General features: G+C 60.6%; 50 protein-coding genes, 5 tRNA genes, 1 pseudogene and 1 riboswitch (1 of these 57 only partly in view). Of the genes and pseudogenes, 33 read left to right on the plus strand and 23 right to left on the minus strand.

From position 1 onward, the window contains the following. The 8 genes from JOD78_RS06775 to apbC form a co-directional block, all read right to left on the minus strand. On the minus strand, positions 1 to 609 hold the 5' portion of the coding sequence (locus JOD78_RS06775; protein ID WP_204726686.1) for an enoyl-CoA hydratase-related protein. The gene continues 195 nt to the left of window position 1, outside the view; the window shows 609 of its 804 coding nt (coding positions 1-609); the start codon lies at positions 607 to 609; its stop codon lies beyond the left edge, outside the window. A gap of 517 nt (positions 610 to 1,126) precedes the next feature. Further along, positions 1,127 to 1,202, minus strand: a tRNA-Glu gene (locus tag JOD78_RS06780). A gap of 73 nt (positions 1,203 to 1,275) precedes the next feature. Then, positions 1,276 to 1,351 (minus strand) — tRNA-Ala (locus tag JOD78_RS06785). 110 nt (positions 1,352 to 1,461) lie between these two features. Beyond that, positions 1,462 to 1,537, minus strand: a tRNA-Glu gene (locus JOD78_RS06790). Between the two features lie 56 nt (positions 1,538 to 1,593). Next, positions 1,594 to 1,669 (minus strand) — tRNA-Glu (locus tag JOD78_RS06795). An 80-nt stretch (positions 1,670 to 1,749) separates the two neighbouring features. Further along, positions 1,750 to 1,825 (minus strand) — tRNA-Ala (locus tag JOD78_RS06800). A 73-nt stretch (positions 1,826 to 1,898) separates the two neighbouring features. Beyond that, a complete protein-coding gene (gene gltX / locus JOD78_RS06805) occupies positions 1,899 to 3,299 on the minus strand; it encodes a glutamate--tRNA ligase (RefSeq protein ID WP_209566928.1) in 1,401 nt (466 codons plus the stop codon). A 135-nt stretch (positions 3,300 to 3,434) separates the two neighbouring features. Then, entirely contained in the window at positions 3,435 to 4,523 is a 1,089-nt protein-coding gene (gene apbC, locus JOD78_RS06810) for an iron-sulfur cluster carrier protein ApbC (RefSeq protein WP_134136079.1), read from the minus strand. 230 nt (positions 4,524 to 4,753) lie between these two features. Between apbC and metG the strand changes: the two genes are divergently transcribed. The 7 genes from metG to JOD78_RS06845 all read left to right on the plus strand — a co-directional run bounded on the left by metG (position 4,754) and on the right by JOD78_RS06845 (position 12,681). Next, positions 4,754 to 6,805, plus strand: a complete 2,052-nt coding sequence (metG, locus tag JOD78_RS06815; RefSeq protein ID WP_134136081.1) for a methionine--tRNA ligase — start codon at positions 4,754 to 4,756, stop codon at positions 6,803 to 6,805. A 41-nt stretch (positions 6,806 to 6,846) separates the two neighbouring features. Further along, positions 6,847 to 7,326: a GNAT family N-acetyltransferase gene (locus JOD78_RS06820; protein ID WP_039784909.1), complete on the plus strand. Its 480-nt coding sequence runs from the start codon at positions 6,847 to 6,849 to the stop codon at positions 7,324 to 7,326. A 223-nt stretch (positions 7,327 to 7,549) separates the two neighbouring features. Then, positions 7,550 to 8,530: a sugar-binding domain-containing protein gene (locus tag JOD78_RS06825; protein WP_039784908.1), complete on the plus strand. Its 981-nt coding sequence runs from the start codon at positions 7,550 to 7,552 to the stop codon at positions 8,528 to 8,530. Positions 8,531 to 8,554: 24 nt separating this feature from the next. Next, positions 8,555 to 9,604, plus strand: a complete 1,050-nt coding sequence (locus JOD78_RS06830; protein ID WP_121042062.1) for an ABC transporter ATP-binding protein — start codon at positions 8,555 to 8,557, stop codon at positions 9,602 to 9,604. Between the two features lie 54 nt (positions 9,605 to 9,658). After that, positions 9,659 to 10,951: an ABC transporter substrate-binding protein gene (locus tag JOD78_RS06835; protein WP_209566930.1), complete on the plus strand. Its 1,293-nt coding sequence runs from the start codon at positions 9,659 to 9,661 to the stop codon at positions 10,949 to 10,951. Between the two features lie 27 nt (positions 10,952 to 10,978). Continuing rightward, a complete protein-coding gene (locus JOD78_RS06840) occupies positions 10,979 to 11,854 on the plus strand; it encodes a sugar ABC transporter permease (RefSeq protein ID WP_209566932.1) in 876 nt (291 codons plus the stop codon). Beyond that, positions 11,851 to 12,681 carry a carbohydrate ABC transporter permease gene (locus JOD78_RS06845; RefSeq protein ID WP_121042068.1) on the plus strand — a complete coding sequence of 277 codons (831 nt, stop codon included), beginning with the start codon at positions 11,851 to 11,853 and terminating at the stop codon, positions 12,679 to 12,681. The genes JOD78_RS06840 and JOD78_RS06845 overlap by 4 nt, the downstream gene beginning before the upstream one ends. A gap of 12 nt (positions 12,682 to 12,693) precedes the next feature. Here JOD78_RS06845 and JOD78_RS06850 read toward each other — a convergent pair whose 3' ends face one another. After that, positions 12,694 to 13,221: a hypothetical protein gene (locus JOD78_RS06850; protein ID WP_121042070.1), complete on the minus strand. Its 528-nt coding sequence runs from the start codon at positions 13,219 to 13,221 to the stop codon at positions 12,694 to 12,696. A gap of 71 nt (positions 13,222 to 13,292) precedes the next feature. Here JOD78_RS06850 and JOD78_RS06855 point away from each other — a divergent pair, with 71 nt between their 5' ends. From JOD78_RS06855 to JOD78_RS06870, 4 genes are all read left to right on the plus strand, one after another. Continuing rightward, a complete protein-coding gene (locus JOD78_RS06855) occupies positions 13,293 to 13,496 on the plus strand; it encodes a DUF3460 family protein (RefSeq protein ID WP_034337181.1) in 204 nt (67 codons plus the stop codon). A 9-nt stretch (positions 13,497 to 13,505) separates the two neighbouring features. Beyond that, entirely contained in the window at positions 13,506 to 14,402 is an 897-nt protein-coding gene (locus tag JOD78_RS06860; protein ID WP_039784902.1) for a ScpA family protein, read from the plus strand. A gap of 89 nt (positions 14,403 to 14,491) precedes the next feature. Then, positions 14,492 to 15,331, plus strand: a complete 840-nt coding sequence (gene panC / locus JOD78_RS06865) for a pantoate--beta-alanine ligase (protein ID WP_209566933.1) — start codon at positions 14,492 to 14,494, stop codon at positions 15,329 to 15,331. A gap of 3 nt (positions 15,332 to 15,334) precedes the next feature. Next, complete coding sequence (locus JOD78_RS06870) at positions 15,335 to 16,222, plus strand: cobalamin-binding protein (protein WP_121042074.1); 888 nt, start codon at positions 15,335 to 15,337, stop codon at positions 16,220 to 16,222. A gap of 46 nt (positions 16,223 to 16,268) precedes the next feature. Here the strand turns inward: JOD78_RS06870 and JOD78_RS06875 are convergent, their stop codons facing one another. The 5 genes from JOD78_RS06875 to JOD78_RS06895 form a co-directional block, all read right to left on the minus strand. After that, positions 16,269 to 16,898 (minus strand): outer membrane beta-barrel protein, encoded by a 630-nt coding sequence (locus JOD78_RS06875; RefSeq protein WP_158601259.1) that lies wholly within the window; start codon positions 16,896 to 16,898, stop codon positions 16,269 to 16,271. Between the two features lie 326 nt (positions 16,899 to 17,224). Further along, entirely contained in the window at positions 17,225 to 17,824 is a 600-nt protein-coding gene (locus JOD78_RS06880; protein ID WP_121042078.1) for a porin family protein, read from the minus strand. Positions 17,825 to 17,989: 165 nt separating this feature from the next. Further along, positions 17,990 to 18,799 (minus strand): ABC transporter ATP-binding protein, encoded by an 810-nt coding sequence (locus tag JOD78_RS06885; protein ID WP_348534251.1) that lies wholly within the window; start codon positions 18,797 to 18,799, stop codon positions 17,990 to 17,992. After that, a complete protein-coding gene (locus JOD78_RS06890) occupies positions 18,796 to 19,779 on the minus strand; it encodes an iron ABC transporter permease (protein WP_199725075.1) in 984 nt (327 codons plus the stop codon). Before JOD78_RS06890 ends, JOD78_RS06885 begins: the two co-directional genes overlap by 4 nt. Positions 19,780 to 19,801: 22 nt before the next feature. Then, complete coding sequence (locus JOD78_RS06895; protein ID WP_209566935.1) at positions 19,802 to 21,778, minus strand: TonB-dependent receptor; 1,977 nt, start codon at positions 21,776 to 21,778, stop codon at positions 19,802 to 19,804. Positions 21,779 to 21,857: 79 nt separating this feature from the next. Then, positions 21,858 to 22,135, minus strand: a riboswitch (cobalamin riboswitch). Positions 22,136 to 22,634: 499 nt separating this feature from the next. On the opposite strand from JOD78_RS06895, the gene JOD78_RS06900 reads away from it, so the two are divergent. Together JOD78_RS06900 and JOD78_RS06905 are read left to right on the plus strand one after the other, a co-directional pair. Then, positions 22,635 to 23,378 (plus strand): protein phosphatase CheZ, encoded by a 744-nt coding sequence (locus JOD78_RS06900; RefSeq protein ID WP_121042082.1) that lies wholly within the window; start codon positions 22,635 to 22,637, stop codon positions 23,376 to 23,378. Next, positions 23,378 to 25,303 carry a chemotaxis protein CheA gene (locus JOD78_RS06905; RefSeq protein ID WP_209566936.1) on the plus strand — a complete coding sequence of 642 codons (1,926 nt, stop codon included), beginning with the start codon at positions 23,378 to 23,380 and terminating at the stop codon, positions 25,301 to 25,303. The genes JOD78_RS06900 and JOD78_RS06905 overlap by 1 nt, the downstream gene beginning before the upstream one ends. A 99-nt stretch (positions 25,304 to 25,402) precedes the next feature. Here JOD78_RS06905 and JOD78_RS06910 read toward each other — a convergent pair whose 3' ends face one another. Beyond that, on the minus strand, positions 25,403 to 26,344 hold the full coding sequence (locus JOD78_RS06910; RefSeq protein ID WP_034333711.1) for a CysB family HTH-type transcriptional regulator: 942 nt from the start codon (positions 26,342 to 26,344) through the stop codon (positions 25,403 to 25,405). A 186-nt stretch (positions 26,345 to 26,530) separates the two neighbouring features. Here JOD78_RS06910 and JOD78_RS06915 point away from each other — a divergent pair, with 186 nt between their 5' ends. From JOD78_RS06915 to JOD78_RS06950, 8 genes are all read left to right on the plus strand, one after another. Then, positions 26,531 to 27,304, plus strand: coding sequence for a sulfite exporter TauE/SafE family protein (locus JOD78_RS06915; protein ID WP_121042086.1), 774 nt, complete (start codon positions 26,531 to 26,533; stop codon positions 27,302 to 27,304). A gap of 63 nt (positions 27,305 to 27,367) precedes the next feature. Beyond that, entirely contained in the window at positions 27,368 to 29,065 is a 1,698-nt protein-coding gene (locus tag JOD78_RS06920) for a nitrite/sulfite reductase (RefSeq protein ID WP_121042088.1), read from the plus strand. After that, complete coding sequence (locus tag JOD78_RS06925) at positions 29,058 to 29,585, plus strand: DUF934 domain-containing protein (protein WP_121042090.1); 528 nt, start codon at positions 29,058 to 29,060, stop codon at positions 29,583 to 29,585. The genes JOD78_RS06920 and JOD78_RS06925 overlap by 8 nt, the downstream gene beginning before the upstream one ends. 30 nt (positions 29,586 to 29,615) lie before the next feature. Further along, positions 29,616 to 30,347: a phosphoadenylyl-sulfate reductase gene (locus tag JOD78_RS06930; RefSeq protein WP_039784892.1), complete on the plus strand. Its 732-nt coding sequence runs from the start codon at positions 29,616 to 29,618 to the stop codon at positions 30,345 to 30,347. Positions 30,348 to 30,396: 49 nt separating this feature from the next. Next, positions 30,397 to 31,332 (plus strand): sulfate adenylyltransferase subunit CysD, encoded by a 936-nt coding sequence (gene cysD, locus JOD78_RS06935; protein WP_034335061.1) that lies wholly within the window; start codon positions 30,397 to 30,399, stop codon positions 31,330 to 31,332. Further along, positions 31,332 to 32,663, plus strand: coding sequence for a GTP-binding protein (locus JOD78_RS06940; protein WP_121042092.1), 1,332 nt, complete (start codon positions 31,332 to 31,334; stop codon positions 32,661 to 32,663). Before cysD ends, JOD78_RS06940 begins: the two co-directional genes overlap by 1 nt. A gap of 37 nt (positions 32,664 to 32,700) precedes the next feature. Beyond that, entirely contained in the window at positions 32,701 to 33,462 is a 762-nt protein-coding gene (cobA, locus tag JOD78_RS06945; RefSeq protein WP_121042094.1) for a uroporphyrinogen-III C-methyltransferase, read from the plus strand. A gap of 5 nt (positions 33,463 to 33,467) precedes the next feature. Next, positions 33,468 to 33,839, plus strand: coding sequence for a tRNA-binding protein (locus tag JOD78_RS06950; protein ID WP_209566937.1), 372 nt, complete (start codon positions 33,468 to 33,470; stop codon positions 33,837 to 33,839). 76 nt (positions 33,840 to 33,915) lie between these two features. Here JOD78_RS06950 and JOD78_RS06955 read toward each other — a convergent pair whose 3' ends face one another. Genes JOD78_RS06955 through lptF form a run of 3 tightly spaced genes read right to left on the minus strand, consistent with a single transcriptional unit; the run spans position 33,916 to position 36,610 of the window. Further along, the gene (locus JOD78_RS06955; RefSeq protein ID WP_034335076.1) at positions 33,916 to 34,299 is read right to left on the minus strand and encodes a CbiX/SirB N-terminal domain-containing protein; all 384 of its coding nucleotides are present in this window, start codon (positions 34,297 to 34,299) and stop codon (positions 33,916 to 33,918) included. Positions 34,300 to 34,347: 48 nt separating this feature from the next. Further along, positions 34,348 to 35,478: an LPS export ABC transporter permease LptG gene (lptG, locus tag JOD78_RS06960; protein ID WP_034335073.1), complete on the minus strand. Its 1,131-nt coding sequence runs from the start codon at positions 35,476 to 35,478 to the stop codon at positions 34,348 to 34,350. Between the two features lies 1 nt (position 35,479). Further along, a complete protein-coding gene (gene lptF, locus JOD78_RS06965) occupies positions 35,480 to 36,610 on the minus strand; it encodes an LPS export ABC transporter permease LptF (RefSeq protein WP_134136088.1) in 1,131 nt (376 codons plus the stop codon). A 154-nt stretch (positions 36,611 to 36,764) separates the two neighbouring features. Between lptF and JOD78_RS06970 the strand changes: the two genes are divergently transcribed. The 4 genes from JOD78_RS06970 (at position 36,765) to JOD78_RS06985 (ending at position 41,488) form a co-directional block, all read left to right on the plus strand. Next, on the plus strand, positions 36,765 to 38,285 hold the full coding sequence (locus tag JOD78_RS06970) for a leucyl aminopeptidase (RefSeq protein ID WP_134136089.1): 1,521 nt from the start codon (positions 36,765 to 36,767) through the stop codon (positions 38,283 to 38,285). Between the two features lie 170 nt (positions 38,286 to 38,455). Then, entirely contained in the window at positions 38,456 to 39,301 is an 846-nt protein-coding gene (locus JOD78_RS06975) for a dienelactone hydrolase family protein (RefSeq protein WP_245201992.1), read from the plus strand. 154 nt (positions 39,302 to 39,455) lie between these two features. Beyond that, positions 39,456 to 40,568 carry an alkene reductase gene (locus JOD78_RS06980; RefSeq protein ID WP_209566938.1) on the plus strand — a complete coding sequence of 371 codons (1,113 nt, stop codon included), beginning with the start codon at positions 39,456 to 39,458 and terminating at the stop codon, positions 40,566 to 40,568. Between the two features lie 152 nt (positions 40,569 to 40,720). Continuing rightward, a complete protein-coding gene (locus JOD78_RS06985) occupies positions 40,721 to 41,488 on the plus strand; it encodes a MipA/OmpV family protein (protein WP_034335090.1) in 768 nt (255 codons plus the stop codon). Here JOD78_RS06985 and JOD78_RS06990 read toward each other — a convergent pair. After that, positions 41,473 to 41,823 (minus strand): hypothetical protein, encoded by a 351-nt coding sequence (locus JOD78_RS06990; protein WP_209566939.1) that lies wholly within the window; start codon positions 41,821 to 41,823, stop codon positions 41,473 to 41,475. The genes JOD78_RS06985 and JOD78_RS06990 overlap by 16 nt on opposite strands. 379 nt (positions 41,824 to 42,202) lie before the next feature. On the opposite strand from JOD78_RS06990, the gene JOD78_RS06995 reads away from it, so the two are divergent. Continuing rightward, positions 42,203 to 42,775: an FxDxF family PEP-CTERM protein gene (locus JOD78_RS06995; RefSeq protein ID WP_121042105.1), complete on the plus strand. Its 573-nt coding sequence runs from the start codon at positions 42,203 to 42,205 to the stop codon at positions 42,773 to 42,775. A gap of 421 nt (positions 42,776 to 43,196) precedes the next feature. After that, positions 43,197 to 44,465 carry an integrase family protein gene (locus JOD78_RS07000; protein WP_209566940.1) on the plus strand — a complete coding sequence of 423 codons (1,269 nt, stop codon included), beginning with the start codon at positions 43,197 to 43,199 and terminating at the stop codon, positions 44,463 to 44,465. 293 nt (positions 44,466 to 44,758) lie between these two features. On the opposite strand, the gene JOD78_RS07005 is transcribed toward JOD78_RS07000, so the two are convergent. Beyond that, a complete protein-coding gene (locus JOD78_RS07005; protein WP_209566941.1) occupies positions 44,759 to 45,151 on the minus strand; it encodes a response regulator in 393 nt (130 codons plus the stop codon). A 427-nt stretch (positions 45,152 to 45,578) separates the two neighbouring features. Here JOD78_RS07005 and JOD78_RS07010 point away from each other — a divergent pair, with 427 nt between their 5' ends. Further along, complete coding sequence (locus JOD78_RS07010; RefSeq protein WP_209566942.1) at positions 45,579 to 45,986, plus strand: response regulator; 408 nt, start codon at positions 45,579 to 45,581, stop codon at positions 45,984 to 45,986. 608 nt (positions 45,987 to 46,594) lie between these two features. Here the strand turns inward: JOD78_RS07010 and JOD78_RS07015 are convergent. Then, entirely contained in the window at positions 46,595 to 48,319 is a 1,725-nt protein-coding gene (locus JOD78_RS07015) for a methyl-accepting chemotaxis protein (RefSeq protein WP_209566943.1), read from the minus strand. 1,016 nt (positions 48,320 to 49,335) lie between these two features. Between JOD78_RS07015 and JOD78_RS07020 the strand changes: the two genes are divergently transcribed. From JOD78_RS07020 to JOD78_RS07040, 5 genes are all read left to right on the plus strand, one after another. Beyond that, the gene (locus tag JOD78_RS07020; RefSeq protein ID WP_209566945.1) at positions 49,336 to 50,370 is read left to right on the plus strand and encodes a histidine kinase; all 1,035 of its coding nucleotides are present in this window, start codon (positions 49,336 to 49,338) and stop codon (positions 50,368 to 50,370) included. After that, entirely contained in the window at positions 50,361 to 51,062 is a 702-nt protein-coding gene (locus tag JOD78_RS07025; protein ID WP_209566946.1) for a response regulator, read from the plus strand. The genes JOD78_RS07020 and JOD78_RS07025 overlap by 10 nt, the downstream gene beginning before the upstream one ends. Positions 51,063 to 51,184: 122 nt before the next feature. After that, positions 51,185 to 52,084, plus strand: a complete 900-nt coding sequence (locus tag JOD78_RS07030; RefSeq protein ID WP_209566949.1) for a sterol desaturase family protein — start codon at positions 51,185 to 51,187, stop codon at positions 52,082 to 52,084. 218 nt (positions 52,085 to 52,302) lie between these two features. Beyond that, entirely contained in the window at positions 52,303 to 52,947 is a 645-nt protein-coding gene (locus JOD78_RS07035) for a hypothetical protein (RefSeq protein WP_209566951.1), read from the plus strand. Positions 52,948 to 53,298: 351 nt separating this feature from the next. After that, the gene (locus JOD78_RS07040) at positions 53,299 to 54,201 is read left to right on the plus strand and encodes a hypothetical protein (protein ID WP_209566953.1); all 903 of its coding nucleotides are present in this window, start codon (positions 53,299 to 53,301) and stop codon (positions 54,199 to 54,201) included. A 324-nt stretch (positions 54,202 to 54,525) separates the two neighbouring features. Here JOD78_RS07040 and JOD78_RS07045 read toward each other — a convergent pair. Both JOD78_RS07045 and JOD78_RS07055 read right to left on the minus strand, forming a co-directional pair. Further along, a pseudogene (locus JOD78_RS07045) lies at positions 54,526 to 55,691 on the minus strand (IS3 family transposase). Positions 55,692 to 56,357: 666 nt separating this feature from the next. After that, positions 56,358 to 56,819 (minus strand): hypothetical protein, encoded by a 462-nt coding sequence (locus JOD78_RS07055; RefSeq protein WP_209566957.1) that lies wholly within the window; start codon positions 56,817 to 56,819, stop codon positions 56,358 to 56,360. Positions 56,820 to 57,132: the final 313 nt, after the last annotated feature.

Raw genomic sequence — 57,132 nt, forward strand, 5'->3', positions numbered from 1 at the left:
ATTGGCCAGCAAGGCATCGATCACTTGCAGCACCTTGGCATCCAGTTCCTGGGCCAGCACCACTTCATGCACCAGGCCAATGGCGGCGGCGCGGATGGCCGAGAAACGCTCGCCAGAGACGAAGAAGCGGCGCGCCTGCGATACGCCCATCTTGGCGATCACGTACGGGCTGATGGCGGCAGGAGCCAGGCCCAGCTTGACTTCGGAAAGCGCAAAGAAGGCCGCCTCGGAAGCCACCACGATGTCGCAGCACGAGACCAGACCGACGCCGCCGCCCATCACCGCGCCCTGGACCTTGGCCACCGTCGGCGCCGGGAAGCTGTTGAGGGTTTCCATCAGCAAGGCCAGCTTGCGGGCATCGCGCAGATTGTCATCGCGCGAGGCATCGGCCATGCGGCGCATCCAGGCCAGGTCGGCACCGGCGGAGAAGGACTTGCCGGTGGAGGCCAGCAGCAGGACGCGAGTACGCTTGTCGTCACGCGCCTCGTTGATGAGGTCGATCAGGTGGGCGATCAGTTGATCGTCGAAAGCATTGTGGACATCAGGGCGATTGAGGGTCAGCGTGGCCAGGCCACGCGGGTCGATGTCGAGATGGGCGGCTGCGGTCATGAAGGCTCCTGCGGTAAGGTTTGCCGGGAGGATAGCGCAAAATGCCGGGGGAAAATGTTACTGGGGAGACAAATGCACTTTGGGGCAGCAAACAAACAAGCCCACTTGCGCGGGCTTTCGGTCGGCTGGATTGGCTTGGATTGCGTCAGGTGCGCGCTCAACAGTCTTCTAACGCTCGCGGCGCGAGCGAGGGATTCGCCCACGTGCCGCGGGCCCGGTTTCGCTTGCAAGCGAAACCTTTCGAATCCCCCCCGCGATGTGCTCAAGCACATCGCTAGGCGCCGCCAAATAAAAAAGCCCGCTTGCGCGGGCTTTCGGTTGACTGGGTTGGCTTGGATCGCGTCAGGTGCGCGCTCTACAGTCCTCTAACGCTCGCTGCGCGAGCGAGGGATTCGCCCACGTGCCGCGGGCCCGGTTTCGCTTGCAAGCGAAACCTTTCGAATCCCCCCGCGATGTGCTCAAGCACATCGCTAGGCGCCGCCAAACAAAAAAGCCCGCTTGCGCGGGCTTTTTTATTTGGCGTCCCCTGGGGGATTCGAACCCCCGTACTCACCGTGAAAGGGTGATGTCCTAGGCCTCTAGACGAAGGGGACAAAACGGTCACAACTACAACATTCCTCGAATCAGCTCTTCCGCCAATTCACCCCGCATTTCCATGCGGGTCGCTGGTGGAGGTAAGCGGGATCGAACCGCTGACCTCTTGCATGCCATGCAAGCGCTCTCCCAGCTGAGCTATACCCCCTGCGAAAGGAAAAGTCCCAAACTACAGACTATCCAACCTCAAGGTAGCCTGATCAATCAGACTACTTAAACTTTCCAACAATCCGGCGGCAACCGGACTGCCTCACAACCTGGCGTCCCCTGGGGGATTCGAACCCCCGTACTCACCGTGAAAGGGTGATGTCCTAGGCCTCTAGACGAAGGGGACACTGTACCGCTACATACCTGCGCTGCCTGCTGGGTGACAGCGCAGATATCAAAATCTGGCGTCCCCTGGGGGATTCGAACCCCCGTACTCACCGTGAAAGGGTGATGTCCTAGGCCTCTAGACGAAGGGGACAAGCAGGTACTTCACATTACTTTTTACTTCTACACTTCAAGCTTCGCCTGAAATATCACCGCCAAACATCTGCGGGTCGCTGGTGGAGGTAAGCGGGATCGAACCGCTGACCTCTTGCATGCCATGCAAGCGCTCTCCCAGCTGAGCTATACCCCCGTTGCGAAGAAGCGAGATTATGCAATACCTCTTTTCAAAAGACAACAGCTTTTTGAAAAATAATTTCTTTTTTTCAAAGATATGCCGCCAAGCGTGCCTCTACAGCCTCACGGCCAAACAATTGCAGCACGGCGTCAATGGCCGGCGTCTGCAATTGCCCCGCCACGATCAGGCGCAACGGCATCGCCAGCTGTGGCATCTTGATGCCGTGCGCAGCCAGCACTTCCTTGATCATCGGCGCAATCGCTTCCTTGCTCCACTCCACCGTCGCCACGCGCCGGGCAAAGTCAGCCAGCGCCGGCTTGATCGCCTCGGTAATGTGCTGGGCCACCAGGGCCGCATCCGGGGCCGGCTGGCGATAGAACATCAGCGCCGCAGCCGCAATCTCGTTGACGGTATTGGCACGATCCTTCAGCAGAGCAATCACGGCCGCCAGATCAGGCGCGCCCTCGAACACCGCACCCTGTGCCTGCAGCAGCGGGCGAACCAGATCAGCCAGGCGGGCGTTGTCAGCCAGCTTGATGTAGTGGTTGTTGAGCCAGTTCAGCTTTTCCGGATTGAATTGCGCCGGCGCCTTGGTCAGGTGATCCAGGTCGAACCATTCGCAGAACTGCTGCATCGAGAAAATCTCGTCGTCACCATGACTCCAGCCCAGGCGCGCCAGATAGTTCAGCATGGCCTCAGGCAGATAGCCCTGGGCCGGGTAATCCATCACGCTCACCGCACCGTGGCGCTTGGACAGCTTCTCGCCATCCGCACCCAGGATCATCGGCACGTGGCCATACTCGGGCAGCGTGCCGCCCAGAGCCTTCAGGATATTGATCTGGCGCGGCGTATTGTTCACATGGTCGTCGCCACGGATGACGTGGGTGATCTTCATGTCCCAATCATCCACCACAACACAGAAGTTGTAGGTCGGCGTGCCGTCCGGACGGGCGATCACCAAGTCGTCCAGCTCACGGTTGGAGATGGTGATGGGGCCCTTGACCACATCATTCCAGTTCACCTCGCCGTCTTGCGGATTCTTGAAACGCACCACCGGCTTGCGCCCTTCAGGGATCGCCGGCAAGGTCTTGCCCGGCTCGGGACGCCAGGTGCCGTCGTAGCGCGGCTTCTCGCCGGCCGCACGCTGGCGCTCGCGCATGGCTTCCACTTCTTCCGGGGTGCAATAGCAATAGTAAGCCGTGCCCTGCTCCAGCATCTGGCCGATCACTTCGCGATAGCGATCCATGCGCTTCATCTGGTAGAACGGACCTTCATCATGCTCCAGCCCCAGCCACTGCATGCCCTCGATGATGGCCTGCACCGCTTCCGGGGTGGAACGCTCGACGTCGGTATCTTCGATGCGCAGCACGAAAGTGCCGCCGAAGCGACGGGCATAGGCCCAGGAGAACAGCGCCGTGCGGGCACCGCCCAGGTGCAGGTAGCCGGTGGGGCTGGGAGCGAAACGGGTACGAACTTGAGTGGCAGTCATGATAGCGAGTAAAAATCAGGCCGGTCCTGGAATGCCAGGGCCGGCCATCGGTCAAGCAAAGGAATTCGGAAAGGCGTCATTTTAACGCCTTTGCAGGGCGGCACGCCATGCCGGCGGGACGCCCCGGGGCGGACATCAGTCGTTCTGCACCACGATGCTGGGGAACTTGCTGGTCATGTCGCGCGCCTTCTCGGCCACCTTCACGGCCACCTTGCGGGCGATGGCCTTGTAGATCTCGGCGACCTTGCCATCCGGATCGGCCACCACGGTGGGCTTGCCGGAATCGGTCTGCTGGCGGATTTCCATGGTCAGCGGCAAGGCCCCCAGGAAGTCCACGCCGAAATCCGCACACATCTTCTCGCCACCGCCCACGCCAAAGATGGGCTCGGCATGGCCGCAGTTGGAACAGACGTGCATGCTCATGTTTTCCACGATCCCCAGGATGGGGATGCCGACCTTCTCGAACATGCGCAAACCCTTGCGCGCATCCAGCAGGGCGATGTCCTGCGGGGTGGTGACGATGACCGCACCGGTGACCGGCACCTTCTGTGACAAGGTCAGTTGCACATCGCCTGTACCCGGCGGCATGTCGACGATCAGGTAATCCAGGTCGCGCCAGTTGGTCTGGTCCAGCAATTGCTGCAGGGCTTGCGTGACGATGGGGCCGCGCCAGACCATGGGCTCGTCCGGATCGATCATGAAACCGATGGACGAGACCTGCAGGCCGTGGTTTTCCAGCGGCTCCATGGTCTTGCCATCCTTGGTCTCGGGCTGGCCGGAGATGCCCATCATCATGGGTTGCGAGGGACCATAAATATCGGCATCCAGGATGCCCACGCGCGCGCCCTCGGCCGACAGCGCCAGCGCCAGGTTGACCGCCGTGGTGGATTTGCCTACCCCGCCCTTGCCCGACGCCACGGCGATGATGTTCTTGACGTTGCTCTTGAGCTTGATGCCGCGCTGCACCGCGTGCGCCACGATCTTGAAGTAGACGTTGGCCTCGACTGCGGTCACGCCCGGCAGCTTGCCCAGCGCCTCTTCAACCAGCTGGCGAATAGGCGCAATCTGGCTGGCCGCCGGATAGCCCAGCTCCACATCCAGCAGCACGCGGCCAGCCTCGACGCGGATGTTGCGGGCTTCCTTGCCACGGATCATGTCCTTGCCGGTATTGGGGTCGATCACCTGCAACAGGGCCGCCTTGATCTCTTCCACGGTAATGCTCATTGGTTCTCCTTGCTCAGAACCCGCAAGTCTAAACCAATCGCGCCAGGGCCGCCCTGTGCGGCAATCAAACCACCCTTGCACAACGCTTCACTTTGATTGCAATGGAGCAACTACTGCGCCCAAGGCCCTCTGACTGATAGAATGCCCCTCTTTCATGGCAGTTTTCTTGCAGCTTTCTTGCTTTTTCGGCGCGCACGCGCCTTAACCTACTTGCATCGTCCGTATCGCCAATGAGCACTTCCGCACCTCGCCAACTCTTCGTCACGACCGCACTCCCCTACGCCAACGGCGCTTTCCACATCGGCCACATCATGGAATACATCCAGGCCGATATCTGGGTCCGGTTCCAGCGAATGCAGGGCAATGAGGTGCACTTCGTCGGTGCCGACGACGCCCACGGCGCGCCCATCATGATCGCCGCCGAAAAGGCCAACATCACGCCGCAGCAGTTCGTGGCCAACATTGCCGCCGGCCGCAAGCAGTACCTGGATGGCTTCCACATCGCCTTCGACAACTGGAGCTCCACCGACAGCCCGGAGAACCACGCACTGTCGCAGGAAATCTACCGCGCGCTGCGCGACGAGGCCAAGCTGATCTCCACCAAGACCATCGACCAGTTCTACGATCCGGTGAAGAACATGTTCCTGCCGGACCGCTACATCAAGGGCGAATGCCCCAAGTGCGGCACCAAGGACCAGTATGGCGACTCCTGCGAGAACTGCAGCGCGGTCTATTCCCCGACCGACCTGAAGAATCCTTACTCGACCCTCTCGGGCGCCACGCCCGTGATGAAGTCGTCTGAACATTTCTTCTTCAAGCTCTCGGATCCGAAGTGCGTGGCCTTCCTGCGCGAATGGGCACTGGACAGCAACCGCCTGCAACCGGAAGTGGCCAACAAGGCCCGCGAGTGGCTGGATGGCGAAGACGGCCTGGGCGACTGGGACATCAGCCGCGATGCGCCCTACTTCGGCATCGAGATCCCGGACGCACCGGGCAAGTACTTCTACGTCTGGCTGGACGCGCCCATCGGCTACCTGGCCTCGCTGAAGAATTACTTCGTCAAGACCGGCCGCGACTTCGACGCCTTCATGGCCGATGACAAGACCGAGCAGTATCACTTCATCGGCAAGGACATCACCTACTTCCACACCCTGTTCTGGCCCGCCATGCTGAAGTTCGCCGGCCGCAAGACGCCGACCAACGTGTTCGCGCACGGCTTCATTACGGTCAGCGGCGAGAAGATGTCCAAGTCGCGCGGCACCGGCATCTCGCCGCTGCGCTACCTGGATATCGGCATGAACCCGGAATGGCTGCGCTACTACATCGCCGCCAAGTTGAATGCCAAGGTGGAAGACGTGGACTTCAACCCGGACGACTTCGTCGCCCGCGTCAACGCCGACCTGATCGGCAAGTACGTCAACATCGCCAGCCGCGCTGCCGGTTTCATCGCCAAGCGCTTCGAAGGTCGTGTTTCCACCCAGTGGGCCACCGCTGACGATGCCTTCCTGGCCAAGCTGCGCGGCGTGGCTGAAGAGATCCGCAGCCTCTACGAGCAGCGCGAATACGGCAAGGCCCTGCGCCTGGTGATGGAGCAAGCCGACGCCATCAACGCCTACGTGGACGCCAACAAGCCCTGGGAACTGGCCAAGGACAGCAGCAAGGATGCGCAACTGCACGAAGTCTGCAGTCGCCTGCTGGAAGCCTTCCGCATCCTGACCGTCTACCTCAAGCCGGTGCTGCCGCAACTGGCCGCCCAGGTGGAAGCCTTCCTGCAGGTCCAGCCCTTCCAGTGGAGCGATGTGGCCGTGCCGCTGGCCGATGGCCACGTCATCAATGCCTATTCGCACCTGATGCAGCGCGTCGATCCCAAGATGTTGGATGCTTTGTTCGAAGCGCCGGAAGCGCCCGCAGCGGCAGAAAGCGCCATCGAAGAGCTGGCGCCGGAAATCTCCATCGATGACTTCGCCAAGGTCGACCTGCGCATCGCCAAGATCGTCAACTGCGAAGCGGTGGAAGGCTCCACCAAGCTGCTGCGCCTGACCCTGGATGCCGGTGAAGGCCGCACCCGCAATGTCTTCTCGGGCATCGCCTCGGCCTACAAGCCGGAAGAACTGGTCGGCAAGCTGACCGTGATGGTGGCCAACCTGGCGCCGCGCAAGATGAAGTTCGGTGTCTCCGAGGGCATGGTGCTGGCCGCCTCCGCCAAGGATGAGAAAGCCAATCCGGGCATCTATGTGCTCAACCCCTGGCCGGGTGCCGAGCCGGGCATGCGCGTGCGCTGAGGCATTCGCCGCCGATTGCCTGTGCAGGAGGAAAGAACGTCATGAACCTGGTGATACGTGAAGCCACCTCGGAAGATGCCAGTCTGATCGCCGAACTGACCCGTCACAGCTGGGCCAACAAGGTTGCGCCCAGTTCTTCGGGCCACCGCGAAGCCCCCGACCATGTGCAGGAAGACCTGCAGCATGGCGGCGCCTTCATCCTGCTCAGTGGCGAGACGCCTGCCGGTTCGGTGCGCTGGCTGCCTCTGGACACCGAAAGCGATGTCTGGGAAATCCGCCGCATGGGCATCGCCCCGGCGTTCCGGGGTGAACGCCTGTCCCAGCACCTGATGGAAGCCCTGATCCATCGTGCCCAGTCAGCCGATGTGCGCGAATTGCGGCTGGCGGTACGCACCGATCAGGTGCAGTTGGTAGACCTGTATGCCGCCTTCGGCTTCGAGATCGCGCCGGAACTGGAGTACACCCGCGCCAATCCGCAGGAAGCCCCGCCCATCGTGATGCGGCGCGTGATGCGGCACTGATGTTTCTCCTCCTGTGATCCCCCTTGAAAGCGACGCCTGATGCGTCGCTTTTCTTTTGCCTCGCCGCCACACCAGCAAATTGGAACGTTTGTTCATCAAGCGGTAACAATCGCTCGCTACCATCGTGAAAACGTTGTCAGGAGGCCCAGCCCGCCTGGCCTGCCGGGGGGGCAGTCCGAGGGCATGCGCCAAAAGTTCACATTCACTGGTAAGCACAATAACAATGGCCCAAGGGGATAGACAGGAAACTGCCTACATGGCGGTCCGCGTTGCGCGGCTCTACTACTTCCAGAACATGACCACCGCCGCGATTGCCGACGAAATCGGCACTTCGCGCGCGACCGTCTCGCGCCTGCTGTCCTTCGCACTGGAGCGCGGACTGGTGGAAATCCGCGTACACGATCCGCAGCAGGTCTCCGGCAGCCTGGAAGCGGCCATCGCCCATCACTATCGGCTGCGGTCGATCCAGGTGGTACCCGTGGCGGCCGCAGCCACCGACAAGGAAACCCTGCAGCGGGTCACCTGCCACGCTGCTGCCTACGTCAATTCCCTGGTCACGCCGGGTACCGTCATCGGCCTGGCCTGGGGCACGACCGTGGCGCAGATCGCCGACCAGCTGCTGCCGCGCCATGTGCATGACGTGGACGTTGTCGCCTTGAACGGTTCGGGCAGCGGTGCCAGCTTCATCAACAGCTTCAGCGAATCCATCGTCTCGCGCTTTGCCCAGAACTATGGTGCGCGCGCCCATCACCTGCCGGTGCCGGCCTTCTTCGACTATCCCGAAACGCGCACGGCGCTGTGGCGAGAAAAGAGCATCAAGGCCATCCGCGACCTGCAGGAACGTGCCTCCATCCTGCTGTTCTCCATCGGGGCCGAGGCCACCGGCAGCTATATCCATACCGCCGGCTATCTGGGTGAAGAAGAACGCCAGATCCTGCGCGACGAAGGCCTGGTCGGCGACATCGCCACCGTCTTCTTCCGCGCCGATGGTTCCTGGCGCGATGTGGCCTTCAATGCCCGCAACAGCGGCCCGGACATGGAATGCTTTGCGCGCGCCGCGCATTCGCTGTGCGTGGTCTCCGGCACCGGCAAGCTGCCGGGCCTCAAAGCCGCATTGCGCGGCGGCTTCATCAACGAACTGATCATCGACGAACCGAGCGCGCGCCTGCTGGTGGAGCAGATCCGCAGCGGCGCGGCGGCGTGATCGCATCTCCACGAGGAAACCAGCATGGCAGCCATCTCCTTGCAGGGCGTCTGCAAGCACTGGGGTCAAGCCCAGGCGGTGAGCAACATCGATTTTGAGGTCAAGTCGGGGCAGTTCACCGTCCTGCTGGGGCCTTCCGGCTGCGGCAAGTCGACCACCCTGCGCCTGATCGCGGGACTGGACAAACCCACTTCCGGCAGCATCCACATTGGCGGCCGCGATGTCACGCAACTGCCCCCGGCCCAGCGCAAGATTTCCATGGTGTTCCAGTCGTATGCGCTGTTCCCGCACCTGAGCGTGCGCGACAACATTCTCTTCGGCGTGCGCGTGCGCAAGGAGCCGCGTGCAGGCCATGCGTCACGCCTGCAGCGCGTGGCCGACATTCTCGGCCTGTCGCACCTGCTGGAACGCCGCCCGGCACAGCTCTCCGGCGGCCAGCAGCAGCGCGTGGCGCTGGGCCGCGCCATCATTGCCGATGCACCGGTGTGCCTGATGGATGAGCCGCTCTCCAACCTCGATGCGCAGCTGCGCCAGGAAATGCGCCGCGAGATCCGCGCCCTGCAGCAGCAGCTGAACATGACCATGGTCTACGTCACCCATGACCAGACCGAAGCCATGAGCATGGCCGACCAGGTGATCCTGCTGCGTGAAGGCCGCATCGAACAGGACGCAGCGCCCGCCGATCTCTACGCCCAGCCGGCCACGGCCTTTGCCGCCCGCTTCATCGGCACGCCGCCGATGAACCTGCTGCCCCTGCAAGCGCATGCGCAAGGCCTGGCCATTGTCGGCAGCGACGTGGTGCTGCACGAGCTCGGCCAAATACCCCTGCAACTCGGGCTGCGCCCTGAACACATCCGCCTGGCAGCGGCCAGCGAGGCCACTGCGTCCGCCCAGGTGGAAACGGTCGAATACTTCGGTGCCGACACCATCATCGGCGCGCGCATCGGCAGCGCCTCGCTGCTGGTGCGCGCGCCGGGGCAACACCGGTTCAACGCGGGCGAAACGGTCCACCTGGCCTGGGATGCCCGCGACCAGTATTTCTTCGAACAGGAGAGCGGCCTGCGCCGGTCCTGATCCGTAAAACGATTTCCGCAGCAAGCCAACCCATCCACCTCATGGAGATGCATCATGCGTAGAACCTTCCTCAAGTCCCTGGCCGCCCTGGCTGTCTCAGCCGCTTTCTGTGCGCCGGTGCTGGCCGCCAATCCGGTCGAGATCAGCTTCTATTACCCGGTCGCCGTGGGCGGCGCGGTCACCAAGACCATCGACAGCATGGTGGCCGATTTCGAGAAGGCCAATCCCGACATCAAGGTCAAGGCCATCTATGCCGGCACCTACCAGGAAAGCATCGTCAAGGCACTGACCGCCTTCAAGGGCGGCACCCCGCCAACCCTGGCCGTGCTGCTCTCGACCGACCTCTTCACCCTGATCGACGAGAACGCCATCGCCCCCATCGACAGCCTGGCCAGCAGCGCCGAAGACAAGAAGTGGATCGACGGCTTCTACAAGGGCTTCATGGAAAACAGCCAGACCGAAGGCAAGACCTGGGGCATTCCCTTCCAGCGCTCGACCATCGTGATGTACTACAACAAGAACCTGTTCAAGGAAGCCGGCCTGAACCCCGACAAGGCCCCGGCCAACTGGAACGAGATGGTGGAAGCCGCCAAGAAGCTGACCAAGCGCGATGCCGCCGGCAACGTCAGCCAGTGGGGTGTGAAGATTCCTTCCACCGGCTTCGGCTACTGGATGTTCCAGGCCATGACCGCCTCCAATGACACGATCCTCATGAACAGCGCCGGCACCAAGACCTACTTCGACAAGCCGGGCGCCGTGCAGGCCCTGCAGCACTGGGTCGACCTGACCACAAAAGACAAGGTGATGCCGGCCGGTTCCATCGAATGGGGCACCACGCCCAAGGACTTCCTGGAGCAGAAGGCTGCCATGGTCTGGACCACCACCGGCAACCTGACCAACATCCGCACCAACGCCAGCTTCCCCTTCGGCGTGGCCATGCTGCCCGGCATCAAGCATCCGGGCAGCCCCACCGGCGGCGGCAACTTCTACGTCTTCAACAAGACTTCGCCAGCCGAGCAGCAGGCCGCCATGAAGTTCATCCGCTTCGCCACCGAGCCGGCACGCGCGGCCCAGTGGTCCATTGCCACCGGCTATGTGGCCCCGCGCCAGGATGCCTGGGATACCCCGGAAATGAAGAAATATTTGCAGGACGTCCCGGCCGCCGACGTGGCGCGCGAGCAGATGAAGTATGGCGTGGCTGAACTGTCTACCCACGACAACCAGCGTGTGACCAAGGCCTTGAACGACAACCTGCAGGCAGCGCTGTCCGGCACCAAAACACCGGAGGCCGCCCTGAAGGATGCCCAGCGCGAAGCCGAGCGCATCCTGCGCGCCTACGGCCGCTAAGCGCGGTCCGTTGCACAAGGCCTGCCAATGAAACGCCTGCCCTCCTCCGTGCTGCCCTGGCTGCTGCTGTCACCGGCCATGGTGCTGCTGATCGCCTTCACGCACTATCCGGCGCTGGCCACGCTCTGGCACAGCTTCTTTTCCACGCCCAAGGGAGGCCGCCCATCGGTCTTCGTCGGACTGGAGAATTACCGGCTGATGGCGGAGGATCCGGTGTTCTGGCAGGCCCTGTGCAACAACCTCTGGTTCGCCCTCGGCACCATCCCGCTGGCCATCGCCCTGGCCATCCTGATGGCGCTGTGGGTCAACGAGAAACTGGCCGGGCGCGGCGTACTGCGCCTGGCCTATTTCACGCCGACGGTGCTGCCGATGATCGCGGTGGCCAATATCTGGCTGTTCTTCTATACCCCGCAATACGGCTTGCTGGAGCAGATCACCGGTGCGCTGGGCCTGCCCTCGCACAACTGGCTGGGCAATCCGCAGACCGTGCTGGGTGCGCTGATGGTGGTGGCAGTGTGGAAGGAGGCGGGATTCTTCATGATCTTCTACCTGGCCGCCCTGCAGCAGATCTCGCCGGTGCTGGCCGAAGCCGCCGCACTTGAAGGGGCATCGCGCTGGCAATACTTCTGGCGCGTGCAGTTCCCGCTGCTCATGCCCACCACGCTGTTCGTGCTGATCAATGCGCTCATCAACGCCTTCCGCCTGGTGGACCACATCGTGGTGATGACCAAGGGCGGACCGGACAACGCCAGCTCCCTGCTGCTGTACTACATCTATGAAGTTGGCTTCGCCTTCTGGGATTCTTCCTACGCTGCAGCCCTGACGGTAGTGCTGCTGGCCCTGCTGGGGCTGATTGCGCTGGTGAAGTTTCGTGTACTTGACCGCAGGACCCACTATCAATGATCGCGCCTACCTCACCCTTCGCTGAGCGCCATCGTGCGCTGGAAACCGTCGCTGCCTGGGTGCTGGCGCTGCTGTGGCTACTGCCGCTGCTGTACGCGCTGTGGACGGCCTTCCATCCGGCCGCCTACGCCACCCGCTTCGTGCCGGATGCACCGCTGACGCTGCAGAATTTTGCCAACGCCTGGCATGCCGCGCCGTTTCCGCGCTATTTCCTCAACACCTTCCTGCTGGTGACGATGATCCTGGCGGCGCAGCTGGTGCTGGCCACGCTGGCCGCCTATGCGTTTGCCCGCTTCACTTTTCGGGGCAGCAATGTGATGTTCATGCTGGTACTGCTGCAACTGATGGTGATGCCCGACATCCTGATCGTGGAGAACTACCAGACCATGAACCTGCTGGGTCTGCGCGACACCATCCTCTCGATTGGCCTGCCCTACTTCGCCTCGGCGTTCGGCATCTTCCTGCTGCGCCAGACCTTCAAGACGGTGCCGCGCGAGCTGGATGAAGCGGCAACCGTGGAGGGCGCCTCGGCCTGGCAGATCCTGATGCAGGTCTATGTGCCGCTGGCCAAGCCGATCTATATCGCCTTCGGGCTGGTCTCGGTCAGTACCCACTGGAACAACTTCCTGTGGCCGCTGATCGTGACCAATTCGGTGGAATCGCGCCCGCTGACGGTGGGGCTGCAGGTATTCTCCTCCACCGACCAGGGGGTAGACTGGTCCATCATCACGGCGGCCACGCTGATGACTTCTGCGCCTTTGCTGCTGGCGTTCCTGCTGTTCCAGCGCCAGTTCGTGCAGTCGTTCATGCGGGCAGGGATACGCTGAACCCGCAGCGCTTCAGTGGCCCGAGATTTCAGAAATCGAGGTGCGCACGACCTGCTTGGTGGTGATGTCGAAATGCACGTTGAAAAGCCGGTCCTCGTGCACGTAGCGATACTTCCAGTCCCACACTTCCTCATTCTTGCGGGCGAACTGCACCACGCTGCGCGGCCGGCCGAATTCGCGCCGGATCTGCTCGGTGCTCATGCCGGGACGAATGGTGTCGAAATGATCCTGCGTCAGCACCTGCGTGTAGTCGATCAGCGTACCGGAGGCCCCGATACGGAACATCCAGGTCCGGATGCCTTCCGGTCCCTTGGGGTATTCCAGGGTCCTGGCCCCGCCCCCGTCTTCCCAGACGGTATCGGGCTGGCCCATTACGCCGCGCACGTCGGCTTCGCTGGAAACACCCTTTTGCAGCTTGTCCAAACCGAACTCCTCGATGGGATTGCCATTGCGGTCGCAGCCAAACATGGCCAGAGCGACAAGCAAAGCGCCGAAATGACCGGCGTGGCGACGCAGGCGGGTGAAGATGGGTTCACGCATAGGTAATTGATTATCCCTGATGAAGACAAGGTAAAATACGGCTTCTGTGTAACATTTGGCCTGAAAATATCATGCTCTTCGGAAAAAAGACCACCTACGTATCTGAAATCACCCAGTTCATCGACGAACTGAAGACGAAGAACCCGAAGCTGGAAGAGTCCCAACGCGCCGGCCGCGCCCTGCTGTGGGACAAGGAACCGCTGGACCTGGACAAGTCCGCCCGTGACAAGGCTTCGCGCGTGGCCCAGCAGCCCTACGTCTACCAGAGCCACTAAGCTGTTCGCATGACGGTTCAAGCAGGTGGCACCGATCCCGCCGGCCAGCCCGGCGCGGAACCCAGCGCCGACGCCATCGACATCACCCCCGCAGGCCAGCAGGACACCACGCCCGACGTGATCGACGGCGTGGCATTGGCACGCCTGTACGGAGAACCGCTGTTCCAGCTGCCCAATGACCTCTACATCCCGCCGGATGCGCTGGAAGTCTTCCTGGAAGCCTTCCAGGGTCCGCTGGACCTGCTGCTGTACCTGATTCGCAAGCAGAACTTCAACATCCTCGACATTCCGCTGGCGCAAGTCACCGCGCAATACCTGGAATACGTCGAGCAGATCCGCAAGCAGAACCTGGAACTGGCCGCCGAGTACCTGCTGATGGCCGCCATGCTCATCGAGATCAAGTCGCGCATGCTGCTGCCGGCCAAGAAGGCCGAGCCCGGCGAGGAGCCGGAAGATCCGCGCGCCGAGCTGGTGCGCCGCCTGCTGGAATATGAACAGATCAAGCTGGCCGCCCAGGAGCTGGACCAGCTGCCGCAAGTCGGCCGCGACTACGTGCGCACCCAGGTCCACATCGAGCAGACCGTGGTCACGCGCTGGCCCGAGGTCGACATCGACGACCTCAAGGCGGTCTGGGCCGATATCCTCAAGCGCGCCAAGCTGACCCAGCATCACCACATCAGCCGCGAAGAACTGTCGGTGCGCGAGCACATGACGGGCATCTTGCGGCGTTTGCAGTCGGCGCGTTTCGTCGAGTTCTCGGACCTCTTCGATCCCTCGCGCGGGGTACCGGTGGTGGTGGTCAACTTTATCGCCCTGCTCGAACTGGCCAAGGAAACGCTCATCGAAATCACCCAGGCCGAAGCCTTCGCGCCCATCTATGTCAGACTGTCGTACTCGCCCAGCTGAGCGGGCGCAGCCGACCGGCAACCGGGGCCGGGCTGCGCAGGCTTGAGCGACAAGCCACGCGACGGTCCGCCCGCAACCAGAGAATCCGCATGAAAATCATTTCCTCCATCGAAGAACTCCGCGACCACCTGCGCGGCCAGTTGCGCACCGCCTTCGTGGCGACCATGGGCAACCTGCACGAAGGCCATCTGTCCCTGATGCGCCTGGCGCGCACCCACGGCGACCCGGTGGTGGCCTCGATCTTCGTGAACCGCCTGCAGTTCGGCCCCAACGAGGACTTCGACAAATATCCCCGCACCTTCCAGGCCGACGTCGAGAAGCTCGAAAAGGAAGGCGTCTACGTCCTCTTCGCCCCCACCGAAAAGGATATGTACCCGGAACCGCAGGAATACCGCGTGCAGCCGCCCAATGACCTGGGCAACATCCTGGAAGGTGAATTCCGTCCCGGCTTCTTCACCGGGGTCTCCACCGTGGTGATGAAATTGTTTTCCTGCGTGCAGCCGCGCGTCGCCGTCTTCGGCAAGAAGGATTACCAGCAGTTGATGATCGTGCGCAACATGGCGCGCCAGTTCGCCCTGCCGACCGAAATCGTGGGCGCCGAAACCTATCGCGCCGAAGACGGCCTGGCCCTGTCCTCGCGCAACGGCTACCTGTCGGCCGAAGAACGCGCCGAAGCGCCGCTGCTCTACCAGGTGCTCAACGACGTGGCCAACGAAGTGCGCGGCGGCCAGCACAACGTCGCCCTGGTCGAGCAACTGGCCATGGAACGCCTGGCCGGCCGTGGCTGGAAGCCGGACTACGTGGCCGTACGCAAGCGCATCGACTTGCAGCCGCCTTCAGCAGCCGACATGGAACAAGGCGCGCCGCTGGTCGTGCTGTCTGCCGCCAAGCTGAGTGCCACGCGCCTGATCGACAACCTGGAAATCTGATCCATGCGTGTGCTGGCGGCCTGGCTGCTGTCCCTCACCGGATTGCTGGCGGCCGGCGCAGCCCACGCCAGCATCACCGTCCAGGATGACCTGGGCCAGAACGTCACCCTGCTACAGCCGGCGCGCCGCATCGTCAGCCTGGCCCCACATGTTACCGAACTGCTGTACGCGGCCGGCGCCGGCGAGCAGATCGTCGGCGCCAGCAATCACAGCGACTATCCCCCGCAAGCTGCCCGCCTGCCCAACCTGGGCGGCTACAACGCGCTCGACCTGGAGCGCATCGCCAGCCTCAAACCCGATCTGGTCGTGGCCTGGCACAGCGGCAACAAACCCCTGCAACTGGCGCGCCTGCGCAGCCTGGGCATTCCCGTCTTCGAGAGCCAGCCGGCCGATTTCGGCATGATCGCTACTTCGCTGGAACGACTGGGCCAGTTGGCCGGTACCGAGGCCACCGCCCAAGCGGCGGCGACTGCCTTCCGTGCGCGTTGGCAGCAGCTGGAAGCGCAATATCGCGGCCGTACGCCGGTGAGCGTGTTCTATCAGATCTGGAGCCAGCCTCTGATGACGCTCAACGGCCAGCACATGGTGTCGTCGGTGCTGCGCCTGTGCGGCGGACGCAATATCTTCGCCGACCTGCCGCAACTGGCGCCTACGGTCAGTGTGGAGTCGGTGCTGGCAGCAGATCCTCAAGTGATTCTCACGGCAGGCGATGCGCGCGACCAGCCGCTGGAGCGCTGGAAGGCCTTTCCCCGCCTGCGAGCCGTGCGCGACGGGCAGCTCCATACCGTCAATGCGGATTGGCTGAACCGCGCCGGGCCACGGGTGCTGGAGGCGGCGCAGGAAGTGTGCGGGAAGCTGGATCAGGCACGACAAGCAACAAGCGCTCAATAAAAACATCCCTCACGAGGAGGGATGTGCGGCTTCAGACTGAAGGTATTCAGAAGCGATATTTCAGGCCAGCGCTCAGGAGATTGGCATTGACTGAAACACCATCCTCCCAGGAACCGCCCACACGCTGCAGACGGGTGTAAGCGCCATTGATGCTGAAGCGGGAAGTCAGGTCATATTCGTAGCCGATCCCCAACTGGTAACCAATACCGGACTGCGCGTGGGAAGTGGATCTGCGGTACGCATAGGGCCCTTCCTCTGCGGCCTCCAGAGAGACCTGGGAATGCATCAGGCCTCCTTTCAGATACAGCCCGGGAATGAACGCGGTCAATTTGTAGATCGCAAGCAGGTCGAAACCATGGGTGTTGGCCGTCAGATGCCAGCGATAGGGGCCAGCGTTGCGTTCTTCTCGCTTGAAATCACCCAGATGGAAATATCCCGATTCCAGGGAAAAATTGGGAGTGAACTGATAGCCGACGGACAGCCGCACGGCACCAGCCCGGGCGCTTTCGTCATATTCGTCTCGTGACGGGCCGTCATTGCCGTCGTTGACGGCATAGCTGACCGAGCCGCCTTCCAGACCGACATAGATGCCGGTCGCCGGCCTGGACTCCTGCGCAAAGCCCACGGTCGACATAGCCAATGCCGCAGTGGCGGCGATTAAATGGATTACCTTCATCTGCATATCTCCCACGAAGTTGATCGAATCGTTGCGATCCCGGAGGCGTGTGCCGCTGCCCTCGGGAACGAGCTCCTGACGTAGCACGGAGGTGCTGTGCCAAGCCGGGCGCGATCATAGGAGTTGATGAGGAGAAGTCATCCGAATGCGAGAAAAATGAGTATTTTCCTCGATGAATAGCGAAGGTCCGCTCGAAATGGAATGAAGTGCAAGCGAAAAAACAAGTCGCTACAGGGGCTGGCATGGGTGCCTGTACGCTGCATGCGAACGAAAAAAATCCCTCCACCAGGGAGGGATTTCAAGACCCGCAAAACTGCAGGTAAAGCTTAGAACTTGTACTTCACGCCAGCCGAGTACAGATTCATCTTGTTGTCGCTTTCGCCACCCAGCTTTTCGAAGCGGGTGTAGCCAACGTTGATGCCAACGTTCTTCGCCACGGCGAACTCATAGCCCAGGCCGTACAGGTAACCGGTACCGGTTTGCGAGAAGGAGCTCGTGCCGGACGGCTGGCTAAGTTCCAGGGAAACCTTGGAACGGGTCGCACCCGCCTTCAGGTACAGGCCTGGCACGAATTCGGTGAACTTGTAGATCACGGACAGATCGGCGCCCTTGACGTCAGCCTTGACGTTGTAACGCACGGTACCGGTGCGGTTGGTACCGTCTTGCTTGAAGTCGTCGGTGGCGAAGTAACCCAGTTCGATCGCGAAGTTCTTGTTGATCTGATAACCAACCAGGGCGCGCAGGGCACCGGTTTCGTTGGTTTCGGAGGTCTTCACGCCGTTGGTCGGGGTAGCGATGCTGCTGATGGTGGCGACGCCGCCTTCCAGGCCGATGTACACGCCGCTGTCAACGGTCTGCGCTGCCACCGAACCGGCGGCCATCATTGCTGCGATTGCTGCAACTGCTGCTGCGATATTCTTTTTCATTCCTGATATCCCTAAATAATTGTCAGTACTTCGTCAGGGTTTTCCCCGGCGGCAATTATATCGGGAGGTGAGAATTCGTAAATATTGGTAAAGAGTTTTCTGTTGATTTTTTGAGCTCTTTTGCTGAAAAACAACATATCAGCAGATGAGAATACGAAGCTTCTTTCAAACCCTGCGCTTCTCCTGCTCACCCTGGCTCGCCACGAACACCACACCGTCCGGGCTCGCGACCGGGAAGAAGTGGCATCCATACGCCGCCTCCAGCGCTTCAGGCTGCAGGATGGCTTCCGCGGTGCCGCCGTGCGCGGTGCTGCCGTCGAGCAGCAGGATATGCGAGGCAAAGCGCCGCGCAAGATTGATATCGTGACAACTGGCTACCACGGCCCTGCCCTCCTGCGCCCATTCCTGCAGCAATTGCATTACCTGCAATTGGGCCGCGATATCCTGATGCGAGGTCGGCTCATCCAGCAGACAGAGCGCGGGAGCCTGCACCAGCAAGGTCGCCAGCGCCACGCGCTGGCGCTCCCCGCCGGACAGCCGCAACAGATCCTGTCCCGCCAAGCCGGACAGGCCGACCTGTTCGAGGGCGGACAAGGCCAGCGCGCTGTCCTTCTCCGGCGCGCCCCAGCCATCGCCATGGGCAAAGCGGCCCGCCATGACGGCATCCAGCACCTGCAGCGAAAACGCATCCTGTTGATGTTGCAACAGCAGGCCGCGCTGCAAGGCCAGTTGCGACGGCGAAAAGGACGACAGCGCCCTTCCCTGCAGCAGAACCTCGCCGGCATGCGCCGCCTGCAAGCCGGCCAGTACATGCAGCAGGCTGCTTTTGCCGACCCCGTTGCGCCCCAGCACGCACCAGAATTCACCCGCGCGCACCTGCCAGTCCAGCGCCTGCAGCAGGACACGCTCACCCGCGCACACCGCCAGCTGGCGGGTCTGCAGAACGGGCACTGAAGAATGCGTCATATTCGTCATGGGCGGCTCCGCGCCAGCAGCCACAGGAACATTGGCACGCCCACCAGTGCCGTGATCACTCCCACCGGCAGTTGCACCGGTGCGGCCACGGTACGCGCCAGCAAATCCGCCAGCGTCAGCATGGCCCCGCCGCCAAGGACACAGGCCGGCAGCAGCAGGCGCTGGTCATTGCCGACCAGCAGGCGCAAGCCATGCGGCACCACCAGTCCGACGAAGCCGATGGTCCCCGCCATCGCCACGGCACCGGCCGTGCAGGCCGCCGTTACACACAGAAGCATCACCCGCAGCCGCATCACCGGCACGCCCAGCAACTGCGCAAAGGCATCGCCGCGTGCCAGCAGATTGAGCGAGGGCGCATGACGCCAGCTCCACAGCAATGCCAGCAGCAACACCGGTGCCATCAAGGACAGCAGGCGCGCATCGTCGAGGTCGCCGATCAGCCAGAACACCATGCCGCGCAACTGCGCATCCGGCGCAATCGACAGCGCCAGCGAAATCAGCGCACCGAATCCCGCTGCCAGCATCACACCCGTCAGCAACAGGCGCTGGCTGGACAACAAGGGAGACACCGCCAGATGCCGCAGCGAGGGACGCACCAGCCCGAACAGCAGCAGCATCGCCAGCCCCGCGCCCAGCAAGGCGCCGGGTGCGGTGACGGCCTGTACCGGCCAGCCCAGCCGCAGGGCTGCCAGCATGGCCAGCAAGGCCCCGGCCGCCGAACCGCCCGACAAGCCCAATACATAGGGATCGGCCAGCGGATTGCGCAACAGTACCTGCATCAGCGCCCCCGACAGGGCCAGCGCGCCGCCCACGGCAAAGGCGGTCAGCGCGCGTGGCACGCGCAGCGACAGCAGCATCGCCAACTGGTCGGCGGAGGCCGAAGGACGCAAACAGCCAGTACTGCCGCACAGCACCGCCGCCGACAAGGCCAGCAGGGACAGCAGCAGCAAGGTGCACAGCACAGGCAGGTAACGTCGCATCGGGGCCAGGATCAGGTCAGCATCAGAAGTCGTAGCGGGCGGTGAATTTCAAGGCCCGTCCGTCCTCCGGATAGATGCCCGAGACCGCCCCGCCACTGCAGTCATACGCCTGCGAGTAATACTTGCGATCAGCCAGATTGGTCCCCGTGACGGCAAATTCCCAGGCGCTGACACGCACCGCATACCGCGCATCGAAGGTAGTGAACGAAGGCATGCGCGCGCAGGTGTTGGCGAAGTCGTTGCCCATGCGCTGGCGGTCCACCCAGCGTGCACCGACGTCGGCGCTTTGCTGTCCGGACTTCCAGTTCAGGCGGGTCGACAGGGTATTGGCCGGCACCAGCGCCAGTTGCTTGCCGCTGTTGTCGCCTTCCTCGAAACGCGCATTGATGTGCTGGTAGGTGGCACTCCAGCCCAGGGTCTCGGTCAGCTGCACACGGCCTTCCAGTTCCACACCCTGATGGCGGGTGGGGGCCAGGTTGCTGTTGGCCCCGAAGCCACCGTTGGCGGTCGGGTCATAATACAGCTCGTCGCGCACGCGATGGCGGAACCAGCGCAGCGTCACCTGGCGCGCCGTATGGCCCAGGGTCGCGCCCAGTTCCAGGTCATGCGAGACCTGCGGTTTCAGGACCGCGCCGCTGGGCAAGGCCGTGAAGCCGTTCTCGTCGGCAGTTGCCAGACGATAGCTCTGGCCGGTCTTGACGAAGCCGCGCAGCAGCGGCAGCGGCGCATAGCTGGCTTGCAGATCCCAGGCATTGACGGCGCTGGTGCGGCCATAGGCGCCGGAATCGCTCTGCTGGGTGAACTGCTCGCGGCGCACGCCGGCAGCGAGGCGGGCGTTGCGGTCAAACTCGATTTCATCGCGCAGGTACAGCGCCTTCGAATGCTGGGAGGCATCGCTGTTGCCATAGCTGGCATTGGTGGCCGAACTCCATTCGGCCAGGTCCACACCGGCAATGGCTTCGTTCTTCCACAGGCCGCTGTCGAGCACGTGACGCAGGCGCGGCGAGAACTGGGTGGTCCGGATGTTGGCTTGCGCGGTGGAGCCGCTGCTGACATAGGTGGAGCGCGAAATCTTCTCCCGATGCAACAGCTCGGCCGCCACGTCGAAGGCACCGAAGCGGCGCTCGAGGAAGGCCGTGATGCTGTCATTGTCGTAGGAGCCATGATCCAGCGGCTTGCTGGTCTGGCGCGCATTGGCGTCATATTGCGCCTGGCTCAGGCTGCCCGGCAGGCCGAAATCGGCGCGCGACAAGTTGGCGCGCAGGCCGAAGCGCCAGTCGCTGGCGAACCACTGCACCGTGGTACTGAAATTTTCCTGATTGGACTTGCTGTTGTCGCGCCAGTTGTCGGCATGCGACTTGGCATAGCTGGCGTCGATGGACATGTTGTCCCAGCCGCGCGAAACCGCTGCCCGGCCGGCGCGCTGACCGTTGCTGCCGACCTCGCCGATCACGGTTCCGCGCACGGTATTGGCCTGCGGGCGGCGCGTGATGATCTGGATGGTGCCGCCGGTAGCGCCGCTGCCATACAGCACGCTGCTGCCGCCGCGCACGATCTCGATGCGCTCGATGGTTTCGATGGGGATCGCCGACAGCAGCGGCGTGGCCAGTTCATTCTCGGAAATGCGCACGCCATCGACCAGCACCACCATGTTCTGGTCGCCATTGGTGCCGAAGCCGCGCAGGTCCAGCGGGAAGTCGCGCGGGCCGGACAGGCTCTGGCGCCCATAGACGCCGCCCAGCTTGCGGATGGCTTCGTTGGCGTTGTCGATGCCGGCTTCGCGGATCTGCTCGGCGGTGATGACGGTGGCAGCGACCGGCGGGAATGCCGGATCATTGGGGAAGCGCGAGGCCGAGACCACTACCGCCGACAGCGGCTGGCTGGTATCGGCGGCGTGGGTCGAGGCTGCGAAAGCCGAAAGAATCAGCGCACTGGCAGTGCGCAGGGCAATACGGGGGCGAGGACCGCCACAGCGGGCCTGGAAATAAGCGATATGCATGAAAAATCAGGTAAAGAATCTGTGCAGCCAGCCTCCCCGCGGGCCGCAATCAACGGAAAACCGCACCAATACTGGCTGTGCGGGCTCCTCCTGTTCTGGCCGGTCTCCGGACTGCAGGCATGACCATCGGCCTTCCCATGTGGCGAAGTGAACGTTCGCGCAAAAACACAGTGGCGTGGAAGAGGTCTCGCCGGCGAGACGCGACGCATCGTCACATCGTCGCCGGCACCTGGTTACCGTTGCGGGGGCAGTACACCTTGGCTGACCGCCCTGCTGGCTGCAGGCGGCCTGGCGCGTGTTTCCCGTTTAACTGCCGGCGAGGACACGCCGGCGGGCACCAAAACCGCGCCATTGTAGGCGTGCAGCGTACACGCCACAAGCCGCAGCACCCAGGTGATGTAAATCAGCACAAGCGGGACAGCCGCAATTGCTTTCAGGAAAAAGCCGGATAAAATCCATCCTCAGCAGTGATATATAGAAAAAATTCGATTTTTCTATCAAAAAACATTTGAATCGCGGTTCTTGCCAATTTTTTGTGGTGGGGCCGAAAAATTGAAACAAATGGGGGATTTCACTCGCTGTTTGGCCGATGAGATCACGCCAAGCGGTCCTATACTCGGCGCCATGGCATCGTCGACCGGCGGACCCTTGCGGGGTCGGCCGGCCTCACTGTCATCCTGAACGTTGTCGTGGTCTGCGGGCCTTCAGAGACTGCCTCTGGCTGCCGATATCTGTCTGATATCGGGGCGGTGGTAGTGGCTGTGCCTCCCGGAACGACGCATTAGATCCGCCTACGGGCAACTTTGCACAGCAGTGCGCCGACGAGCGCACACCTTTGTTGGGAGAATCAGTAATCATGAGCGACGACGTTGATCTGGAAGCATTGTTTGACGAAATTTCCTCGCAGACGCTACCGGGCATGACTGCCGAACCGGCTGCCGCCGCCCCCGCCGCCGCCGGCACCGAAGAAGCGGCTGCAGGCGAACAGGAGGACCAGAGCGACAAGCCCATGTACGAACGCCTGGGCGGCATCGTGCGCCTGCTGCACGACTCCATGCGCGAACTCGGCTACGACCGTTCGCTGACCGACGTGGCCGAGCAGATCGGCGACGCCCAGAGCCGTCTGGAACACATCGCCACCCTCACCGAGCAGGCCGCCAACAAGGTGCTCAATGCGCTGGACTCCGGCATGCCGGCCCAGGACCGCCTGCAGGAGCAAGCCAAGGACATCAACGCGCGCTGGACCAAGCTGTATGCCGGCCAGATGAACATCGAGGAATTCAAGGCACTGGCGGGCGACTCGCAGAAGTTCTCCAATTCGGTGATGGAATCGACCGAGGCGGAAAAGGCGCGCATGCTGGAAATCATGATGGCCCAGGACTTCCAGGACATCACCGGCCAGTTGATCAAGAAGATCGTGGCCATCACCGCTTCCGCCGAGCGCGAGCTGGCGCAACTGCTGCGCGACAATGCACCGCCGGAAGTCAAGGCGCAGATCGATGCCGAAAAACCGGTAACCCTGATGAATGGCCCCTCCGTGGGCGGCACCGCCATGGGTCAGGACGATGTGGACGACTTACTCGATAGCCTGGGGTTCTAATGGATGACGAAATGCTCAAGGATTTTGTCGTTGAAGCGTTGGATCTCGCCACCAACGTGGAAGAGCACCTGCTGACGCTGGAACGACATCCTGATGACCTTGAAATCCTCAACGCGGTCTTCCGCGCATTCCACACCATCAAGGGTGGCGCCGGGTTCGTGAACCTGCCGGCCATGGTGTCGGCCTGCCACCTGACCGAAAACCTGTTCGATGCGCTGCGCACCGGCAAGGCCCCGGTCACGCCGCTGGCCATCGAAGCGGCGCTGCAGGCCAGCGGCTTCGTGGCCGACCAGTTGAACGAATTGTCCAACGGTGCGGCGCCCGACAGCCTGGCCTCGATGCCGGCCGAACTGAAGGACATCCTGACCCAGGCCATCGAAGGCAAGAGCGAATCCACGCCGGCCCCTGCCCCAGCGGCAGCAGCGCCTGCCCCGGCAGCAGCACCGGCAGCCGCAGCACCGGTGGCCGCGCCCGCAGCCGCCGCTGCAGTGGCCGCCGTCAGCGTCGATGGCAGTGCCAGCGTGATGAAGAATGGCGAACTGGACTGGCCCGCCCTCTACCAGGCCCTGGTGCCCGGTGCGGCTGCCGCGCCGGTCGCGGAGGGTAGCGCCGAGGCGGCCCCGGTGGCTGCCGCCGCAGCGGCACCCGCTGCTGCCGCGCCTGCCGCGCCCGCAGCCGATGGCGAGCCCAAGGCCGCCGCGCCGGTACAGCAGAATCGCCGCGCCACCGATTCCCCTGGCGGGGCCAAGGAAGAAAGCATCCGTATCGATGCCGTCAAGCTGGACGCCCTGCTGGAAGTGGCCGGCGAATCGGTGCAGGCCGCCAACCAGGCTGCCGTGCTGCTGGAAAAGCTGCAGCAGTTCAAGTTCGAAGGGACCGCTGCGGCCCTGATGTCGACCCTGGCCGAAACCCTGGGCCGCGCCTCGCGCTACTCCAGCGAACTGCAACGCGCCACGCTGTCCACGCGCATGCAGCCGGTCGGCCGCCTGTTCCAGAAATTCCCCCGACTGGTGCGCGAACTGGCCAAGGACCTCGGCAAGGACGTCGACCTGGTCATCACCGGTGCCGAAACCGAAGTCGACCGCGTGGTGGTGGACAGCCTCTACGACCCGCTGGTGCACATGCTGCGCAACTCGCTGGACCACGGTATCGAAGTGGACCGCGCCGCGGCCGGCAAGCCCAACAAGGCGACCATCTCGCTCAACGCCTGGCAGGCCGGCAGCAGCGTCATGATCGAAGTCTTCGATGACGGCAAGGGCATGGACCCGGACATGCTGCGCAACAAGGCGCTGGCCAAGGGCCTGATCAACGAGCACCAGGCGCTGACCTCCGACGAAGCCTTGCAGCTGGTGTTCCTGCCCGGTTTCTCGACCAAGGAAGTGGCCTCCAGCGTCTCCGGACGCGGCGTGGGCATGGACGTGGTCAAGACGGCGGTGGAAAAGCATCGCGGCACCATCCGCATCGAATCCACCATCGGCAAGGGCACCAAGTTCTCGATCCGCCTGCCCATCGAACTGTCGATCATCCCGACCATGCTGGTGCGCTGCGCCGGTGCTCCGCTGGCCCTGCCGATGGCGGTGGTGGAGCGCGTGGTCGAGCTGCCGGAAACCTTCGACGAAGTCGGCGGCGCCCCGGTGCTGCGCGACCAGGGCCGTCCGCTGCCGGTCAATTCGCTGGCCGGCGTGCTGGGCTACGAGCCGGGCAATGAGCGAGTGGGTATCGTCATGGCGGTTCCCCACCCCTACATCCTGGGCGTGGAATCGGTGGAAGGCACGGCCGATCTCGTGATCAAGCCGCTGACCGCAATCCACACTGCCGGCATCACCGGTACGGCCCGTTCGGCCGAAGGTGAACTGGTGCTGGTGGTGGGCCTGTCCTTCCTGCTGGATGGCTGCCGCGATCTGGAGCGCACGGCGGTGGCATAAGATTGCCGCCCAGCGCTGCAAACGCAAACGGCCGGATCTGCAAGGATCCGGCCGTTTTGTTTCAGGCCTGGCGCACTGCTCGGCGCCGGGCCTTACGCCTTAAAGTTCATACATGTCCTTCTCGCCTTCCATGACCTGCGCAATCAGCTTGCGATTGAGGGTCGGTGCCAGCAATTCAATGAAGGTATAGACATATCCCCGCAAATACGCCCCTTGCTTCAAGGCAACCCGCGAGACATTGGTGCCGAACAGGTGGCCGGCCGGAATGGCCCGCAGGCCACGGTCACGCTCGGCATCGAAGGCGATGCCGGCGATGATGCCCACGCCCATGCCCAGCTCCACGTAGGTCTTGATGACGTCGGCATCGATGGCCTCCAGCACCACGTCAGGCTTCAACTGGCGCAGCGAGAAGGCATGGTCGATCTTGCTGCGGCCGCTGAAAGCGGAATCGTAGGTAATCAGGGGATTGCCGGCAATCTCTTCCAACGTCAGGCTTCTGGACTGCAGCAAAGGGTGATCCGGCGGCACCACCACCACGTGCTCCCACTGATAACAAGGCAGCGAGACCAGGCCCTCGCCTGAAGCCAGCGCTTCAGTGGCGATGGCAATATCCGCCTGATCGTTGCGTACCATCTCGGTGATTTGCTTGGGGTTACCCTGCAGCAAGGAAAGATGCACTTTCGGATACTTCTGCGTGAAGGCCTGCACCACCTTGGGCAGCGCATAGCGCGCCTGGGTGTGGGTGGTGGCGATGGTGAAACTGCCGCTGTCATGGGCGGCGAATTCCTTGCCGATACGTTTGAGGCCATCCACTTCCTGCATGATCAGCTCGACCGAGCGCAGCACCGCGCGGCCCGGCTCGGTCAGGCCGCGAATACGCTTGCCGTGGCGCGTGAAGATGTCCACGCCCAGCTCCTCCTCCAGCTCGATGATGGCCTTGGAGACCCCGGGCTGCGAGGTATACAGGGCCTTGGCGGCCTCCGTGAGGTTGAAGTTCTGCCTTACCGCTTCACGAACGAAACGGAATTGATGAAGATTCATGAGGGAATTCCTTCGCTTCTACCTGGTATGGCGGCGCACCGCGCCTGCCTTGCTGGCCTCACCGGCCTTACCTGCCTCGTTTGGCGCATTTCCATATGCCAAAGGCGTATATAAGCAAATAAATACTATGTAGTTTGGTTTGAAACATAAGTTTATTACGATTCGCAGACTAATGGGCGAGGTGTTATGACTGTTTCTTATGTAGTAAGCGGATTTGCCGTTGGACTGCTGGTCGGACTGACCGGGGTCGGTGGCGGCTCGCTCATGACACCGCTGTTGACCTTGCTGTTCGGCATTCATCCCTCGGTGGCCGTGGGCACCGACCTGGCCTTTGCCTCCGCGACCAAGACCGCCGGCACCCTGGCCCATCGCTTCAAGGGTACGGTACGCTGGGATGTGGTGCGCCGGCTCTCTTATGGTGCGCTGCCCGCGGCCCTCGTGACCACGCTGCTGCTCAAGCACTTCGGCGCCGTCAGCGACGGCATCGCGCTGACCATCCGCTATTCGATTGCGATCTCGGTGTTCCTGACCGTGGTGGCCCTGCTCTTCCGCGCCCGCATGCAAGCCTGGCTCAATGCCCATCCGCAACGCCAGCTGCAGGGTGCCACGCTGGCCAACGCCACCATCGCCGCCGGTGCCCTGCTGGGCACGCTGGTGACCATTTCTTCCATCGGTGCCGGTGCCGTCGGCGCGACCTTGCTCGTGTTGCTGTATCCTCGCCTGTCTCCGGCGGAGATTGCCGGCACCGACATTGCCTATGCCGTGCCGCTGACCGCCATTGCGGCGCTGGGCCACTGGTGGCTGGGTTCGATCAACTGGGAACTGCTGGCGACCTTGTTGCTGGGATCGGTGCCAGGCATCACCATCGGATCGCTCGCGGCGCGAGCGGTGCCGGAGAAATTCTTGCGCGGCCTGCTGGCCATTACGCTGACGAGCGTTGCAGTCAAGCTGATTTGGTAGGCTCATTTTCAATCGGGCGCACCCTGATCCGGTCGCCCATAAGACGTTAACAGGGAAGACAAGATGTACCGCTATGACCAATACGATCACCTGATCGTCAAAGAGCGAGTCGCACAATACCGGGACCAGGTGCGTCGGCGCCTGTCGGATGAACTCATCGAAGACGAATTCCGCATCCTGCGCCTGCAAAACGGGCTCTACCTGCAACGCCACGCCTACATGCTGCGCGTCGCCATTCCCTACGGCATGCTGGCCTCCAGGCAACTGCGCAAGTTCGCCGAGATCGCCGTCAAGTACGATCGCGGCTACGGCCACTTCACCACCCGCCAGAACATCCAGTTCAACTGGATCAAGCTGGAAGAATCTCCCGATATCCTGGACGAACTGGCCAGCGTGGAAATGCACGCCATCCAGACCTCCGGCAACTGCATCCGCAACACCACCTCGGACGAACTGGCCGGCGTGGCCGCCGACGAAATCGTCGATCCGCGCCCCTACGCCGAACTGATCCGCGAGTGGAGCACTTTCCACCCCGAGTTCGCCTACCTGCCGCGCAAGTTCAAGATCGCCATCAGCGGCGCTGCCGAAGACCGTGCCGCGACCGCCGTGCATGACATCGGCCTGCACGTCATCAAGAACGAGGCTGGCGAAGTCGGCTTCCGCGTGCTGGTCGGCGGCGGCATGGGCCGCACCCCGATCCTGGGCAGCGTGATCCGTGACTTCCTGCCCTGGAAGCACGCCATGTCCTACCTCGAAGCGATCCTGCGCGTCTACAACCAGTACGGCCGCCGCGACAACATGTACAAGGCGCGCATCAAGATCCTGGTCAAGGCCATCGGCCCTGAAGAGTTTGCACGCCAGGTCGAAGCCGAATGGGCCGACATCAAGGATGGCCCCTCGACCCTGACCGAAGAAGAACTGCAGCGCGTGGCCAAGTTCTTCACCGATCCGGCCTACGAAACGCTGCCGGCCGTGGATGCGGAATACGAACGCCTGAAGGCCGAAGACCGTGGCTTCGCCAACTGGATCAAGCGCAACGTCAAGGCGCACAAGCAGGCCGGCTATGCTGCCGTGATCCTGTCGCTGAAGAAGCCGGGCGTGCCCCCAGGCGACATCACTGCCGACCAGATGAACTTCGTGGCCGACCTGGCCGATCAATACAGCTTCGGCGAACTGCGCGTGACCCACGAACAGAACCTGGTGCTGGCCGACGTCAAGCAATCCGACCTGTATGCCCTGTGGAAGGCCGCCAAGTCGCATGGACTGGCGACGCCCAACATCGGCCTGCTGACCGACATCATCTGCTGCCCCGGCGGCGACTTCTGCTCGCTGGCCAATGCCAAGTCGATCCCGATCGCCCAGGCCATTGCCGAGAAGTTCGAGAACATCGACTTCCAGCATGACATCGGCGACATCGAACTGAACATCTCCGGTTGCATCAACGCCTGCGGCCACCACCACGTGGGCAACATCGGCATCCTGGGCGTGGACAAGGATGGTTCCGAGTGGTACCAGGTGTCGCTGGGCGGCGCCCAGGGCAACGAGTCCTCGATCGGCAAGATCATCGGCCCCTCGTTCTCGGCCACCCAGATGCCGACCGTGATCGACCGCCTGCTGCAGGTGTACGTCAAGCAGCGCACCGAGGAAGAACGTTTCATCGACACCGTGCGCCGCATCGGTGTGACCCCGTTCAAGGAATTCGTTTACGCAACGCCGATCCGTTCGGCCGAGTATGTCGCAGGAGAAGACGCAAATGCCTGAAATCATCAAGAACAAGACCGTCGTCAGCGACGACTGGACCGTCCTGCGCCTGGCTGAAGGCGAGACCGCAGAAACCGTGACCGTGCCGCAAGGCCGCGTGATCGTGCCGCTGAAGGTGTGGCAGGCCCAGGGCGATGCCCTGAAGTCGCGCGCCGAGATCGGCGTCTGGCTGGCCAGCGATGAACGTCCGGAAGAACTGAAAGGCCAGCTGGACAGCTTCAAGGTCGTGGCCGTGGACTTCCCCAAGTTCGCCGATGGCCGTGGCTATTCCATCGCTTACAACCTGCGTGCCCGCCTGGGCTACACCGGCGAGCTGCGCGCCATCGGCGACGTGCTGCGCGACCAGCTGTTCTACATGCAGCGCGTGGGCTTCGACGCCTTCGCCGTGCGTGCCGACAAGAACATCCACGATGCCGTCAAGGGCCTGACCGACTTCTCCGAAAAGTACCAGACCTCCTGGGACGAGAAGAACCCGCTGTTCCGCCGCGTCAAGCGCGAAACCGTGCAGACCGCCGACTGAGGCGCGATCGTGAAGAAGGAAGGACAGCCCATGGCTACCCCAGGCTTGCAAGAACTCATCGCCAAGACCCAGGCCACGCTGGAACGCATCGCCGCCGAGTACGCCCCGGCGGCGCTGGCCTCCAGCCTGGCGGCCGAAGACATGGTGCTGACCGACCTGATCCTGCGCGGCCAGCTGCAGGATCGCATCAGCATCTTCACCCTGGAAACCGGCCGCCTGCACAAGGAAACCGTAGGCATGCTGGACCGCATCCGCGAGACCTACGATTACGAGGTCGCGCCCTATCGTCCCCAGCCTGAGGCGGTGGAAGCCTACGTGCAGAAGCACGGCGCCAACGCCTTCTACGACAGCGTGGAACTGCGCAAGGAGTGCTGCCACATCCGCAAGATGGAGCCGCTCAATCGCGCCCTGCAGGGCAAGGCCTCGTGGGTCACCGGCCAGCGCCGCGCGCAATCGGTCACGCGGGCCGAGCTGCACGTGCAGGAACGGGACGAAGCCCACGGCATGGAGAAGTTCAACCCCCTGGCCGACTGGTCCGAACAGGACGTGTGGGACTACATCCGCGCCAACGACGTGCCCTACAACCCGCTGCACGACCAAGGTTACCCGTCCATCGGCTGCGAGCCCTGTACCCGCGCCATCCAGCCCGGTGAAGATATCCGCGCCGGCCGCTGGTGGTGGGAGAACCCCGACTCCAAGGAATGCGGCCTGCACGTGGTCGACGGCAAGCTGGTGCGCATCAAGGCGCATGCAGCGAGCTGAACCAGAATTCAATCAAAGCAACAACAAGCAACGCATCGGAAGGTCCGGCATGAACACTGCGGTAGACACCCTCTTTTTGGACAACGCCAGCAACCGTCACCTCGACTGGCTGGAATCGGAAGCCATCCACATCATGCGCGAGGTCGCGGCCGAGTGCAGCAACCCGGCGCTGCTGTTCTCCGGCGGCAAGGACTCGGTGGTGCTGCTGCGCATCGCCGAGAAAGCCTTCCGTCCCGGCAAGTTCCCCTTCCCGCTGGTGCACATCGACACCGGCCACAACTTCCCGGAAGTCATCGAATTCCGTGACCGCCGCGCCGCTGAACTGGGCGAGCGCCTGGTGGTGCGTTCGGTGGAAGATTCGATCAAGCGCGGCACCGTGCGCCTGCGCAACCCGCAAACCGATTCGCGCAACGCCGCGCAAGCCGTGACGCTGCTGGAAACCATCGAAGAATTCAAGTTCGACGCCTGTATCGGCGGCGCGCGCCGTGATGAAGAAAAGGCCCGCGCCAAGGAACGCATCTTTTCCTTCCGCGACGAATTCGGCCAATGGAACCCCAAGGCCCAGCGCCCCGAGCTGTGGGACCTGTATAACACCCGCGTGCATCCGGGTGAGAACATGCGCGTCTTCCCCATCTCGAACTGGACCGAGCTGGACGTGTGGCAGTACATCGCCCGCGAAAAGCTGGCCCTGCCCTCGATCTACTTTGCCCATGAGCGCGAGGTGATTCCGCGCAATGGCCTCTTGGTGCCGCTCACCGACCTCACCCCGGCGCGCGAAGGCGAGACCGTGGAGAAGCAGGTCGTGCGCTTCCGCACCGTGGGCGACATCTCCTGCACCTGCCCGGTGTCTTCCGATGCCGCTTCCGTGGAAGCCATCATCGCCGAGACCGCAGTGACCCAGATTACCGAGCGCGGCGCGACCCGCATGGACGACCAGACGTCCGAAGCCTCGATGGAAAAACGCAAGAAGGAAGGATATTTCTGATGAACGCCGCCGCAACCCAAGCACAACTGGCCCAGGCCTCCGCGCAACCGCACGAACGCGGCCTGCTGCGCTTCATCACCGCCGGTTCCGTGGACGATGGCAAGAGCACCCTGATCGGCCGCCTGCTGTTCGACAGCAAGGGCATTTTCGCCGACCAGCTCGATGCCATTTCGCGCGCCAAGCACAAGCGTACCGTGGGCGACACGGTCGACCTGTCGCTGCTCACCGATGGCCTGGAAGCCGAGCGCGAGCAAGGCATCACCATCGACGTGGCCTATCGCTACTTTGCCACCCCCAAGCGCAAGTTCATCATCGCCGACACCCCGGGCCATGAGCAGTACACCCGCAACATGGTGACCGGTGCCTCGACTGCCGACGCCGTGATCATCCTGGTGGACGTGTCCAAGGTGAAGCTGGGCGAGGATGGCAGCGTGGAACTGCTGACCCAGACCAAGCGCCACTCCACCATCGCCCACCTGCTGCAGATCCAGCACGTGATCGTGGCCGTCAACAAGATGGACCTGGTGGACTACGACCAGACCGTCTATGAACGCATCGTCGGTGCTTACCAGCAATTCGCGCAGCAACTGGGCTTGAAGGATGTGCACGCCATCCCGCTGTCGGCGCTGGCCGGCGACAACGTGGTGGAGGCCAGCTCGCGCATGCCCTGGTACCAGGGTCCGACGCTGATCACCCTGCTGGAGTCGCTGTCGGTGTATGAAGATGCGCACGAGGAAGCCTTCCGCTTCCCGGTGCAGCTGGTGGCGCGCCACAACGGCCATGAAGCCAATGACTTCCGTGGCTACATGGGCCGCATCGAAGCCGGCAAGGTGGCCAAGGGTGACAAGCTGGTAGTACTGCCCAGCGGCCAGAGCGCCACCGTCAAGGACATCCGGACCCTGGACGGTTCACTGGAATCGGCCACGGCCGGCCAGTCAGTGACCCTCCTGCTGGACGAATACCTGGACATCTCGCGCGGCGACCTGTTGGCCGCCGAGGCACAGCCGTCCACCATCCTGAAGACCATCAACGCGGATGTCTGCTGGCTCTCCGAAGAACCGCTGGACCTGCGCCGCAAGTACTGGCTCAAGCACACCACCAAGCAGGTGGCCGCGCGCGTGGCCAAGGTCGATACGCTGCTGGACATCAACACCCAGGAACGCCGTCCCGCCGATACGCTCAAGCTCAATGACATCGCCCGCATCAGCGTGAACGTGCAGCAGCCCATCGCGGCCGATGCCTACCAGGACATCCGTGCCACTGGCGCCTTCATCCTGATCGACGAAGTGAGCCACCAGACAGTGGCCGCTGGTATGATTCGGATCGACTGAATTTCCTTCGATCCGCAATCGTCTCTTCGACCAGGCCATGGCCACCCAACAGGCAGCGACTTCACCTTCTTCCGATTCACCCGCCCCCAGCCCGGAGCATCCGGGCATGGTGTGGCTGATCGGCTCCGGCCCCGGGGCCGCTGACCTGTTGACGGTACGCGCCGCACGCCTGCTGGCGCAGGCCGACATCGTGCTGCACGATGCCCTGGTCACCGAAGAGATCCTGGCACTGTGTCCGCAAGCCGTGCAGGTGTCGGTGGGCAAGCGCAGCGGCCAGCGCTCCACGGCCCAGCCGGTCATCAACCAGAAGCTGGTCGAAGCCGCGCAGCAGTACCGCCGCGTAGTACGCCTCAAAGGCGGCGACCCCATGCTCTTCGGCCGTGCCGATGAAGAGATGCGGGCGCTTGAAGCCAACCACATCCCTTACGAAATCGTCCCCGGCATCACTGCCGCACTGGCCGCCGCCTCGGCCGCCAAGCGTCCGCTCACGCGGCGCGGGATTGCGCGCAGCGTCTCGCTGTTCACCTCCAGCACGGGTGTGGACGAGCCGGATGAAGTGCGCATGCCCAATGGCGATACGCTGGTGCAGTACATGGGCGGGCGCGAAGCCACGGCCACGGCGCAGCGCTTGCTGGCTTTGGGCCATGCGCCCGATACGCCGGTCGTAGTGGTGGAGAACTGCAGCCGTCCTGACGAGCACATCTACCATCTGCAACTGGCCGGTCTGGAGGCCGGACTGCAAGCCTGCAGCGGGCCGGTGCTGGTGATGATCGGGCCGGCGCTGGCGGATCGGGACTGAAGTTCATGCACCTGCTCCACGACCCTGCCGCCCCTGCAGCTGCTGCCATCGATTTCGAGGCCTTCCTCAAGGTCGATATCCGCATCGGCACCATCATCGCCGCAGACGCCTTCCCTGAAGCACGCAAGCCTGCGTTCAAACTGAAGATCGATTTCGGCCCGGGCATCGGCGTGCGCCAGAGCAGCGCCCAGATCACCACCCACTACACGCTGGAGCAGTTGGTCGGCCGTCAGGTGGCGGCGGTAGTGAATTTCCCGCCGCGCCAGATCGGCAAGTTCATGTCAGAAGTCCTGACGCTGGGCTTTCCTGCCGCCCAGGGCGAGGTGGTGTTGTTCAAGCCCGACCAGGCCGTGCCCAACGGCGCTCGCCTGTTCTGAAGGGCTCACGGCCCCCCCAAAAAAAAGATGGCCCGTTTCCGGGCCATCGTCGCATCCAGGAGTGCTGACCGCCGGATCAGCTATTGACCGTCCCCACGCAATACGCCGCAATCGCCTGCAACACCGCCTCATCCTCGCCAACTGCAGCGACGGTGCGCACGTCCACACCCGGATGCGCCTGGCGCAATTGCTCCAGCAGTTCCGGCAGATCACGGCGAACGTGGCCGCCCTGCCCCAGGAACACCGGAATGACGGTCACGCGCCGGCTGCCGGCGGCGATCTGCCGCGCCGCCACAGTCGGCAGGTCCGGCTGCATCAGTTCCAGAAAGGCCAGCTCCACGCTGGTCCCCGGCATGGCCGCCTGCGTCAGCGCGCGCAGGCGCTCGAAAGGCGCAGCCCAGGCAGGGTCGCGAGCGCCGTGGGCGAACAGGATCAGGCTTTGGGAAGTGGCTTGGCTCATGATGTGCAGCAGTCTTTCAGGCTAAATAAACGAAATCGCAGGACGAACTCAGGTCCGCTCCACCCACCACAGCGCGCCAATGGCCAGCACCATGAACAGCAGGCTGGGCAAGGCCGCGGTCATGAAGGCCGGCCAGGTATTGAGCAGCCCCAGATGGGAGAACAGGCTGTTGATGAGCTGGAAGCAGACGCCGATCATGATGCCGGTGAAGATCTTCAGGCTCACGCCACCGGCACGGAAATGCAGGTAGGCAAACGGCAAGGCCAGCGCCAGCATCACGAAGATCGACAGCGGATAAACGATCTTCTTCCAGAACGCGATTTCGTAACGGTCGGTGCGCTGATTGTTGGCTTCCAAATGCTTGGTGTAGGCCAGCAGGTCATAAGCCGACATGCGGTCCGGATCGGCGAAGAGCACCGAGAGAATTTCCGGCGTCACTTCCGACACCAGCTTCAGCTGCGGCAGCTTCACAGTCTTGACCGGCTCGGTGATCTTGCGGTCCTTGCCGCCGACGAAGTCCGATTGCACCACGTCGTTGAGCACCCACTGATGATTGCCCTCATAGATGCCATCCTTGGCCACGACCATGCGCGCCATGTGGAAGTCGGTATCGAGCTCGTACAGCTTGACGCCTTCGATGCGGCCATCCGGTTGCACGGTCTGGATGTTGATGAAGCGGCTGCCGGTGACGTTGCCTTCCAGGCCGTTGTCCTTGATGACGTCCTTGGCCCACATGCCCGAGCGGAACTGCGAAGACATCGATGCCCCCTGCGCCTGCAGCTTGAGCTTCTCGGCCCACTCGGACGCCTTGGGCGCGATCAGTTCGCCGAACACGATGGTCAGCACCGCAAAGCCCACACCGATGCGCAGCAGCACCTTGGCCGCCATGCCGGTGGACATGCTGGAGACGCGCATGATGGTGAATTCCGAGCGCGCCGCCAGTTGCGAGAGCGTGTAGATGGTGCCGATCAGCACCGCCGTCGGCATCAGTTCATAGACATTGCCGGGCAAGCCCATGAGCACATAGAACACCGCCTGCTGCAGCTTGTAGCCATTGCGGCCGACCTGCTCCAGCTGGCCCATCATCTCGAAGAAGGCGAACAGCGCCAGGAAGGCCGCCAGTGCGAACAGCACCGAGCGCGTGATCTCGGCAGTGAAATAACGTTGGATGACTCTCATCTCAGGCCTCGCGCTTGAACGTCAGGGCGCGGCGCACTCGGCTCCACATCCGGGATGGGTGATAGGGATGATTGATGTTCAGGCGCAGGACGAACATGCCCACGATCAGCGCCACCACGATCAGGTGGACGGGCCACCAGGCCATCACGAAACTCATGCGCTGCTGCGCCACCGAAGCCTGGAACACGCTGACCGTATTGGAGTAGACGACGAACAGCAGCAAGGCCACCAGCAGCCCCAGCGAACGGCCGGCGCGCGGGTTCACGAAGGACAGCGGAATGGCCAGCAGCATCAGCGCCAGCGCCATCAGCGGCAGGGCGATGCGCCACAGCAGCTCGCCACGCGCATAGCCGTCCTGCTTGGCCAGCAGTTCCTTCATCTGCAAGGCGCGCGCCGAGCGTTCACCGGCGGCGCTCTGCGACTGGTTGCCGATCAGCAGGCCATAGCGTTCAAAATCGACGATCTGGAAATCCGGCAGGCTGGGCGAGCCATCGTAACGGCGGCCCTTGTTCATGACCACGAACTTCTCGCCATCAGGATCGATCTGGGTCTCGCCTTCCTTGGCGACGACCACGCTGTTCTTGCCATCGGCGTTGATGGTGTTGACGAAGATGTTGCGCACCTTGGAGGCATCGCCGGAAATACCCTCGACGAAGAAGATCCGGTTGGCCGCCGCCGACTCCTGGAACTTGCCGGGAGAGACGCGGGCGATGTCCTCGCGCTGTTCGAAGCGGCTGCGGTATTCGCTGCTCTGTTCGTTGGCCCAGGGCGTCACCACGAAGGACAGCGCCGCCACCAGGGCCACGATGGGCCAGCCGAAGCGAATGACCGGCGCGATCCAGCGCGTGAGCGACATGCCGCAGGCGAACCAGACCACGATCTCGGAATCCTGGTAACTGCGCGTCATCACCAGCAGCACCGAGATGAACCCGGTGAGGATCAGGATGATGGGCATGTAGTTCAGCGACTGGAAGCCGATCAGGGCCAGCACGTCTTGCGACGCAACCTGGCCGCCTGCGGCCTGGCCGAGGATCTTGATCAGCATCACCGTCAGCGTGATGGTGAACAGCGTAGTGAAGACCCCACCTGCGGTGCTGGTCAGTTCGCGTCGTAGGGCGCGTTGGAAAATCATGGGAATGCTGGCTTGGTTTCTGGTGTCGGGATCGTTGTAGGGATGGCCGGTGCCCGGCATCGTGTCCGAGGCTGGCTCACCTGACAGAACTCATGCGCGCGTCGCGACGAAATGGGCTCTATAATCGCCAAGTAATTCATATAAAGGACGAACGATGGACTTTAGCACAAAAACATTGGACGCAAAAAACGCCTTGACGGGCGTAAAGACCGGCGCACTGGTCGTTGGCATCTATGAAAACCGCAAGCTGTCCAAGGCCGCCGGTGCCCTCGACAAGCTGGGCGCCATCAGCGCCGCGCTGAAGTCGGGCGACATTTCCGGCAAGCCGGGCTCGACCCTGCTGCTGCGCGGCGTGACCGGCATCGCCGCCGAACGCATCGTGCTGCTGGGCCTGGGCAACGAAGACGAGGGCGCTGACAAGAACTTTGCCGCTGCCAGCGGCGGCCTGGTGCGCGCCCTGGCCACCCTGGGCTGTGACGATGCCGCCCTGGCCCTGCCCTTCGATGGCATCAAGGGCCGTGGCCTGGACTGGGCCATCCGCACCGTGGTGCTGGCCGGCCGTGACGCCGTCTATCGTTCCGACACGATGAAGAGCAAGAAGGACCCGGCGCCCACCGGCGTCAGGAAGATCACCCTGCTGGTCGCCGCCGAGCAAGGCGCTGCCGCCAAGGCCGCCCTGGGCGAGGCCGTGGCGCTGGCCAACGGCATGGCACTGACCAAGGAACTGGGCAACCTGCCCGGCAACGTCTGTACCCCGACCTACCTGGCCACGACCGCCAAGAAACTGGCCAAGGAATTCAAGCTGGGCGTGGAAGTGCTGGAGCGCAAGCAGCTCGAAGCGCTCAAGATGGGCAGCTTCCTGTCGGTCACCAACGGCAGCGACCAGCCGCCCAAGTTCATCGTCCTGAAGCACCTGGGCGGCAAGGCCAAGGATGCACCCGTGGTGCTGGTCGGCAAGGGCATCACCTTCGACACCGGCGGCATCTCCCTCAAGCCGGGCCTGAACATGGACGAGATGAAGTACGACATGTGCGGTGCCGCCTCGGTGCTGGGGACCTTCCGCACCATCGCCGAACTGGGCCTGAAACTGAACGTCATCGGCGTCATCCCGACCTGCGAAAACATGCCCTCGGGCCGCGCCACCAAGCCGGGTGACATCGTCACCTCGATGTCCGGCCAGACCATCGAAGTCCTGAACACCGACGCCGAAGGCCGCCTGATCCTGTGCGACGCGCTGACCTATGTGGAACGCTTCAAACCGGCTGCCGTGGTCGACATCGCCACCCTGACCGGTGCCTGCGTGGTGGCCCTGGGCCATCACAACACGGGCCTGTTCACCCGCGAGGATGACACCCACGACCAGCTGGCCAACGCCCTGCTGGCGGCCGGCAAGGAAAGCGGCGATACCGCCTGGCGCATGCCGATCCAGGACGCCTACCAAGAGCAGTTGAAGTCCAACTTCGCCGACATCGCCAACATCGGCGGCCAGCCCGGCGGCAGCGTGACGGCAGCCTGCTTCCTGGAGCGATTCACCCGCAAGTACACCTGGGCCCACCTGGACATCGCCGGCACCGCCTGGAAGAGCGGCGCGGCCAAGGGCGCCACCGGCCGCCCGGTACCGCTGCTGACGACCTGGCTGCTCAACCAGGCACGCGCCAAGTCGGCACGCGCCTGATGGGCCTGCGGCACGGAGACGGAACCGGCCACGCCATGACCACTCTCCTGTCGCGGACCGCCCCGGACGCCGCCCTGGCAAGACCACCGCAGCACGCCGTGTTGCGGTGGTTTTTTTTCATCTTTTTACTGCTGGTTGCCAGCCCTGGACTGATCCTGCCGGGACCGGCCATGGCGCAAGACGCGCCGATGCCGCCCGCACAGACCGTGCGTTTTCCTTCATCTGACGGTAAAACCACCCTCACCGGCTATCTCTACGATCCCTTCGGTGCCGGCCCGCATCCGGCCATCGTGCTGCTGCATGGACGCGCCGGCCTGTATTCCTCCCGCGTCAATGCGGCCTGCACGCAGATCGGCCCGGCCATCCCCTCGCCCTGCGATGCCAGCACGCTGACGGCACGCCATCTGGACTGGACGCGCTATTGGCTGGCACGCGGCTACGTGGTCCTGCTGGTGGACAGTTTCGGCCCGCGCGGCGTGGCCCACGGCTTTGGCCGACATACGCATGGCGCGCCCGAACGCGCCGCCGTCAATGAACTCACCGTTCGGCCGCTGGACGCGGAAGGAGCGCTGCAATGGCTGGCCACGCGCAGCGAAGTCGATGTCCGCCGCATCATGCTGCAAGGCTGGTCCAATGGCGGCAGCACGGCACTGAACGTGATGCAGCGCCAGGCTGCGCGGCCGGCGGACGATGCGCCCTCCTTCGCCGCCGCGCTGGTGTTCTATCCGGGATGCGGCAAGCAGGCCCTACTGTCGTCCCACCCCGAGTTCGACAAACCGATGCAGGTGCTGCTGGGCAGCGCCGACGAGGAAGTCTCGCCGCTGACCTGCGAGCGCGTCCTGCGCCAGTCCATCCGCCTGCGCCAGGCACCGCCGCCGGTGGTGACGCTCTATGCGGGGGCCACACATGACTTCGACGACCCGGGCCGTGCACGCCAGTCGGTCGAGGCCAACCGCGCTGCGCGCCAGGATGCGCAGACCCGCCTGGGGCCTTGGCTGGACCAGATTTCACGCTGAACATTGCTGGCCAGCAAAGCCGCAGCGACCGCCTGCAAGGCTGCGGGTTCCCCTCTAGACTGTGAACTTTTTCCGGAACACTACCAACCCCGCCGTGGTCGGTAGCAAGGTCGACGCAGTTCATTCCAACGAATGCCAACAAGAAAGGATCAGCATGGCCAACGCCAATACCAATGCCCATCTTCACAGTGACCTCTTCAAGCCCATGCAGCTGGGTGCGGTGCAATTGCAGAACCGCATCGTCATGGCGCCGCTCACCCGCAGCCGTGCCAAGGCGGGCGACGTGCCCACCGAACTGGCAGCCGAATACTATGCGCAGCGCGCCGGTGCCGGCCTGATCATCGCCGAGGCCACCCAGATCTCGCCACAGGGCAAGGGTTACGCCTGGACCCCGGGCATCTACAACGAATCGCACGTGGCCGGCTGGAAGAAGATCACCGACGCCGTCCACGCCAAGGGCGGCCGCATCTTCCTGCAGCTGTGGCATGTGGGCCGCATCTCGCACCCTGACCTGCAACCCGGCAACGCGCTGCCGGTCGCGCCTTCGGCCATCAAGCCGGAAGGCAATGCCTTCACCGAGAGCGGTTTCAAGCCCTTCGTGGAACCGCGCGCACTGGATGCCTCTGAATTGCCCGCCATCGTCGAGCAATACAAGATCGCTGCGCAACTCTCCCTGCAGGCCGGATTCGATGGCGTGGAAATCCACGCCGCCAACGGCTACCTGCTGGACCAGTTCCTGCGTGACAAGACCAACCAGCGCACCGACAACTACGGCGGCAGCATCGAGAACCGTGCCCGCCTGCTGCTGGAAGTGGTGGAAGCGGTGACCTCGGTGATCCCCAGCGAGCGCGTGGGCATCCGCCTGTCGCCCATCAGCCCGGCCAATGACATCGCCGACAGCGATCCCAAGGCCCTCTTCAGCTATGTGGTGGAGCAGCTGAACCGCTACAAGCTGGTCTACCTGCACGTGGTGGAGGGTGCCACCGGCGGCCCGCGCGAAGTCGAAGGTGGCTTCGACCTGCAGATCCTGCGCGATCTCTTCAAGGGCATCTACATCGCCAACAATGGCTATGACCTGGAGATGGCGGTGAAGGCACGCGACCGCAATCTGGCCGACCTGGTCGCCTTCGGCCGCCCGTGGATCGCCAATCCGGATCTGGTGGAACGCTTCAAGGCCGGCGCACCGCTGGCCGAGATCAACCAGGCCACGCTCTATGGCGGCGGTGCGGAAGGCTATACCGACTACCCGACCCTGCAGCAGTCCTGATGCACTGAACCGTGCCGGGCCGCCTGCGTCCGGCGCCAATTGCCCATGACAGCCATGGCCTGCCTGCGCGGCAGGCCATTTTCGTGAGCGGATGCCGCAGCGCCCCGCTGACCGCTACAATGCCGCTTGCTCCCCCCACTCCACTGCCCAACATGAAAAACATACTCGCCATGCTCACGCTGGCCTGCTGCGCCCTCCCCGTTCTGGCTCAGCAAGCCGCTCCGGCAACCACCACGCCCGATCCCCTGCAACTGCAGGACCGTCTCACCGGTGACATCGGCGCAGGCGTCTACCGCGTCGACCGCAACGGCCCCGATGCCGACCGCAGCAACCACGTCCTGCCCTATGCCTATGCCGACTACGGGCGCTTCTTTGCCCGGCTCGACACCTTCGGCGTCAAGACCGTGCGCATGGGCTACGGCTATCTGGAACTGGCCGGGCGCGTGAGCCTGGACGGTTTCGATGCCCAGCGGGGCCTGCAGCGCCGTTCGGATCCGATTCCGCTCGGCATCGGTACCTATCAGGAAACGCCCATCGGCGGTTTCTTCCTCAACGTCTTCCGTGACTTCAACAAGTCGCATGGCACCCTGGCCGAGGCCATCTATGCGGCGCAGATCGACCTGGGTCCGGTGACCCTCTATCCGCAGCTCGGCGTCGAATACCGCAGCGGCAGCTACAACGATTACTTCGTCGGCGTCACTTCCAGCGAAGCGGCCGCCAGCGGCCTGCGCCAGTACAGCGCCGGTGCGTCCACCAGCCCGACCCTGGGTCTGGCCGCCGATGTCCCGTTGACCGGCGACTGGCACCTCAACCTGCACCTGCGCCGCAAATGGCTGGACAACGCGGTGGCCGACAGTCCGCTGGTGCGCCGTCACACCGATGACACCGCCATCGTGGCGGTCAGCTATCGCTTCAAGTAAGACACTTCTCCTCCCTGCCTGAAGACGGCGCGTTGCCCGGCTTCAGGTAGCGGCGCTGCCGTACCTGCTCTCCCGATTTTTCTTCTTCTCTTCTTCTCTTCTTCTCTTCTTCTCTTCTTCTCTTCGTTGTCTTCTGATGTCCTCGCTTGCCGCTGCTGCACGCGCGCTGTGATGTAGTCAAGGATCGTCACGTTCCGCTGAAGCGCGCTCTGCGCACAGCGCACTTTTTCTCTACGGATGAGCTGGACTTCCTTGCGAATTTTTTTCGCGTGATCCTGAGCATTACGGCCGCGCTTCCTTTGCGTAAATAGTTCCCGAATATGTTCATGCGTCACTTTTTCTGACGCAAATTTCGTCCTGTTTTTCAGCCCATGAGAAGGAGTTCATGTTGCCCTAAAAACTTAGTTTCCGCATCCAAACTAATTGCCTCAAGAGAATCCATACTTCGTCGGAAACCCTTTACCGGCGCGGCTTCATGGATTCCTACATCACAACAGGAGTGACAGGAAAAGCGTAATAATTTATTGCTAACGTTGGCATTTTTCCATTATTCTCACTCCGTCTCGATGAACAAATATCACAAACAGAGACAGGATTCCGGCCTCGCCAACACCAATAAAAAAACCTGTCGGATCGCTATCCCCCTTGCAGTGCTTTCGCAATCAAATACCAATCGAATACCCACCAATCAATCGAACTGGAAAGAGGTCTTTTATGAAAAAACTGTTGAGCAGTTTCCTTGTCGCGTCCGCATTCGTCGCCATGGCATCCTCGGCTAGCGCCGCGGACCTGGAGCGTACGCGCACGCTGGTGTGGACCGACGCCACGTCGACCTTCAACGCCCGCTTCGGCGATGGCACCACTGGCCAGACCTTCCTGGAGAACTTCACCTTCAACATCGGCGGTGCCGGCGCGTCGGTTTCCTCGGCCCTGGTGTCGATCGCCCTGGACGGCCTCTCGCGCGTGGGCATCAACAGCTTCACCCTGAGCGGCAACGGCCAGACCTACACCGGCACCCAACTGTCCGGCGGTGACCTGCAGATCTTCAGCCTGCGCACCAATGGCCTGACTTCCGGCCTGTACACCCTGTCGGTGGCCGGCACCGTGCTGGGCTCGGCGGGCGGCAGCTTCGCCGGCAACATCAGCGTGGCACCGGTCCCGGAAGCCTCGACCACCGCCATGATGATCGGCGGCCTGGGCCTGATCGGCTTCGCGGCCTATCGTCGTCGCAAGGCGGGTGACAAGGGTGACAAGGCGCAGATGAATGCGCAGATGATGCCGGCGTAATGCTCGGGATCTGATTGCTTGGCCCGGATTGCGGGCCGGCAATGGCACAACGAAGGGGAATGTCTGCGAGGGCCTTCCCCTTCTGTTTTGGAGGAAGTCTTCGGTCTCGGCCGACCTCGTCCAACCTGCCGCCTTGGTGAATGCGGTAAGATGTCGCCCATTGTCCACGACGCATCGGCCATGATGCGCACGGCCCGCCTCCGATTCACCACTGCATTGTCCCCATGAAAATCGCCACCTGCGATCTGAATTAGCATCTCGCTACGTTGCAGTACATATCTGCAATCGCCTGAAACCCCTCTACAGGCTTGAGTTTTCGTCTCACAGCATGCCATTATGCTCCCCTACATCGCAACAAAAGCGGGTAGCTAGGTGGGTAGCTAGGTCAGCTGCTCGCGGCTAGCTACCCAGGGGATCGCAAATGCCGAAAGTTTCACACCTACTCAACGACATCAAGCTCCGCAACTGGATTAGCAAAGGTGAGGCCATAGCCAAATCAGATGGGGATGGGCTGACATTTACCCTATCGGCAGCCGGCACAGCGACATGGATTTTGCGGTATCGGATCCGCCAAGGGAAGCGGCGCGAGATGACGTTGGGTAATTATCCGGACCTGTCCTTATCTGCAGCTCGGGAAAAAGCGAGATCCATTAGAGTGGCCGTGGATGAAGGCCGAGATCCGGCTATCGAGAAGCAGGAAGAAAAATACCGCACCAAAGCAGCCTGGAACGTGAAAGAGCTTTTGGCCGATTTTCGCGAAAAAATCTTGCTACCTTCCTCCTACGCGGCCAATACAATCAAGTATCGCAACTACGATTACGACCAGATAGTGCTTCCGCACTTGGGAAATCGTCAGGTTGATCGTGTAGCTCCGCAAGACGTAGTCGGAATGCTGACCGACTGCAACCGTACATGGACCATCACCAAGCGCATCCTCACCTCGACCTCCAAATTGTTTGACCACGCCTGCGGCCTGCGAATCATCGCAGCAAATCCATGCACGGGAATTCGGCTATCAGCACTCAAGGGGAAAAGGCCACCGGTACGCAAGCGGGTGATGCTAACCGAAGAGGAATTGCGCATCCTTTTACGAGGCGTCGAATTCATCGGCGAAGAAAACGCGATGGCCTTCAGAATTCTATTAGCCACCTGTGTGCGCGGCATTGAGCTGGCGAAGGCGCGTAAGGAGCATATTTTCCTCGATCGAGGGCTTTGGTGGGTGCCAGACGAGAACGTCAAGACGAGATCCGGCTTCATGGTGCCGATCGTTCCAATTGTGGCGGAGTGGTTTCGCGCTCTAATCGAGTGGTCCGGGGAGTCAGAGTATCTGCTTCCGGCTCGGCAAGAAAGGCGTCGGCGAAACCTAGGCGGAGACACCCACGTCGGCCCAACTACGCTATGGGCCGCCATCACTAGAGCCTTTGAGCGCGGCGATATCTCTGTAACCCGATTCACGCCTCACGATACGCGCAGCACAGCGAAGGGACACATGCGAAACATGGGTATTTCCAGTGCCATATCAGAAATCGCGCTGAATCATAAACTCAGGGGCATGGAAGGCATCTACGACGTTCGTGAAGAGATCCCAGAGCGCCGAGTGGCGCTATCGAAGTGGGCGGAGTTTCTAGTCGCCTGCGAAAGTGGGACACCAACACCAGACCCCACCAAGTTTCTGGCCGAGGCTGTGTAAAAACAGAGCCTCGGCCAGAAGCAAACCACCACTACCAAAACGAACGCCCGCATTGTGCGGGCGTTTGATCACTTCTGCCTGATCACCACTTTCCACCATTGCTGCCTTCAAAGAAAGTGGCTCATCAATTTCTTGAGAGCCACCATCTTCAATTTTTCTTTTTAGACCTTTTCCCTGAACAAATCCAATCCAAACACCCAGACCCGCTGGAACTTAAATTTCATCCGGGACGATGACGGTTACGAATTCCGGCTGAGGGGAAATGTGACGACTACGTAATAGTAAAATTAATTTTAAGCTGCTTTTGCGCCACCAATGAAACGCTCCACTAGGCCGGTCAACTCTTCCAAGGTGAACGGCTTTGCCAGCATCGCTGCAAATACGTTATCTTCGTCGAGCCTCGCATCTAGCTTTCGTCCGCTCATAAGTACGACAGGAATACCGCACGTTGAAGGCTCATTTTTTAATTGTGCAGCGAAGTCCAATCCATCCATTACTGGCATCAGCAGATCGGTGATTATCAAATCGAATTTGCAGCCGGCCACCAGCTCCAGTGCGGCGGCTCCGTTGCCCGCCGCAACCACGGAATATCCATAGTTCTTCAGACCAAATGCAATAACTTGTTGGAAAGTCAGGTCATCTTCCACGACGAGAATGGTAATAGGCTGGCCTAGATCTCCTAGCATGTCGCAGCACCTTTCTTCAATATCGGAGAGACTGCTTTCAGAGAGAAAACAGAAGACTTCCTCCGTAATCCGAGCCCTACGCCTTGACCGGTATTTTCGGCAAATCAATGAAATCCGACTGTCTCTACAATAGCATCTCGTGCGAGGCAAAGTGAGTATTTGTGCATTTCCCCTGAAGTTCTTCGAAGCTCATCAGCCGAATCTCTCTCTTCTTAGCTGATCAAGCTGATCTGCTCTAGCCAGGGCCCGTTCGGCCCAACAATCAGCGGCAGCCTTCAGTTGCGCCCCGATTCTGACGCGGCCGACGGATATCCCGCGAGGATTCAGGATTTTTCCGATAGCAGCGCCGCTTACTACCACATACACTCAAATCCTCACACGTGCCTCGACACCTATCGTCACCGGGTGATTTTTGGAAGGTTAGGATATGAGTAACAAAACTGCCTCTAGCACGATTTTGGTGGTCGAGGACAGGGTGGACGTCCGGCTGCTACTCGCTGACGTGTTCGATGGGGAAGGATACAGCGTGTTTATATCCGCCAATGGCCAAGAAGCCCTCAGAACATTGGAGTATCAAGATGTGGACGTCATTCTCACGGATTTACGAATGCCCGTCATGGATGGGGTGAGGTTTGCACAGGCAGTAAAGGCGGATATGCATCTGAGACGTATCCCCATCATACTGCTGAGCGCCACACCGATGACGGACATTTGGAAGTCGCTCGGCATTTTCGATGCTTTTCTGTGGAAGCCCGCACTGCTAGAAGAGATCGTTGCTGCAGTCCGCCAAGCGCAGACAAAGGGCGCAGCCGACTCCGATCTAATAGAGATCTAGAACAAAGAGACGTGAAGGACTTGCGCTATGCGTATCCGCGCGGTGTTCCCGACCCAGGCGGAGCCAACTGATGCCATACAGGAAAAGTCCAAAGAAAAAAGACCCACATTGCTTTGAGGAGGGGAGGCAATGTGGGCCGGAGGTCCAGTGACTACTGGATGGGGTAGCTGACGGGAATACCACCGCCAGCACCGGTACTATAACAAAGACCGATTTTTATTGCCTGAAAGAAAGCAATTTGTGCATATGCTAAACCCCGCAAAGCGGCGCTAATTTTCCCACTGTCGGGCGATCCTAATCGCGTACTAGCCGCCAGTGCTAAATTTTTAAGCAATTTAAAGCTCAGCCAGTAGGCGAAAGGATGAATAGCGTCACTGGAGAGCTTATCCACAAGATTGCCAACAGAAACAGTGGATAACTTGAGACACAAAAATTGTTTTATAAGCAATCAAATGTAAAGACCCGTTATCACAGCCCTACGCAGATCAATACCGACGGCCAAGTAGAAGGACTTGGCGAATAGAAAGCCCAGGTGCAGAGCGCCGGGGGCTCTTCAGTTAGCCGCGTGCCGCTTTTAGCGTTGCTCGATGGGCGAAAAACCTCAAGCGCTAAAACGTCTCCCACTCTTTATCGAAATTCCCCTTGACAGGTGAAGCGCTCGCTCTAATCAGTTCGCTTTTCGTGGGTGCGAGCCGCGCGGGCGATTTAGACATTATGGCTTTCTTCGCATGAGCTAAGTTAGGCGCGCCACGATCCGACAAAGTCTGCACCGGCACTCCCCCAGTCACCTTGAACACACCAACCGCAGCGCGCAACTCGGTAGCTTGGTCCGACATCGCTTGCGCCGCAGCGGCGGCCTGCTCGACCAGAGCTGCGTTTTGCTGAGTGACCTGATCCATTTGGCCGAGAGCCTGATTAACCTGCTCAATTCCGGTTGTCTGTTCGGACGAGGCGGCAGTGATCTCGTTCATAATGTCGGTCACACTGCGAACCGCTTGCACCACTTCGCTTATTGTCTCCCCTGCCTCCCCGACCAGTTGCGTGCCTCTGCCAACTCGCTCGGCAGAAAGCGTGATCAGATCCTTAACATCCTTGGCCGCTGCTGCACTACGTTGAGCCAACGAGCGCACCTCGCTAGCGACGACTGCGAAGCCGCGCCCCTGCTCGCCAGCACGTGCTGCCTCAACCGCCGCATTGAGTGCAAGAATATTGGTTTGAAAGGCGATACCTTCAATCACGGTGATGATTTCGGATACCTTGTTGGAGCTATCAGAAATCTCATTCATAGTGCCAATGACACGTCCCACGACGTCTCCTCCCTTTACCGCGAGAGCCGAAGCATTCTCGGCCAAGGAATTGGCTTGTTTGGCATTGTCGGAGTTCTGGCGGACCGTAGAGGTAAGTTCCTCCATGCTGGAGGCAGTCTCTTCGAGCGAGGCCGCTTGCTCCTCAGTGCGCTGGGACAGATCGGTATTGCCGGTAGCGATCTGTCCTGCTGCCACCGAGATAGACTCACCCGACAGTTGGATACCCCGCACTATGGTGGTCAACTGATCTTTCATGCTGGCCAACGATGCCATCAGACTGGTACCGTCGTTAACCTTGATCGCCACGGCCACGGTCAGATCGCCCGCAGCAATGGATTTGGCCACTGCTGCGGCATCAGCGGGTTCGCCTCCCAGTGCACGGAGAATACTGCGCGTGATAGTAAATCCGGCGCTGACCGCCAACAAAATCGTGATCGCACCTGCTGCGATAAGGGTCCACAGCGTTGACTTGCTCAAGGTTTGAACCATCTCGCTGCGGACGGATAAGAGTGACTCCTCCGCCTGAACGAATTCACGCTGCAAGGCACGGAAGCGATCCATAAAAATCTTGTCGTGGGACGCGCCGAAATAGGTTTGCAGTTCCTGTGTCGAAGCGCTGGCATTCGCCTCTTTTCTCAGTTTTATCAGCATCTGATCAACACCTTCGATATTCTCGGTCAGATCGAGCATTTCCATCAGACGCTTTTGCTGGGTAGGGTTGTCCGCAGTAAGCGATTTGGCCTTCTCGAAGACCTTGCGAAAATTGCTACGGCCATCCTTATATGGGGCAAGAAACACCTCATTTCCCGACGCAACGTAGCCACGAATGCCAGTTTCGACATTGACCAAGTTGAGCAACATGTCATCCGCCGCACCCATCACTTCATAGGTATGGACGTTCATTGCACTGGCGTCTTCTAGCTTGGAAAAATTGTACAGAGAGATACTGCTGCCGATCAACGAGACAACGACCAGACAAAGAAATGCAAGGGTAAGCCTTGTGCCGACAGTAAGCGATGAGAACATGTTTCCCCCTTTCTAGAGGCGTATTGGCGATGTGTGGTGCTGATTTCCTATGGTCGCTAACCTCTAACGCGGCTATCAATAAGCCACCTATTGCCGCGCCAGACAAGGACCGCCTCCCCCCTGTAGAACTTCAGGAACAACAGCTCGCGCAGTCTTTTGCCAACATCTCCTCCTGCAAGGACTATTGCTGGTTATGTTCTTACACCGCTTGACTGCCATTCAAGCACTGACGATTTTCCGGGAACAGAAGAGCTTTAGCGTGACCGCCATTCCAATACTGATAATTACTCTATACGAAGATAAAAACTTGTAATATTGTCAGTTGACTAAAAACTACTGATTTCACCTCCCGGTCGATATAGCGGCTCAGACACGCGATATTCGTGCGTGGGATCTGAATGAGCGAATCCGCCAGAACCAAAGAAAACGAGCCTATCCGTGGGAAGCTCGGGGTAAGGGTCACGGCGGGGACGCCAGGCCGGTCCTGAGGATCACTTGTTGAGCAAGTCGCACAGTTTCGAACCGGCTGCAATTCGCTCTCTGAAGCGCTCAATAGCTCGTTGAAGGTCTGCCCAACCATTCCCACGCTAGGATCGATCGCATTCCTTCCGGCGGGGCCGGGAACCGCTCCCGCTCTGGGAATTGCTCCGCCGCACCACGCGGTGCCGAGACGCAGGCACTCAGAGCGAGCAAGGCGATCAGCACAGTCAGAAAGTTTCGCATCGTAGTCTTCTTCATGGGAGCGCTCTCGGCCGTGAACTGTGCCTTCAAAGCTTGGTTTTAAGCCTCGTGGCTTTTCACCATCGGCGCTTCTGCAAAGCCAGTCCTATTACTGTTCAACACTGATGAGTCGAAAAGAGCATCAGCGGATTTGAGTCAAAAGCGCATGTTGGCGGCACGCCGCAGAGCCTGACCCGACATGGACCTCCTGTGTGGCGTAGAATTCGGTCACCCCCGCATTCTTCGCCAACATGAACGTCGTCCCGAGCCCAACTACCCCAAACCAATGGAGCAGAGTGAGAAAGCTGTTGCTGCTCTGGGCTTCTATCTGGGTACTGATGTTGCTGCTGGGGGTGCAGGAATCCCTTTGGTCGGGACGCCCGCATCTCTGGCAGCCTGTGGTGGATTACGCGACCGCGGCCATTCCCGCAACGTTGCTGGTCATCCTGCAGGCTCGCCGGGGGTGCCGCTACGATCATCTGCTTCAGCAACCCATGTCCTGGTTCCTGCACATGTGGCGCTGGATGCCCTTGCAGATGCCGGCCTATTTTGCGCTCATGTATGGCTTGCGGCTGGGCATCTACGCGGTGCTTGGACAACCCCTGCGCCACGCTCCGTGGGGCGAGTTGCTGGCCTACGAGGGGACCAAGTTCCTGCTCTTCTTTGGTCTTTTCAGCGGAGTGCATTTCGGACTGCGCTCCTATCGGGCCTGGGTCGAAGAACGTCTGCACTCGGCACAACAGGCCAACCTGGCAAGGCGAACCCAACTGATGCAACTGACCCAGCAGTTGCAACCCCATTTTCTCTTCAACACGCTCAATACCGTCTCATCCCTGATCCACACCGATCCGGAGGCAGCAGATCATACGCTCACACGCCTGGCGACCCTGTTGCGGACCACCACTGACGTCAGTCAGCACCCCGAACAAACACTTGGCGAGGAGATCGAGTTGCTGCGGGCCTACGCGGACATCATGGAGCAACGCTTCGCCGGCCGGGTGGAGATTCACTGGAACATAGAGCCAGCCGCCAGCGCGTGCATGGTGCCCACGCTCTGCCTGCAGCCGTTACTGGAAAACTGCTTCCGGCATGGGGTCGAACAGCGCAGCGCGATGATCCGAATCTGGATCGCCGCCGTCCGCGCGAGTGGGGCATTGGAGATCAAGGTGGAAGACGATGGTCCCGCCACTGTACTTCCGACCCGCTACGGCGTCGGCCTGGGCAACCTTGAGTCGCGCCTGTCGGCCCGCGATGAACAGGGGGCGCAGCTGGAACTGGCATTACGTCAGCCCACTGGCCTGCGCGTTACGGTGAGCCTGCCATGCGCGTGATGATCGTGGATGACGAGGCCCCGGCTCGTACCAAGCTGGCGCGGATGCTCGCTGCATTTGCCGATGTCGAGATCTCCGGACAGGCAGCCGATGGCCGGCAGGCGATTGACCTGGCTGCGGAGCTGCAACCAGATGTCATTTTCCTCGATGTGCAAATGCCCGAGGTTGGCGGATTCGATGTGGCTGCATCCTTGCCCGATAACGGGCCGGCCCTAGTTTTCGTCACCGCTTACGATCAGTTTGCGCTGCGTGCTTTCGATACCCATGCCATCGATTATCTGCTCAAGCCGGTCGAACCACTGCGGCTGGAACGCACGATAGCGCGATTGCGGCAAGCCACGCAGCCTTCCGGGCTTTCCCTGACGGTTCCGGTGCGACTGGTGGTCACTGAGCGCGGGCAGCATCATGTGATCGAGTGCCGGCAGATCACATGGCTGGAGAGTGCAGACAATTATGTACAGTTGCACGTGGGCAGCCGTGCGTTCCTGCTCAGGCGCACACTGGCATCCATCCTCGATGATCTGGAAACGAATTTTGTGCGTATTCATCGACGCATCGCAGTTGCCACGGCCATGGTGGAGTCGGTGGAGCAACGCGCCAAGGGGGACGCCCTCGTTCACCTGAAAGATGGCACCCAGCTACCGTGCAGCCGTTCTTATCGCGAAGCTTTGCTGGCCCGGCTCGGGCAATAAAACCCATCACGCAGGGCAAGATCCGGTTCGCCCCGGCGCAGACCCATTTCATCCCTTCGCGCTAGAACAGAACCTGCACGGCTTCTATGCTATCGAGGTGTTCAGCCTTTCTGAAAAATCTTATGCAAATCCTGATGACGGTACTCAAATGGTCGGCCCTGCTGGTGCTCATCGCCTCCTTGCTGGAAGCGCTGTTGTTCACCCTGCGACCGACCGGCGAACGATATGACTGGCAAGCTACCGCGCTCTCCGTGGCGGATTTTCTGGTGCGGCAGTATCCCTTGGAATGGCTGCTTCCGCTTGCGTTCTGGACGCATGCTATGGACTGGATCTGGCAGCATCGGCTGTGGACGCTGCCGATGCAGGATTGGCGCAGCTGGATAGCCTGTTTCCTGGTGCAGGAATTCTGCTATTACTGGTACCATCGCGCTGCGCACCGCATACGCTGGTTCTGGTGTACCCATGCCGTGCATCATTCTCCAGCCCAACTGAACCTCTCTGCAGCGTATCGATTCGGCTGGACGGGCCGCCCTACCGGCACCCTCGTGCCGTTCATGTTAGCCCCGCTCCTGGGTATGCCGCCGCGCATCATATTGATGATGCTGTCGCTCAATCTGCTCTATCAATTCTGGCTGCATGCAACATGGATACCGCGCCTGGGACCATTGGAATGGGTCTTCAACACACCTTCGGCCCATCGCGTACATCATGCTTGCAACGTCGAATATCTGGATTGCAATTACGGCGGCGTGCTGATCATTTTTGACCGTCTGTTTGGTACCTATCGGGCAGAAAAGCGCGACGTTGTGCTGCGCTTTGGCTTAGTCAAGCCGCTGCATCCGCGTCATCTGTTGCATCTGGAATTTTTCGAGTGGCAGGCACTGGCGAAGGACATGCGCACTTCCGGGGATTGGACGACAAGGCTGGCCTATCTTTGGAAACCGCCAGGATGGGCGGCCGACGGAAAAGGAACGATGACCGAAGAGTTGCATCGTCTGGAGCAGTTACGTGAACGGAAGTGAACGGGCTATTTCTCCTTGAACGAATCCTATCCAAACACCCAGAGCCGCTGGAACTTAAATTTCATATGGGACGATGACGGTCATGAATTCCAGCTAGGGGAAAATGTGACAATTAGATAACAGTAAATTAATTTTAGTCTGCTTTTGCGCTAGAACGAGCGCCATCAATACCTTCATCTGGCATACTAAACCGACAACAAATATTCTGCGGGGGCAGGATGGACAAAGAAACCGGTGAACTCATTCAATGGCTTGCTGCACCCGTCGCGACCATTGTTGCTGTGTGGCTGACTAACCGCCACAACAGAAAGAAAGACAAAGCTGCACAAGAATATGCTTTCCGCAAGGAAACGTATGGCCGAGTGCTAAAAGAAATCGTCGCCATGCAGCAGTTTTTTGCTGAGATGATCCGAGGAGTACCACCAGAGGAAACACGGTTCAAGCGAGCCCGCGCTGTCGGGCACGCCATTTCTACTGTTCAATTAATTGCGAAGCCAGAGACAGTCCGCCTTCTTCAGTCCTATGGGCTGGAGTTGAACAAGGTCATGTTCGACGTGACGATGGGAGGCTTTGAGGTCGAAGCAATGCGGGCTGAAGCCGAGCGCTTGCTGCCAAGCCGGGAAAGGGATGTGAAAACGGCGCAGCTTAACTTGGCCATGGTGACGCGCTTTGAAATGTTAGCGCCCTTGCTGGAACGTTTGATTAACCAGTCAGTTCCGGCGCTCTTGGCCATTCGCAGCGAACTGGAGATTGACACCGACGCCGAGCTGTTTGGGCAGGTCACTAAGCAGACGGCTGCCGAAGGCAAAGCGCTACTGCTGCACATGGGGGCGGAACTGCGACGCCGAGCAGGGTTGAGCTGAGTCCTCTGCTGAGCGCGCCAACATCGCTATCTCGGGCATGCACGCTCCGCCGATTGCCGATCGGGATGACGTCCCCCCCTGCCAGAAGCGGCCGTTGCCAGTGCAAGAAAAACACCCGCTGGTAGCGGGCGTTTCACCTTCTGCAGAGCCTGATTAAAAGTCCGGCGCGAAAATCACACGAATCAAATACGTAGGTGCTTTTTTCTCTGCAATTGGGAAAAATAGCGCCGCGCTATGCCTTATTGGGCCTCGCTCGTTTAAGAATTGCAAAGGGGAATTCTATGCGTGCAAAGAGAGCTAAATGTACGCAGATGATAAATCCGAAATTCGAGTCAGTCTAATGGAGGGGTCGTGAACTACAGAGAGAGAATCGTCGAAGAGTTCGGAAATAGAGGGTTCCACTATTTTTCCGAACTTGTGTGGAGTTCATCTTTGGAGCAGCCGGATTTGGAGCGCGTGCGAACGTTTCTAAAGATAAATGGATTTGAAGATATTGATGTGTCGCTTATAAGGCCACTGGACGATAGTACCCAAAGATTGAAATGGAATCGATATTATGACCAAACCGGCCAGTGCCTGGTTACGGCCGCCCCCGTTTCACTGCCGGTGGGTAGCAATAACCTGAAATTAGTTTTCGCCTATGCTACCGAGGAAATTCGAGGGAATGACCAGGCTCGAACGATCGTGGTTGCCAACGCGTTGCGGCTGATTTTTGGGGTGCCCGCCGCACGGGAGTTGCTTCTGTATAGCGTGTTTGATAAAAAAACCTCTTCAACCCATTCGGACGTGAACTACGCTTCATTCTTCGACGTGCAATCGCTCCATCGCTACGACGATCCTCCGATTCAAGAGGCGAAGCTGAGCAGAATTCCTGCCGAAGCGGCCTTCTTGCTTGAGAAAGCCTTTGCGCAAATCAACCCCGGCGAGCGGTTCATTTTAATGTGGCTAGCTTTCGAAACCGTCGTGAGTGCAGTAATCGACACCGGCAATAACGGCGAGAAGCGGGAGGCATTTTTTCAGAACGTGCTCCAGTCGTCGATAGTCAATGCCGAAGTGTTCCGCTTGTTCCGACTTCGATGCGAGATATTTAAGGAGGGCCGGCAAATAAACGCGAATATTGAGGATGACTGCGTGTCGCTTTACTGCGCGCTCCAGCTAGCTGTTCTAGGAGATTGCGAACAACGCCGTGCTTTCTTGAGGGGTTATGAGCTTAGAATTCAGCAAGAAAACGCCAAGGAGAAGAAATCCCCTTAGTCCCCAAATGAGCCCATGTACTTCTTTCGAAGCATTACACGCCCCGCCTTGCGGCGACGTTTAAAAATGCGCGAGAGATGCATCAAAACGCGTCAAATTTGATGGTAGCCAGGCGGGCCGCTACGCCAGACTGGACGGGCCTCGACCGCTGATGCAAATTTGAGTCAAAACCGACCTATGTAGCGGGCAGGCGCGGGGTGGGGGCAACCGCGCGCGCAAAGGCGGTAGGCGCAACCACTGTATTCATATACAGTTATTAGTTTGATAACGATGCGGCTGCTCTGGTCTAAACTACCAGAACTGAGGCGACGAATTTAACGTTGCTTAAATGGCTACGGAATAGCGGACTGAATCGCCCCGGCTGCACAAGACACTTTCCAGCCTGTTGAAATACTGCTGTTCGAACTGTACCGGAGAAACGTTGCCGCTATAGGAATGGCGACGTTTCGGGTTGTAGAACATCTCGATGTAATCGAACACATCCGACCGTGCTTCGTTACGGTCAGCATAGATACCGCGCTTAATGCGCTCACGTTTCTAGAGCTGGAAGAAGCTCTCTAGCCACGGTATTGTCGTGGCAGTTGCCGCGCCGGCTCATGCTGGGCATCAGACTGTGCGACTTCAGGAATGCCTGCCAGTCATGACTGCTGGACTGACTGCCTTGGTCTGAATACACAATAACCTCCTGCATCGAACTCCTGCGCCAAACTGCTATCAGTAAGCGTCCATTGCCAAGTTGCGGTCGATACGCGATCCCATCGACCAGCCAATCACCTGGCGTGAGAACAGGTCGAGCACCACGGCCAGATACAGCCAGCCCTCGTGGGTGCGGATATAGGTGATGTCCGTAAGCCATGCCCGGTTCGGTGCCGGCACGTCGAACTGCTTTTGCAGATAATTCGGGGCAATGACTATCGGCTTGCCATAGCGCCCAGCACGACGGCGATAGCCAGTCTGGGACTTGAGGCCTTCTGTGCGCATCAGACGATAGACACGATGCTTGCCACAACGCTCGTCCAAGTCGCGCAGGTCGGCCGTAATCTTGCGATAGCCATAGACCCCGCCGGATTCCAGCCACGATTGCTTGATGAGCGCCAGGAGCCGTAGGTTCTCCTTGGTTCTCTCGGATTCCGGTCGGGCCTTCCACGTGTAGTAGCCGCTCGGATGGACGCGCATTACTCGGCACATCGTGCGAACGGCATGCTGGGGTTCGTGAGCCACAATGAATGCGTGAACGCTGCGGTCTTTTTTAGGATGTCGCGCTCCTCGGTGACACGCTTGAGCTCAGCCTTGAGGCGACGCAGCTCTTCTTGCTGGCTGGCCTGTGTCCGACGCTCCTCAGGTGCCAATGCGTACTTCTTCATCCATTCGTACAGCGTCGGCTGCAATACCCCGAGCCGTTTCTCAACATCAGGGGCTGAACGGCCCCGTTCGGTGACCTGCTTGACTGCCTCAATCTTGAACTCTTCCGGATAACGCTTGTTACTCATGACGACTCCTCGGTCGCCTGACATTTTAGGTTGCGGAGTGTCTATTAGTTCCGGGGTAATTCAGGGGTCCGAAGTACCAATGATGATAGCCGGATCAGTTCTGCGAGCAAAGGAACACTAAAAGACTAATTTCAGCGTGGAAGGTCTGCCTGAACTTGGAAATGTGGCTTTCAAAGAAATAAACATAATTTAATGTGGAGATTTTAAGATGACCTCAAAAAAATTGATTCTCTGCTTAATCTCGTTTATTTGACACTCCATAGAGAACACATTCACCCACATAGGGCTACCTCCTCTTTCGTGTCCTGAAAAATCGCAACTATTTTCCATAGCCGATTCCCAATTTCTTTCGGAGATCTCCAGTTTTCTTAGTTCTGAGTCCGGCGACCTACCAGCGATACCGATTTCAAATATTTCCCTCTCCATTTTTTTATAGACGGTATTAAGTTTCACGTTCAGGTTCTCAATTTCCTGCTGATTACAGTGCAGTACCTCGATTGTGGACGACGCGGCATCCAAACAAGACGCAGCATCTGCCCACGCGATGTTCAACTGGAATAAGAGTGGAAGAGAAAGTAAGACGCCCAAATTAGCTTTTCTTCTCATATGTTCTCCACGCAGCAGAGCCACTTCGACAGCCCTGCACAAACAGCGATCAAAAGGGTCTCATTTTTTGCACAATAACGTGGTATCGGACACACAATAAGGGCAGGTCACGCCTCCTCCCGCGCAAGTACCTACGTATTCGAGGATGGAATTTCCGCCCTGATTTGTTAGAACGACCTTCGTGAAAATTGTCTCGGCCGGCACTCCAGCGTCGACAAAAAACTGACGTAAAGCCTGCGACCGAGCTTCGGCCAACATCTGATTGCTTAACTTAGAGCCACCTTCGTCGCCATCCGTAACAATTAAGATACGGTCAATATATAGTGAGAAAATTCGCGGCAGATGCCTTGCCAGGGCCACCCTTACTGAATCAGAAAGGACAGAAGAACCCTTGGCGAATGAAACTTTTACTTCTGTCGAATATTTAAATGGAGTGAAAGAATAGGCAGAATTCCCGAAAAACATTAAACACAAGATCGCCGCAATTGAATTTATTTTCAAGAACTTCGTCAAGCTTTGCATGGTTTATTTACTTCCGAAAAATTGCGCCAGTTATTACGAATGACTTTGCACGCGATATCTCAAGGATCTGTATAGCAGAGGGCCGATTCTAGCCAGTTGCGACCAAAATGATCTTCAATAAGATCGTTGCCGAATGGATTCCCGCTTCATCGAAATAAGGAACCATGCGGCCAGGAAAAGGGAGACACAAATTATTGCCAACAGGGTATAAAAATTAGACCAAAAACTGTCTGTCACCGCGCCAGCATCAAGTGTCGAGAGCTCGGGCTGAAGCGGGTTGTACCAGACTAGGGTCTGTCCGATCGGGTGCATT

Origin of the sequence: Herbaspirillum sp. 1130, from assembly GCF_017833835.1 — a bacterium.
GTDB classification, from domain to species: Bacteria; Pseudomonadota; Gammaproteobacteria; order Burkholderiales; family Burkholderiaceae_D; genus Herbaspirillum; species Herbaspirillum huttiense.

What these genes read in the sequence shown, in the direction of transcription:
- JOD78_RS06885 (WP_348534251.1), bottom strand. Translation starts at nt 18,799, where the DNA reads ATGACGAATATGACGCATTCTTCAGTGCCCGTTCTGCAGACCCGCCAG.
- JOD78_RS07025 (WP_209566946.1), top strand. Translation starts at nt 50,361, where the DNA reads ATGCGCGTGATGATCGTGGATGACGAGGCCCCGGCTCGTACCAAGCTG.
- JOD78_RS07015 (WP_209566943.1), bottom strand. Translation starts at nt 48,319, where the DNA reads ATGTTCTCATCGCTTACTGTCGGCACAAGGCTTACCCTTGCATTTCTT.
- JOD78_RS06860 (WP_039784902.1), top strand. Translation starts at nt 13,506, where the DNA reads ATGACGGTTCAAGCAGGTGGCACCGATCCCGCCGGCCAGCCCGGCGCG.
- JOD78_RS07030 (WP_209566949.1), top strand. Translation starts at nt 51,185, where the DNA reads ATGCAAATCCTGATGACGGTACTCAAATGGTCGGCCCTGCTGGTGCTC.
- JOD78_RS06840 (WP_209566932.1), top strand. Translation starts at nt 10,979, where the DNA reads ATGAAACGCCTGCCCTCCTCCGTGCTGCCCTGGCTGCTGCTGTCACCG.
- JOD78_RS06845 (WP_121042068.1), top strand. Translation starts at nt 11,851, where the DNA reads ATGATCGCGCCTACCTCACCCTTCGCTGAGCGCCATCGTGCGCTGGAA.
- JOD78_RS06890 (WP_199725075.1), bottom strand. Translation starts at nt 19,779, where the DNA reads ATGCGACGTTACCTGCCTGTGCTGTGCACCTTGCTGCTGCTGTCCCTG.
- JOD78_RS06950 (WP_209566937.1), top strand. Translation starts at nt 33,468, where the DNA reads ATGCACCTGCTCCACGACCCTGCCGCCCCTGCAGCTGCTGCCATCGAT.
- JOD78_RS06855 (WP_034337181.1), top strand. Translation starts at nt 13,293, where the DNA reads ATGCTCTTCGGAAAAAAGACCACCTACGTATCTGAAATCACCCAGTTC.
- JOD78_RS06905 (WP_209566936.1), top strand. Translation starts at nt 23,378, where the DNA reads ATGGATGACGAAATGCTCAAGGATTTTGTCGTTGAAGCGTTGGATCTC.
- JOD78_RS06850 (WP_121042070.1), bottom strand. Translation starts at nt 13,221, where the DNA reads ATGCGTGAACCCATCTTCACCCGCCTGCGTCGCCACGCCGGTCATTTC.
- JOD78_RS07000 (WP_209566940.1), top strand. Translation starts at nt 43,197, where the DNA reads ATGCCGAAAGTTTCACACCTACTCAACGACATCAAGCTCCGCAACTGG.
- JOD78_RS07005 (WP_209566941.1), bottom strand. Translation starts at nt 45,151, where the DNA reads ATGCTAGGAGATCTAGGCCAGCCTATTACCATTCTCGTCGTGGAAGAT.
- JOD78_RS06900 (WP_121042082.1), top strand. Translation starts at nt 22,635, where the DNA reads ATGAGCGACGACGTTGATCTGGAAGCATTGTTTGACGAAATTTCCTCG.
- JOD78_RS06870 (WP_121042074.1), top strand. Translation starts at nt 15,335, where the DNA reads ATGCGTGTGCTGGCGGCCTGGCTGCTGTCCCTCACCGGATTGCTGGCG.
- gltX (WP_209566928.1), bottom strand. Translation starts at nt 3,299, where the DNA reads ATGACTGCCACTCAAGTTCGTACCCGTTTCGCTCCCAGCCCCACCGGC.
- cysD (WP_034335061.1), top strand. Translation starts at nt 30,397, where the DNA reads ATGAACACTGCGGTAGACACCCTCTTTTTGGACAACGCCAGCAACCGT.
- JOD78_RS06930 (WP_039784892.1), top strand. Translation starts at nt 29,616, where the DNA reads ATGGCTACCCCAGGCTTGCAAGAACTCATCGCCAAGACCCAGGCCACG.
- JOD78_RS06940 (WP_121042092.1), top strand. Translation starts at nt 31,332, where the DNA reads ATGAACGCCGCCGCAACCCAAGCACAACTGGCCCAGGCCTCCGCGCAA.
- JOD78_RS06955 (WP_034335076.1), bottom strand. Translation starts at nt 34,299, where the DNA reads ATGAGCCAAGCCACTTCCCAAAGCCTGATCCTGTTCGCCCACGGCGCT.
- JOD78_RS06820 (WP_039784909.1), top strand. Translation starts at nt 6,847, where the DNA reads ATGAACCTGGTGATACGTGAAGCCACCTCGGAAGATGCCAGTCTGATC.
- JOD78_RS06975 (WP_245201992.1), top strand. Translation starts at nt 38,456, where the DNA reads ATGGCGCAAGACGCGCCGATGCCGCCCGCACAGACCGTGCGTTTTCCT.
- JOD78_RS06970 (WP_134136089.1), top strand. Translation starts at nt 36,765, where the DNA reads ATGGACTTTAGCACAAAAACATTGGACGCAAAAAACGCCTTGACGGGC.
- JOD78_RS06915 (WP_121042086.1), top strand. Translation starts at nt 26,531, where the DNA reads ATGACTGTTTCTTATGTAGTAAGCGGATTTGCCGTTGGACTGCTGGTC.
- JOD78_RS06880 (WP_121042078.1), bottom strand. Translation starts at nt 17,824, where the DNA reads ATGAAAAAGAATATCGCAGCAGCAGTTGCAGCAATCGCAGCAATGATG.
- JOD78_RS07035 (WP_209566951.1), top strand. Translation starts at nt 52,303, where the DNA reads ATGGACAAAGAAACCGGTGAACTCATTCAATGGCTTGCTGCACCCGTC.
- panC (WP_209566933.1), top strand. Translation starts at nt 14,492, where the DNA reads ATGAAAATCATTTCCTCCATCGAAGAACTCCGCGACCACCTGCGCGGC.
- JOD78_RS06835 (WP_209566930.1), top strand. Translation starts at nt 9,659, where the DNA reads ATGCGTAGAACCTTCCTCAAGTCCCTGGCCGCCCTGGCTGTCTCAGCC.
- JOD78_RS06995 (WP_121042105.1), top strand. Translation starts at nt 42,203, where the DNA reads ATGAAAAAACTGTTGAGCAGTTTCCTTGTCGCGTCCGCATTCGTCGCC.
- metG (WP_134136081.1), top strand. Translation starts at nt 4,754, where the DNA reads ATGAGCACTTCCGCACCTCGCCAACTCTTCGTCACGACCGCACTCCCC.
- JOD78_RS06920 (WP_121042088.1), top strand. Translation starts at nt 27,368, where the DNA reads ATGTACCGCTATGACCAATACGATCACCTGATCGTCAAAGAGCGAGTC.
- lptG (WP_034335073.1), bottom strand. Translation starts at nt 35,478, where the DNA reads ATGAGAGTCATCCAACGTTATTTCACTGCCGAGATCACGCGCTCGGTG.
- JOD78_RS06825 (WP_039784908.1), top strand. Translation starts at nt 7,550, where the DNA reads ATGGCCCAAGGGGATAGACAGGAAACTGCCTACATGGCGGTCCGCGTT.
- cobA (WP_121042094.1), top strand. Translation starts at nt 32,701, where the DNA reads ATGGCCACCCAACAGGCAGCGACTTCACCTTCTTCCGATTCACCCGCC.
- JOD78_RS06925 (WP_121042090.1), top strand. Translation starts at nt 29,058, where the DNA reads ATGCCTGAAATCATCAAGAACAAGACCGTCGTCAGCGACGACTGGACC.
- JOD78_RS06830 (WP_121042062.1), top strand. Translation starts at nt 8,555, where the DNA reads ATGGCAGCCATCTCCTTGCAGGGCGTCTGCAAGCACTGGGGTCAAGCC.
- JOD78_RS07010 (WP_209566942.1), top strand. Translation starts at nt 45,579, where the DNA reads ATGAGTAACAAAACTGCCTCTAGCACGATTTTGGTGGTCGAGGACAGG.
- JOD78_RS06985 (WP_034335090.1), top strand. Translation starts at nt 40,721, where the DNA reads ATGAAAAACATACTCGCCATGCTCACGCTGGCCTGCTGCGCCCTCCCC.
- JOD78_RS07055 (WP_209566957.1), bottom strand. Translation starts at nt 56,819, where the DNA reads ATGCAAAGCTTGACGAAGTTCTTGAAAATAAATTCAATTGCGGCGATC.
- JOD78_RS06910 (WP_034333711.1), bottom strand. Translation starts at nt 26,344, where the DNA reads ATGAATCTTCATCAATTCCGTTTCGTTCGTGAAGCGGTAAGGCAGAAC.
- JOD78_RS06895 (WP_209566935.1), bottom strand. Translation starts at nt 21,778, where the DNA reads ATGCATATCGCTTATTTCCAGGCCCGCTGTGGCGGTCCTCGCCCCCGT.
- JOD78_RS06875 (WP_158601259.1), bottom strand. Translation starts at nt 16,898, where the DNA reads ATGAAGGTAATCCATTTAATCGCCGCCACTGCGGCATTGGCTATGTCG.
- apbC (WP_134136079.1), bottom strand. Translation starts at nt 4,523, where the DNA reads ATGAGCATTACCGTGGAAGAGATCAAGGCGGCCCTGTTGCAGGTGATC.
- JOD78_RS06980 (WP_209566938.1), top strand. Translation starts at nt 39,456, where the DNA reads ATGGCCAACGCCAATACCAATGCCCATCTTCACAGTGACCTCTTCAAG.
- lptF (WP_134136088.1), bottom strand. Translation starts at nt 36,610, where the DNA reads ATGATTTTCCAACGCGCCCTACGACGCGAACTGACCAGCACCGCAGGT.